Source organism: Arthrobacter pasteuri, from assembly GCF_054510955.1.
Map to the genome: position 1 here is coordinate 623,718 of NZ_JBTNDO010000001.1, position 56,553 is coordinate 680,270.

Sequence of the window (56,553 nt, forward strand, 5' to 3'; positions counted from 1 at the left end):
CGATACGCCCGAAGCCTGCGTGAGGGCGACGACGAGGGGCTGCTGCCAGTCGGTCATGAAGCCGGGGTGCACGTCGGTCTCGAGGACCAGCGGCTTCAGGAGGCCGCCGGGGTGGTAGAAGCGGATGCCCTCGTCGTCGACGTCGAAGGCCCCCCCGATCTTCCGGTAGGTGTTGAGGAAGGCGGTGAGGTCGAGCTGCCGCGCGCCCTCGACGTAGATGTCACCCTTGGTGACCAGCGCCGCCGAGGCCCAGGACGCCGTCTCGTTGCGGTCGGAGATCGCCTTGTGGTTGTAGCCGGTGAGGGTCTTGACGCCCTCGATGCGGATGACGCGGTCCGTCTGCACCGTGATGATGGCGCCCATCTTCTGCAGGACGGCGATGAGGTCCATGATCTCCGGCTCGACGGCGGCACCGGAGAGCTCGGTGATGCCTTCCGCGCGGATGGCGGTGAGGAGCACCTGCTCGGTGGCTCCGACGCTCGGGTACGGAAGGGTGAGCTTCGCTCCGTGCAGGCCCTTTGGAGCCGAGATGGAGATGCCGCCGGGCCGCTTGTCGACGACCGCGCCGAAGTTGCGGAGGACCTCGAGGTGGTAGTCGATCGGACGGTCACCGATCTTGCACCCGCCCAGGTCGGGGATGAAGGCCTCACCGATGCTGTGCATCAGGGGTCCGCAGAGAAGGATCGGGATGCGTGAGTCACCGGCGTGGGCGTCGATGTCCTTGAAGCGGGCCATCTTGGCGTCGCTCGGGTCCATCGTGAGGTCACCGGTGACCGGGTCCTTGGTCACCGTGACGCCGTGCAGCTGCAGCAGGCTCGTGACGACGTCGACGTCCTTGATCTCCGGGACGTTGCGCAGGACCGAGGGCGTGTTCCCCAGCAGTGCGGCGACCATTGCCTTCGGAACCAGGTTCTTCGCACCGCGGACGGATACCTTGCCCGCCAACGGAAGTCCGCCGCGAATGGTCAGAACGCTACCCATGAATACCTATTTTCCTTCTATGTTGAAACCCCACGGACGCCGAAATGCTCGTTCCAAGCATAGGAGCACAGGGGAGCAGACAGAAATACAAGGGTACTGCGCGCATCCCCTGTTTGCTGTTAGCAACCCGTCCAGGTGCGCCGCCATTCCTCGCCGGCGCCTGCGGAGTCCGTGACATGCATTACTGTTGCCGGCGTCCTCACGGCGTCCTCACGGCGTCCTCACGGCGTCACGGGCGGGCACCGCCTCAGGTGCGGACGGGCAGCGTGGTGGGCTTGTAGGACGGTCGGCTCGCCTCGAAGGCCGTGATGTGCTCTTCCTGCCGCAGCGTCAGGCCGATGTCGTCCAGTCCCTCGAGCAGGCGCCAGCGCGTGTAGTCGTCGATCTGGAAGGGGGCGCTGACCGACCCGCACTGCACCGTCCGCGACTCCAGGTCCACCGTGACCGTGGTGCCCGGCTCGTTCTCGAGGATCTTCCAGATGAGCTCGATGTCGTCCTGCGCCACCTGGGCGGCGACGAGCCCCTGCTTGCCGGAGTTGCCACGGAAGATGTCGGCGAAGCGCGAGGACAGGACGGCCTTGAAGCCGTAGTCCTTCAGGGCCCAGACGGCGTGTTCCCGGGACGATCCGGTCCCGAAGTCCGGCCCCGCGACGAGGACCGAGCCGCGGGAGTAGGGCTCGCGGTTGAGGATGAAGTCCTCCTCCTTCCGCCACCCGGCGAAGAGTGCGTCCTCGAAGCCCGTCCGCGTGATGCGCTTCAGGTAGACGGCCGGGATGATCTGGTCCGTGTCGATGTTGCTCTGGCGCAGAGGGACGCCGATGCCGGTGTGGGTGGTGATCTTCTCCATGGCGTTCTCCTAGGCTGCTGGGATCGTGGGCTCGGCGGCATGGGCGCCGGTGCCGATGGGGAGGGGCGCCAGGTCCGACGGCGAGCTGAGTGTGCCACGGACGGCTGTCGCGGCAGCGACCACCGGCGACACGAGGTGCGTGCGCCCGCCCTTGCCCTGCCGTCCCTCGAAGTTGCGGTTCGAGGTCGAGGCGCAGCGCTCCCCGGGTGCCAGCTGGTCCGGGTTCATGCCGAGGCACATGGAGCAGCCGGCGAACCGCCACTCCGCACCGAAGTCCTTGAACACGCGGTCCAGGCCCTCGGCCTCGGCCTGCAGGCGCACACGGGCCGAGCCGGGGACGACCATCATCCGGATCGCGGGGTCCTTCTCCCTGCCCCGGATGATGTCCGCGGCGATGCGCAGGTCCTCGATGCGGCTGTTGGTGCACGAACCGAGGAAGACGGTGTCCACCCGGATGTCCTTCATGGGCGTACCCGGCTCGAGTGCCATGTAGTCCAGCGCCCGGTTGCACGCTGCCTTGTCGTTCTCGTCCGCGAAGTCGTCGGGCGAGGGAACGGCCTGCGAGAGGGAGACACCCTGCCCGGGGTTTGTACCCCAGGTCACGAAGGGCTCGAGCTCGTCCGCGTCGAGGAAGACCTCGGCATCGAAGACGGCGTCATCGTCGGTGCGCAGCTCGCGCCAGTCCGCGACGGCGGCGTCCCAGTCCGCGCCCTGGGGCGCGTGGGGCCGGCCCTTCAGGTACTCGAAGGTGGTGTCGTCGGGCGCGACCATGCCGGCGCGCGCGCCCGCCTCGATGGACATGTTGCAGATGGTCATGCGGGCTTCCATCGACAGCGAGCGGATGGCCGACCCGCGGTACTCGAGGACGTATCCCTGTCCCCCGCCGGTCCCGATCTTGGCAATGACGGCGAGGATGATGTCCTTCGACGTGACGCCGGGCTTCAGCGTCCCCTCGACCGTGATGCCCATGGTCCGGAACGGCTTCAGGGAGAGGGTCTGCGTCGCCATGACGTGCTCGACCTCGGACGTGCCGATGCCCATGGCGAGCGCCCCGAACGCACCGTGCGTGGAGGTGTGGGAGTCGCCGCACACGACGGTCAGTCCCGGCTGCGTCAGGCCGAGCTGAGGGCCGACGACATGGACGATGCCCTGTTCGGCGTCGCCGAGCGAGTGCAGGCGGACGCCGAACTCCCTGCAGTTGGCCCGCAGGGTCTCGATCTGCGTGCGGCTGGTCAGGTCGGCGATCGGCTTGTCGATGTCGACCGTCGGCGTGTTGTGGTCCTCGGTCGCGATGGTGAGGTCAGGACGCCGGAGGGGCCGGTTGGCCAGGCGAAGACCCTCGAAGGCCTGCGGCGAGGTGACCTCGTGGATCAGGTGCAGGTCGATGTAGAGGAGATCGGGTTGCGCCTCCGCGCCGACGACGTCGCCCTTGCGGACCACGTGCGCGTCCCAGACCTTCTCTGCCAGTGTCTTGCCCATGACGATCGTCCTTTTCTGTCCGGCGGGCCGGGACCCGGTGGGGCGGCCGCTGCCGAGACTGATGCTCCTACAACTGAACCAGTGCCGTGCTGCGAGTGCCAGCCACGCGGCTTGCGTCTCAGATAATGAGACGTCAATATCATCTTATGGACAATTCTAGCGGCGTCGGAGTCATCGACAAGGCCGCCCTCGTACTCGACGCCCTCGAGGCCGGACCGACCACCCTGGCGCAGCTCGTCGCGTCGACGGGCCTCGCGCGGCCCACCGTCCACCGCCTGGCCCTCGCCCTCGCGCACCACCGCCTGGTCGGGCGGGACATCCAGGGGCGCTTCGTCCTGGGCAGCAGGCTCGTGGAGCTCGCCTCGGCTGCCGGCGAGGACCGTCTCATCGCGGCGGCCGGCCCCGTGCTCCTCAGTCTGCGCGACGCCACCGGCGAGAGCGCCCAGCTCTTCCGCCGCCAGGGCGACTGGCGCGTCTGCGTCGCCTCGGCCGAGCGTCCGGTCGGACTGCGTGACACCATCCCGGTCGGTACGCAGCTCTCCATGAAGGCGGGGTCCGCAGCGCAGTGCCTCCTCGCATGGGAGGACCACGACCGCCTGCTGAAGGGACTGCAGAGCGCTCGCTTCACGCCCACGGTCCTCGCCGGCGTCCGGCGGCGGGGATGGGCCCAGAGCCTCGGCGAGCGGGAGGCGGGGGTGGCCTCGGTCTCGGCTCCGGTACGCGGTCCTTCGGGGCGCGTGATCGCCGCCGTCTCGATCTCGGGACCGATGGAACGCCTCACCCGCCAACCGGGGCGGATCCACGCGGAGGTCGTCTCCGACGCCGCTCGCCAGCTGACCCTCGCCGTCGGCAAGGCGGAGTGATGCCGGCCCACCCCGGAGCCGGCTCACCAGCCGATCCCTACGGCCCCGATGCCGGCCACCGGTACGCCATCTTCCTCCGTGGAGTGAACGTCGGCGGGATCACGGTCCGGATGGCGGAGCTCCGCGAGGAGCTCGCCACCCTTCCCGTCACCGACGTGGCCACGGTGCTCGCCAGCGGCAACGTCACGTGCTCGTCCGCACTCGATGCTGCGGAGCTGACGGACTGTGTGGAGGCAGCACTCAGGCGCCGCTTCGGCTACCTCGCCTGGGTCATAGTGGTCGGCCGCGCCGAACTCGTCGCGATCGCCGCATCGGTCCCCCAGCCTCCGGCGGGGGCGGACAGTCTGCACACCTACGTCACCCTGTTCAAGGCTCCCGCGGACCTCGAGGCCTTCCTCGGCGAGGCCGACGCACTCACCGGACGACCCGAGGTGCTGGCCGGCGGAAGCGCCATCGGGTGGTTCTCGCCCAAGGGGCAATCGACCGAGGTCCCGCTCGCGAAGCTGCTCGCGAAAGCACGCTACGCGGCGACGTCCACCACGCGGAACATCAACACGGTCGACAAGGTGGTACGCCTCCTCTCCTGAGCCAGGAGCCGCGACAGTACTGCAGCACTGTCGGCACCACTGGCGGCAGCACTGCCGGCAGCACTGTCGCGTTGGTAGTGTTCGACCAGCCTCTTCCCGGATCAGCACAAGGACAGCCATGCGCCTCATCGCCGATGATTGCTACGAACTCGAGCAGCAGAAGGGCTCGCACGGCTTCGTCGTCTCGGGCGCCGGGCGCACGGCGGTGATCGACCCGGGCATGTCCTCCGGCTTCGACGGCGTCATCGCCGAGCTCCGCGCCAACGAGGCGACAACGGGCCCGGTCACCGACATCGTCCTCACGCACTACGACGCCGACCACGCACAGGCGGCGCAGCGGCTCTCCGAGGTCCTCGGTGCAACGGTGTGGATCGGAGCCGAGGACGCCGCTGTCCTCCGCGGCCGCACGAAGCCGAAGACGCTCTTCCGGAAGGTGCTGCAGAGGGTGGCGCGCGTCCCCTACCCGGAGGGCGCCCGGGAGCTGAGCGGCTCCGGCGAGATCTTCCCGGGGCTCGAGTATCTCCCCACCCCGGGCCACACTCCCGGCCACTACGCGTACCAGTGGCGTGGCGTGCTGTTCACGGGTGATGCCGTCCGGGTCTCCGCGGACGGACGCGTCAGGAACTTCTACGCCGTGCTGAACAACGACACGCAGGTCGCGTCGCGTTCCGTCGGGGTGCTCGCGGAGCGCATCGGCTCGGGAACCGTGGACTGGATCTGCTCAGGCCACAACGCGGTCGCCCGCACGACGGTCCGGACCTCCTGACGACGGGACAGCACCTCGCCGGTGGTTTCCGGCAGTGGTTCAGGGGCGCTGAAGCGCCGCCAGGACCGCGGTGCGGAAGCGGTTGCAGCGTTCCACTTCGTCCTCCACGGGCCGCAGAACGACCTCGTGGGCGACGCGCGCACAGGAGGCCAGGAGCCGCCGTCGCACCCGCGACGCCCGGCGCGCCGCGCCCCATCGCGCCAGCAGCGCCGCAAGGACGCCCAGCAGGATGCCGGTCACCACGCCACCGAGGATCAGGAGCGTGGGAAGCGGGAACCCCTCCACCCGCGGGACGTCGATCGCTGGGAGCTGCAGGAAGCCGAGAACGGCCAGGACGCCGAGCCAGGCAAGTCCTCCCGCGAGCGCGGCGAACGCGACCCACTGCAGGAGACCGAAGATCCCCCACCATGCGCGCCGGCCGGTTTCGAGGTCGGTGCCGGTGACGGCCGAGTCGAGGGCATCGGTGAGGTCGGCGGCCGTATCACGCGCGGCGTCCCGGATGGAGGTGTGCCAGGGCTCGACCGCTCCCGCGGCCGACGCATCACCGAAGACGCGGAGGGCGTGGTCCACCTTCGCCTGCTGGGCCGGCTGGCCCTGCGGCAGCGACGACCTGCGTATGTCGGGGGCGATGTCCTGCCGCCGGAGGTTCAGCCGGCGGAGCGGATCCGGGCGGAGCCCGGCCAGCCAGCGCGTGACCGGCCAGCCGGCCACGGCGTGCGCATCGCGGCGGTAGGCGCTGCGCACGGCGTCGACCACCACCGGCACTCCCGCCGCGGATCCGAGTTCGTCGGACAGGGCGGTCATCGTTTCCCCGGACGGCCTGGCCACCGGCTGCTCCCCGGCGTACGGGAGGAGGCCTGTCGCGGCGAGCGCGGCGTCCGCCGCCATCCTCCGCGTGGCTGCTGCGCGGCTCTCGGCGAGGGCCCGGATGGCGGCGGCGAGTCCGGCGACGCCGTCGCCGGTGCGCGCGGACACCGGAAGGACGACGACGTCGGACAGTCCCTCGCCGGCCAGGATGCCCTTCAGCGACGACGTGACGGCGTCGAGGTCCTGGGGCCCGAGGCGGTCCGCCTGGTTGAGTGCCACGACTGTCACGGCCTCGTGGGTCGCCAGCCCGCGCAGGAATCCGTGGTGGAGGGCCGCATCGGCGTACTTCTGCGGATCGACCACCCACAGGAGGACGTCGACCTGCCCGGCGAGCCGCTGGACGATCTCGCGATGGGCGAGCGTGGTCGAATCGAAGTCGGGGAGGTCGAGGAGGATCAGGCCGGGGGCGTCATCCACCGGGACCGTCCGCACAGCTGCCACGACCTGGGGCATGGCGGTCGCCGTGGGACGGCGCCGCCACCGGAAGAACCTGCGGAGGCCCCCCGCCGCGTCAGGAGCCGGGCCGGCGGACGGGTCGCCGGAGCCCTGTACGTCGCGCCCGCCCTGCCCCGCGGTCCTGTCGAGCCGGTCCTGCCGGTCATGCCCCTCGCGCTCCTCGTGCCCCTCGTGCCCGTCGAGGACGAGGACGGCGGCAACCGTGGACCGGAGCGCAGCGGTACTTCCCTGCGATGCCAGAGCGGCCGACCCCGCCACGAGGGGGGCACCCTCCGGCAGTTGGACGCGCTGGTTGACTCCGAGCCAGTCGAGCAGCTCATCGCTCCCCCGGCGTCCCCAGACCAGGGCGAGGGGTTCCGACGTCGTCGGACGCCGCGCGGCCACCCGCGCGGCTTCCGTGCCGCTCAGCGCGTTCACGAGGGAGGACTTCCCGCTGCCAGTGGGTCCGAACACGCCGACGACGGTGTGGTCGGCGGACAGGGACCGCCGTGCGCCGGCACGCTCCAGCGTGCCGTGGAGGCGCTCTAGTTCGTCGCGCGGCAGTCTGTCCGTCCCGAGGTCGTACGCCTCCTGGAGGCGGTCCAAGGCGTCCAGGAGGGAGGTCGCGAGCAGCGCGTCCGCCGCCGCTCCGGTGTCTCGGCTCATGCCTCGTCCTCCGCGCCCAGCTGCAGTCCGGTCGGAACCGCCGTACGCAGATGCTGGGCCAGGACGCGCAGCGACTCCGCCGGCGTCTGGTGGGCCAGCGGCTCGAGGCACCGGTCGAAGTCCTCGCGTTCGTGCCGGAACAGGCCCTCCACCCGCTGCGACAGGTTCTTCCGCGCTATCGCCGTCAGGCGCCGCACGGCATCGTCGCCGAACACCGCTTCCAGAAGTTTCTGGCCCGCGATCGCCGACGCTCCGGCGATGCCGATCTCACCACCGGTCAGCCCACCCGTGGAGGCGAAGACCACCACCATCAGAGCCACGGCGACGCCGTTGACGCCGAAGGAGAGCATCCGCGCCGTGAATCGCTTGTCTGCTCCCTCGGCCTGGACCAGCTGCAGGAGGTCCTGCTGCCAGGCCCGGATCTCGCGGGCCACGCTGGAGGAGAAGTCGTCGGCACGCCAGGGGGGCACGCTCTCGAGCAGCACCCTGCCGGCCTGCTCCGCCCTCCAGCGCCGCCGGGTCGCTTCGTCCGCGCGTGCCGCCTGCTCGACGATGACGGTCTGCAGGCCGCTCCCGATGGCGTCCGCCACCGTCGCGGCAGGAGCCGGCCTGCCGGTGAAGAAAGCGCTGACCCGGTCGCGTGCCCAGCCGATCCTCGACTCGAGCCCCCGCATGAATTCACCGGTGCCGACGAAGTCCTGCCAGCGGGCCAGCACTTCGCCGCGCAGCAGCCTGCCGTCCTCGGTGGCGGCGAGGACGTCGGTCAGCGCGTCGCGGTAGGCCCCGTCGACCGAGGCACGCAATGCATCTCCGACCGCCTGCTCCTGCGTGGCCGCCTCGGCGATCGAATCGATGCGCCCGGCGAGCGCGCGCATGGCGCCCTGCACGGTCCGCCGTGCGATGTCCCGGCGGCCCTCGGCGTCGGCGGCAAGGGCCTGCAGCCACCGGCTGATCGGTACCACGGCGTCCGGGGGCAGCATGCGCGACGGGCCGAGGGGAAGTTCCGGGACGACGAAGATGGGAGCGTGTCCGAGGTTCTCGGCGGAGAGGAGGTTCAGGAGGTCCCCCCTGATCTCCTCCTCCACGCCGGGCGGGACGCGATCGAGGACGACCGCCACCAGGACGTCGCGCCGCCCCGCCTCGGCCAGCAGCTTCCACGGGACGGCGTCGGCGTAGCGGTTGGCCGTCGTCACGAAGATCCAGAGGTCGGCTGCCGCCAGCAACTGCCCGGCGAGCTTGCGGTTCTCGTCCGCGATGGAATCGACGTCGGGGGCGTCGAGCAGGGCGAGGCCGGCCGGGAGTGTCCGGGTGGGCCGGAGGAGCAGGGTGTCCGCCCCGGCGGTGTGCCCCGGCTGCCCGGACGGGTCCAGCGTCATTGCGGGGCCCGGGAGGTGTGCGGGAGTTCCGTCCTCCGCGCCGTCATCGCCCGCAAGCCGGACCCGGCTGAGCGTCGGCAGGACGCGGGCGTCGTCGAACCAGCCTGCGTCGTCGGGGTGATGGAGCAGGAGCGGCTGGCGCGTGGTGGGCCTGACGGCGCCCGTTCCGGACACGGGACGCCCCACGAGGCCATTCACGAGGGTGGACTTTCCGGCACCCGTCGAACCGCCGACGACGGCGATCAGTGGCGCGTCGAGGCTGGCCAGCCTGGGAAGGATGTAGTCGTTCAGTTGCGCACGGGCGGCTGCCGCCGATTCCCTCGCATCGACCGAGCTCGCCAGGGCCAGGGGGAACGCGAGGTTCTCGAGCGCACCCCGCACGTCCCGCAACAGCGGGGGTAGCCCCCGGGCTTCGCTGGCGGTCGACGGTGCACTCATGGCTCCATCATGCCAGCCCCTCCCCCTGCGGTCAGGGCTCCACGCCAGCACGTCCCGGACTTACCTCACGACATCTTCCGGAAAACAGAAAATCCCGGACATCGAACGATGTCCGGGATTTCCCGTGATGTCCTTGCGGACGAGCGCCCTTTCGAGCTGCTGTGACCCCAGCGGGATTCGAACCCGCGTTACCGCCGTGAGAGGGCAGCGTACTAGGCCGCTATACGATGGGGCCAGTACATTTCCATACTACTACTGCTTTTTACTGCTTTGTGCCATCCTGCCCGTGAGGACCGGAGTGCGCTGGGGTACCAGGACTCGAACCTAGAATGTTGGTACCAGAAACCAGTGTGTTGCCAATTACACCATACCCCAATGGCACTTTTCGAAGACCCGATCCTGCTGGGTTCTCGACCGCGTAACCGCTCCGCGCCGAGATATAACTTTACCGGACAGAGGGCAGGAACTGCAAAACGGCCGCCAGATCGGTGATGCGCGGCACCTCGGGGGTGTCCTTGCCGGAGCTGGATCCCACCGGATCTCCCGCCCCTTCCGACAGTTCCCCCGGGTCCCCCCAGGGATCCGGAGCCGATGCCGGACGGGGTTCCCCACGCATCCCCGTGCGATCGAGCCAGACGCCGACGAGTCCTGCCGAGCGGGCCCCGACGGCATCGATCAGGCGGTTGTCCCCCACGTACAGGGTGCGTCCGGGAGCTGTGCCGATGAGCCGTGCGCCCTCCAGGTAGATGGCGGGATCGGGCTTCGCGACGCCGACCGCGTCGATACCGACGAGGACGGCGATGCGATCGAGGCCCGCGCGGTCCAGCTTGGCCCGCTGGTAGTCGTGCACGTTGTTGCTCACGGCTCCGTAGGGGATGCCCCGCGCGTCGAGTTCGTCGAGCAGCGGTACGACGTCGTCGTACGCCCGGAAATGCAGGGGAAGCGTCTGCTCGTACGCCCGGACCCACGCATCCACCGTGTGGCCGAGGAAGGGCTCACGCGTGAAGCCCGCCCGTGCATGGCGGACCCGGTGCACACGCTGCTCCTCGAACGTGAGCTCGCCGGCGAGGAAGCGGTCGTAGTGCCTCTGCGGGTCACCCGTGTACAGGGACTTGTACCGCACCCAGTCGTCGTCGCTCAGGTGGTCGAGCGCAGGATCCGGGATGGACTGGAGCGTCCGCCCCATGGCCTGCTCGAGGTCGACGAGCGTTTCGTCGATGTCGAACAACACACCGTCGACGCCCGGGCTCCCCGCGGCCGCCTGCTCCGCCCCTGCCGGGGGCATCGGTACCGGCACGCCTCAGCCCACCGTAACGCGGAGCGCACGGACCCGGGCGAGCGAGGAATCCCGTCCGAGGATCACCATCGACTCGAAGAGCGGCGGTGAGATCCTGCGGCCCGAGACAGCGGTACGCACCGGCCCGAACGCCAGCCGGGGCTTCAGCCCCAGCGTGTCCACCAGCGCGGAGCGGAGAGCCGCCTGCAGGGACTCCGCGTCCCAGGAACCGACCCCCTCGAGGGCCTCCAGCGTGGCGTCGAGGACCTCGCCCAGGTTGTCGGGGAGGCCCTTGCGTGCGTCGTCGGCGATGTCGATGGCCTCGTCGGCCTTGAACAGGAAGCCCAGCATCTCCGGCGCCTCACCGAGGAGGGTGATGCGCTCCTGGATGAGCGGGGCCGCTTCCGCGACGATCCGCAACTCCTCCTCCGTGGGGTCGGCGCCGATGAGGCCGGCGGCGGCGAGGTAGGGCAGGAGCCGTGAGCGGAACTCGGCCGGGTCGAGCAGCCGTACGTGGGTGCCGTTGATCGCTTCGGCCTTCTTGAGGTCGAAGCGCGCCGGGTTGGCGAGGACGTCGCGCACGTCGAACTTCTCGACGAGCTGCTCGACCGAGAAGATGTCCTCGTCGGCCGACAGGCTCCAGCCGAGCAACGACAGGTAGTTCAGGAGTCCCTCGCGGATGAAGCCACGCTCCCGGTGCAGGAACAGGTTGGACTCGGGATCCCGCTTGGACAGCTTCTTGTTGCCCTGGCCCATGACGTACGGCAGGTGGCCGAACAGCGGCATGTAGCGTGCGACTCCGATGTCGATCAGCGCCCGGTACAGCGCGACCTGGCGGGGTGTGGAGGACAGCAGGTCCTCTCCGCGGAGGACGTGCGTGATCCCCATGAGGGCATCGTCGACCGGGTTGACGAGCGTGTAGAGCGGCGCCCCGTTGGCCCGGACGACGGCGAAGTCGGGCACACTGCCCGCCCGGAAGGTGATATCGCCGCGGACGAGGTCCGTGAACGTGATGTCCTCGTCCGGCATCCGCAGGCGCAGGACTGCCGGCCGCCCGGAGGACCGGAAGGCTTCCTTCTGCTCCTCGGTCAGGGTGCGGTCGTAGTTGTCGTAGCCGAGCTTGACGTCCCGTCCTGCTGCCCGGTGGCGCTCCTCCACCTCCTCGGGTGTGGAAAAGGACTCGTAGAGGTGGCCGGCCTGGACGAGGCGTTCGATCACATCCTGGTACAACTCGCCGCGCTGCGACTGGCGGTAGGGCGCGTGTGGCCCTCCGACCTCGACGCCCTCGTCCCAGTCGATACCCAGCCAGGTCATGGCCTCCAGGAGCTGGTGGTAGCTCTCCTCGCTGTCACGGGCGGCGTCGGTGTCCTCGATGCGGAAGACGAGCTTCCCCCCGGTGTGGCGTGCGTAGGCCCAGTTGAACAGGGCCGTGCGGATCAGCCCGACATGCGGGGTGCCCGTCGGCGAGGGGCAGAATCGGACCCGGACGGGTGTGGCATCGGTGACGGTGGGGATATTTGCGGCAGTAGTCATGATGGTCCCAGTCTAAGTGCGACCACCGGGCCCGCCCTCGTGCAGCAGCCACGCCGAGGAATGCAGCTCGTGCGCCGCCGATGCGCCGTAAAGCGCCGTCGGGCGCCGTCGAGCGCCGTCGGTTCGAGGCCCGACGGCGCCCGCTCGGTCAGCGGCGCGCCAGGTTGGACAGGCGTCCGATGCCTTCGATGTCGACGTCGAACCGCTGGCCGTCGGTGATCATGCCGACCCCGGCGGGTGTTCCGGTGAGGATGATGTCACCGGGCAGCAGCGTGAAGGCCTGCGACACGTAGGCCACGAGCTCCCGTGCTCCCCAGATCATGTCGCTCGTGGAGCCGTCCTGGCGGAGTTCACCGTCGAGCGTCCCGCGGATGCTGAGGTTCTCGGGATCGAGGTCGGTCTCGATCCAGGGCCCGATCGGGCACGAGGTGTCGAAGCCCTTCGCGCGGGCCCACTGGTCGTCGGTCTTCTGGACGTCCCGTGCGGTCAGGTCGTTGGCGCAGGTATAGCCGAAGACGACGTCGTCCACGCGCTCCAGCGGGACGTCCTTGCAGATGCGCCCGATGACGACGGCCAGTTCGGCCTCGTAGGAGATCTGGTCGGAGAAGGAGGGCAGCATGATCGGGTCGCCGGGACCGACGACGGAGGTGTTCGGCTTGAGGAACATCAGCGGTGCGGCCGGAGTCTCGCTGCCCATCTCCTGGATGTGGTCGGCGTAGTTCCGGCCGACACCCACGACCTTGCTGCGGGGAATGACGGGGGCCAGGAGCCGGACGTCCTCCAGGGCATGGCGTGCGCCGGTAAGCTGGACGCCGGCGTAGAAGGGGTCGCCCTGGATCACGGCGACTTCCTCGCTCCCGGCGGCTCCCTCCACGACTCCGAACGTTGGGTCATCGTTTACGACAAAGCGTGCAATTCGCATAGCGCCCAGCCTAACGTGAGGCGTTGCCCACGGAGCGTGCCCGGATGTGCTTTGCTCCTACCAGGGGTTGACTCGAATCTGGACTCAAAGGTCGCACCCGGACTTAAAGAGATACCGCGGGCACTCCCTCCCCAGAGACGAGGGTGCCCGCGGTATCGGCACTGCGGATCAAACCATAAGCTCGAAGACCCTGCGAGACGTCAGGATCAAGCGATCGGCTCAGTAGGGCCAGGCGCCGACGCGGTCCGTCGAGGAGACAGTGGAACCGGAGGTGGCCTTGGCGGGAGCAGCGTTGGCTGCTGCAGCACTGCCGCCGACGAGGAGGGTTGCGAGCAGGAGGGCAGAGGTGAGGCGCTTCATGGCGTACGTCCTTATGGCTTGATCGACAGTGGTTGAAGGTCCGCTTAACTACCACGGCGTCCTTCGTATTTATCGTAAGCCACACCAGTCACTTCCGTAACACATTTCCCGAAGTAATTCTGAACTGTTTCCGCAGGATTGTCCCCGGAGCCTTTCAACCCGAGAATGGTACGAGTCAGACCGACAACCGGAAGTCGTAGGTAGGCATGTCCCATCAGCACGATCCTGGCGAACGCATGCTGCTCGAGTTCCAGGCCCGCGACGCGTGGAACCAGCGGAACTATGCGGCCGCGCAGAAGCTTGCGGAGCAGTGGGCCGCGATGTCGTCGGCGCATCACGAAGAAGAGAGCTGGTGGAACGCCTCCTACCTGGTGTCGGAGTGCCTCCGCAAACAGGACCTGATGAATGAGTCGTTGGATGTGGCGGATGAACTGGCGAACCACCCCCTGACTCAGCAGTCGGTCGCACTGCAAGCGCGAATCTTCACCCTGCGGGCTTTCGCTTTGCAGGGCAGTGGTGACCTGGCCGCGGCCGTTTCAGCAGCCCGGAGCGCGGTTGCAGCAGCCCTGACAGAACCCGTTCACAGCGCGATCGCCATCGAGGCGCAGAACGCGCTCATCGCCTCCCTCGCCGAGAGCGTCCTCCTGGAAGATGCCTGGAGAGAGTGCCTCGTGCTTGCCGAGTTGCTCTCTGCAGAACCGAACAGTCAGACCAACGGGCTCGGATACTGGGCTATCGGCAATGTTGCCTTCCTCCTCAAACACATCACCGAGGGCGTCTCTTACCACCAGCAGGCTGCCAAGAACCTCTCGCCGACGAATGACCTCGATCTGTGGGCTCGGTTCAATCACGGCTCAGCACAAGTCCGCCTGGCCGCAGGGGTCGTCGAGCCCGAGACGCTGGAGTGCATCGAGCGGGCAGAGCTGGCCAACTCCATCGTCGGTGGGACCGAACGCGACCGCCTCGAGTTGAAGCTGACCCGGGCTCATTGGCTCGTCCTGACCGGGCAGTACGAGGCCGCCATCGAGAAATTGGGCGAAATCATCGAGCAGAAGCACCTCCTGGCATCACATGTTGCAGCCCAGGCCCACCTCCTTCTGGGACGCGCGCTGACGGCTCTCGGGAATGGTGGAAAAGCTGTCGCGGATCTCGAGCTGAGCGAAGATCTGTTCCTGCAGTCCGGAGCAGAGGACCGGGCCGCCAGTGCGCGGGCACTGATCGACAGCATCCAGGGCCAGTGAAGATTCCGGGGCAGGCGCGGAAAAGCCGGATCGGTCCCACGCCCTGACCACCCGGGGGAAGTCAAGCAGAAAAACCTCGGAACTCATGGTGCCGTAGGGTCCGCCGGCGGCGGGATCTGGCATAGAGTCATCAGCAGGTCCCGGTCGGGCCGGGCGTTTTCCCCCATTACTCCCACCCTGGCCGGGGCTTCTTTCTGCGCGGAACGACCCCGGGGGCAGCGTGGTACGGACGGATGAGGCGCGTCCGAATGATCCGGGTCGAGGAATGCTAACCTTGCCCCCGTCAGGTAGTGCGGAAGCATCATCGCCCGCCTGCTGCAGGACATGCGCTGCGGCAGAAGCCGATGCGCTCCATTCCTTGTTCGGCGGCGACAACTCGGGGGTAGCGCCATGACGACGGTCATCGTCCACAGCACGCAGCCCTGGTCCAGCAATCGCAGCCCGAACTGTTCCCACCGGTCGTGCAGGGCGACCCCCTCCGGAACGTGCGTTGGGACCTATGAGCGCTGACAACAAGGACCCCCGGCTGGCGATGCTGGTCGAGAGCATCGTCCGGCTCTCCCGGGGAGAACTCAGCAGCCGCATCGAACCCTCGACCGCGCGGGACGAGGTGGACGCCGTCATCACCGGCGTGAACCTGCTCGCGGAGGAGCTCGAGCAGGTCTACGAGCAGTTCGAGAAGCGCGTCGAGAGCCGCACCGCGATGCTCCGCCAGGCACACCTGGACATGATGAAGATGGCGATGTCCGACGCCCTGACCGGCCTCGCCAACCGCGTCGCGCTGATGGAGGGGATCGAAGAGGCGCTCGGCCAGGCCGCGAACGGAGCACCGCCTCCGGCTCTCCTGCTCCTCGATCTGGACGGCTTCAAGAACGTGAACGACCGCTTCGGACACGATGCGGGCGACCGCGTCCTGCAGGAAGTCGCCGCTCGGCTCAACAGCGTCGTACGCGAGAGCGACCTCGTGGCGCGCCTCGGCGGCGACGAGTTCGCCATCCTGCTTCCTGCCGCATCCAGGGAAGTCGCCACGCAGGTAGCGCGCCGCGCCCTCGAAGTCCTGGGCGAACAGATCCAGCTCGATTCGCTCCACGTCACCGCGAAGGCGAGCATCGGTGTGCGCCTGGGCGCTCCCGGCCAGACGGCCGACGATCTCCTGCTGGATGCGGACACGGCCATGTACGCGGCGAAGCGCGAGGGGCGCAGCATCATCAAGGTCTTCGAACCGGTGATGCTGTACTCGCGGCAGCTGCGGAGCCAGATGGCCACCGAGCTGCGCGGTGCCATCAGTTCCGATGAGCTGATCCTCCATTACCAGCCGGTGGTGGAGCTGGCCACGAACCGGATCCTGGGCGTCGAGGTCCTCGTACGGTGGCAGCACCCCCTGCGCGGACTGATCCCCCCGGACACCTTCATCCCGTTGGCCGAGGAGATCGGAGTCATCCACGACCTCGACCGCTGGGTCATGTCCACCTCGCTGAGGCAGCTTGCCGAGTGGCGGAGGGACCTCGCGCTCGACGACGACTTCCAGCTGAGGGTCAATCTGTCCGCCGTCGAACTCAAGCAGCTCGACCTCGTCGACCACGTGCGGTCCCTGCTCCGGGCGCTGGATCTGCCGGCGCACAGCCTCGTGATCGAGATCACCGAGACGGCGATCGTGACGCGGGGTGAGGTGGAGATGTACTCGCTGCTGAGCCTGCAGCAGCTCGGGGTCGGCATCGAGATCGACGACTTCGGAACGGGCTATTCCTCCATCAGCTACCTCCGCGAACTGCCCGTCAGCATGGTCAAGGTGGATCGCTCCCTCCTGGCGGAGCTGAACACGAGGGCCGGCCAGCTCGAGTTCGTCGCGGCGATCCTGCAGCTCATCCGGGCGGCCGGACTCGAGGCGGTCTTCGAGGGTATCGAGACGCGGGAGCAGGCGGACCAGCTGCGGGAACTCGGCTGCGCCAGCGGCCAGGGGTACTACTTCAGCAGGCCCCTGCCCGCCGACGACGCATCAGCGCTGCTCGCCACCACGCGTCATCTCCGCGCCGGCGAGGGTATCGACGGTTCGGAGATCGCGCCCTCCCGCTGACGGTGCATGAACGGTGCATGAACGGTGCATGAACGGTGCATGCCGCCATGCAGCGTGAAAAATGGCGCCTGGCGGGCCCTTTCGAGTGCCGCCAGGCGCCATTAACAGCAATTCGTCTCAGACCAGGCGCGTCAGCCAGCCGTGCGTGTCCTCCACGACGCCGGTCTGGATACCCAACAGCTGGCTCCGGATCGACATGGTCACCTCGCCGGCCGGTGCACCCGCCGAGCCGATGTACTCGTCGCCGTCGCGCAGCTGGCCGATGGGCGTGATGACGGCAGCCGTACCGCAGGCGAAGACCTCGGTGATGTCGCCGCTGGCGACGCCGTCGCGCCATTCGTCCAGCGTGATCTTGCGTTCGCTCACCTGAAGTCCCCGGTCCCTGCCCAGCTGGATGATCGAGGACCGGGTGACGCCCTCGAGAATGGTGCCGGAGAGTGCGGGAGTGACGAGGGAACCGTCACGGAACACGAAGAAGACGTTCATGCCGCCGAGTTCCTCGACTGCGTTGTCGTTGAACTGGTCGAGGAACAGCACCTGCTTGCAGCCGTGCGCTTCGGCCTCGAGCTGCGCCGCGAGCGATGAGGCGTAGTTGCCGCCGGCCTTCGCAGCCCCGGTACCGCCGCGTCCCGCACGGGCGTAGTTGCGGGAGACCCAGATGTCCACGGGCTTCACCTCGCCGCCGAAGTAGTTGCCCGCCGGTGACGCGATCACCCGGTAGGAGACCTCACGGGCCGGCCGGACGCCGAGGAATGCCTCGGTGGCGATCATGAAGGGCCGGAGGTAGAGGCTCTCCCCGTCGCCGGAGGGGATCCAGTCGGAGTCGGCCGAGACGAGCTGGCGCAGGGACTCGAGGAACAGTTCCTCGGGCAGCTGGGGCAGGGCGAGGCGGACTGCGGATCGGTTCAGGCGGGCCGCGTTCGCGTCGGCCCGGAACGTCCACACGGAGCCGTCGGCGTGCCGGTAGGCCTTCATGCCCTCGAAGATCTCCTGGCCGTAGTGCAGGACGGCGGCCGCCGGATCCAGCGCGATCGGCCCGTAGGGTTCGAGCCGTGCATCGTGCCAGCCGCCGACTCCGGACGCGTCGACACTGAAGTCGACGATGGCTGTGTGGTCGGTGAAGAAGTTGCCGAAACCCGGATTCGCCAGCACCGCCTCCCGCTCCTCGGCCGACTTCCGCTGCGTCGACAGGTGCTGGGCGAACTGGGTATCGGTGGCTGTCATGGTTCCTCCGCGCTGGAACGGACTGCACGCACGGCATGGCCGCCGTCGCCCGTCGGTGGTCAGTGCTCCGGCACTGGGTTAATGATGTGTAACCACCTTAGGACACGGCAGCGGCAATAGCATCGCCGATGGCCGAGGTGCTGCGGGCGACGGAACGCGACGCGATGTCCTGCTCGACGGCCTGCTCGATCCGCTGGGCGTGGGCATCGAGGCCCAGATGGCGGAGCAGAAGCGCTGCGGACAGGATCGCGGCCGTCGGGTCCGCGACCTGCTGGCCGGCGATGTCCGGGGCTGACCCGTGCACCGGCTCGAACATCGAGGGGGCGGTGCGGTCCATGTTGAGGTTCGCGGAGGCCGCGAGGCCGATCCCGCCTGTGACCGCTGCCGCCAGGTCCGTGACGATGTCACCGAACAGGTTGTCCGTGACGATGACGTCGAAGCGCGAGGGGTCGGTGACGAGGAAGATCATCGCGGCGTCCACGTGGAGGTAATCGTGGCGCACGTCGGGGAACTCGGCAGCGACGGCCTCGACGGTACGCTTCCACAGGTGGCCCGCGTACACGAGGACGTTGTGCTTGTGTACGAGTGTCAGCTTCTTCCGGCGCCCCGACGCACGCGCAAAGGCGTCGCGCACGACCCGCTCCACTCCATGAGCGGTGTTGAGGGAGACCTCCGTAGCCACCTCGTGCGGCGTCCCACCGCGCAGCGTCCCCCCGTTGCCGGTGTACGGCCCCTCCGTTCCCTCCCGCACGACGACGAAGTCGATGACGCCCGGATCTGCCAGCGGACTGGCCACGCCGGGGTACAGCTGCGAGGGCCGCAGGTTCACGAAGTGGTCCAGCGAGAAGCGGAGCTTCAGCAGGAACTCACGCTCGATCAGCCCCGAGGGGATGCGGGTGTCACCGGGGGCGGCCCCGACGGCGCCGAAGAGGATGGCGTCGTGGCGCCGCAGCTGCTCCAGAGTCGCGTCGGGCAGGGTCTCCCCCGTGGCCAGCCAGTGCTCCGCCCCCAGTTCGTAGTCGGTCAGCGAGAGCTCGACGTCGTCGCCGACCACCGCACGCAGCACCTTGACCGCCTCCGCGGTCACTTCCGGGCCGATTCCGTCTCCGGGGATGACGGCGAGATCGATACGGTGCGGGGCGTCAGTCATGGTTCCAGCGTAGGAAAGCAGCAGCACGCGCAACAATCCGTCCGCAGGATGAGACGACGCCTCCACCCTGGGTCGGATGTGCGACCGGAACCGACCCACCTAGAGTTGGGCCCCATGGACATCCACCTGCGGCTGGCGCGCTGGGTGCGCACGCACCCGGGACGGATCGACGTCTGTCTCGCCGCGGTGATCTTCGTCCTCCTGGTCCTGCCCTTCGCCGTCAGCGGTGTCCCGGGGTACGGGCTGATCGTCGTCGTGTCCACAGCCCTGGTCCTGCCCCTGGCCTGGCGCCGTTCGCGGGTCATGCTCTCGGCCGGCACCGTCGCGGGGATCTCCGTCCTGCAACTCGTCACCGGCATCGACCCCGTTCCCGTGCAGTTCGTCATCCTCATCACGCTCTACACCCTCGCCGCCCATGGTCCGAGGGGGGCCGGGCTGGCGGCCCTCGGACTCGCCCTCGCCGGAGCCATCATCGGCCTGGTGCAGTACGGTGACATGATCGGACTGGGCGGCACCGCCCCGGTGCTCACCACGGTGCCGTTGTTCCTGATCCTGCTCTTCCTCGTGGAATCACTCGTCCTCCTCGCCTGGACGGCGGGCGACCTCGCCCGGTCACGGAGGCTGACGTACCAGGCGCTGGAGGACCGGACCCGCCGCCTGGAGGTCGAGCGGCAGCAGGAGCGGGACATCGCGGCGGCGGACGAGCGCAGCCACATCGCCAGGGAGATGCACGACATCGTGGCGCACTCGCTCTCCGTGATCATCACGCAGGCCGATGGTGCACGGTACGCGAGTGCGCAGGCACCGGAGCTCGCCGTGCAGACGCTCGGCACGATCGCCGACACGGGCAGGGGTTCACTGCGCGAGATGCGGCGGCTGCTGGGTGTGTTGCGGGGCGACGAGATCGCCTCCACCCGGCCCCTCCCCACCCTCGACGACATCGATTCCCTGATCCAGTCGGTGCGCAGGTCCGGGGTGCGGGTCGCATGGCGTCGCGGCGGCACTCCGCGCCGTCAACTCCCCCTCGGCGCGGAACTGACCGGGTACCGCGTGGTGCAGGAGTCCCTCACGAACGTCCTCAAGCACGCGGGTGCGGACACGACCACCGAGGTCGTGCTCGACTACGGACCGCGGGGCCTGACCATCACGGTGGACGACGACGGACGCGGAGCAGCCGCGGACCCCGCCACTGCGGGTGCGGGGCAGGGCATCAAGGGGATGACGGAGCGCGTGCGCCTCTACGACGGGAGCGTCTCCGCCGGGCCGCGTACCGGCGGCGGGTACCGTGTCGAAGCGTTCATCCCGTACACGCAGGCGTAAGCCGGCCTGACAGCACACATCCGCCAGCATCGGAGAACGGAACCACCGTGGACAGCACCACCAGCAGCACTGTCAGCACCCCTATCAGCACCGCCATCAGCACCGCCATCAGCACCGCCGGCACGATCGGGAGCGAAGCCACTCCGATCCGCGTGGCCATCGTCGACGACCAGCACCTGGTCCGCAGCGGATTCGCGATGCTCATCGGGTCGCAGCCGGACCTGGAGGTCGTCTGCGAGGCGGCCAACGGCGGAGAAGCGGTTCGGCTCCTTCCAACCATCCCTGCCGACGTCGTCCTGATGGATGTGCGCATGCCGGGCATGGACGGCATCGAAGCGACGCGTCGCATCCTCGCTGCGTACGAGGCCGACCCTGGAGCCACCGGGGCAGGACCGCGCATCGTCGTCCTGACGACCTTCGACCTCGACGAGTACGCGCTGTCCGCGATCCACGCCGGGGCAAGCGGCTTCCTGCTCAAGGACACTCCGCCCGAGGAACTGCTCGAGGCGATCCGCACCGTGCACCGCGGCGACGCCGTGATCGCCCCGTCGACCACGCGGCGCCTGCTCGACCACGTGGCCCCGCTGCTGCGCCAACCCTCTGCGGCCCAGAAAGTCCACGCCGCGGCGGTGGCACGACTGACGGCACGCGAACGCGAGGTCTTCGAACTCATCGCCCAGGGGCTGTCCAATCCGGAGATCGCCGGAAGGCTCGTCCTGTCCGAGGCGACCGTGAAGACGCACGTCGGGCACATCCTCGCGAAGCTCGAGGCCCGCGACCGCGTGCAAGCCGTCGTCCTGGCGTACGAGACGGGCATCGTCCGCCCGTGACCACGGGGCGTGGGTCCGACCGAGACCACGGTCCCGGCCGGTGACACTGCCCCTCATCCCGCGGTATGAGGTTCCCGGCCGGAACCCCGGCCCTGGCGCCGATCCGCTGCAGCGCCGGGAAACCTAGCGTGGGAGCATGACGATCTCGACGAACTCCACCGACCTGCCCGGCCGCCTCCCGGTCCCGGCCTCACCCCCTGCAGCGGCCGCCGTCGCCGCCCGGGGTGTCTCCAAGAGCTACGGGCGCGGGGAGACTGCCGTCCACGCGCTGCGGAACGTCTCGCTCGACTTCGAAGAGGCACGCTTCACCGCCATCATGGGGCCGTCCGGTTCCGGCAAGTCGACGCTCATGCACTGCCTTGCGGGTCTGGACAGCATCGACGCCGGGAAGCTCTGGATCGGCGGGACGGATATCACCGGACTCGCCGATGCCGCCCTCACGCGGCTCCGGCGCGAGCGCGTGGGATTCGTCTTCCAGGCCTTCAATCTCGTGCCCACCCTGACCGCGGAGCAGAACATCACCCTGCCGGTGGCGCTGGCCGGCGGCACCGTGGACACCGCCTGGCTGCAGCAGATCTCCTCCTCCCTGGGTCTGGCGGACCGTCTGTCCCACCGCCCCCACGAGCTCTCCGGCGGTCAGCAGCAGCGGGTCGCCGTCGCCCGTGCCCTGCTGACGAGGCCGGACGTCATCTTCGGAGACGAGCCCACCGGCAACCTCGATTCCGCGGCGGGTGCCGAGGTGCTGTCCCTGCTGCGCCGCAGCTGCCGCGAGATGGGTCGGAGCATCATCATGGTCACGCACGATCCCGTGGCGGCATCCTACGCGGACCGTATCGTGCTGATGAGTGACGGTGCCCTCGTGGGCGAACTCGACCAGTCGACACCGGACGCCATCCTCGGCGCCCTGGCGAAGCTGGGGGCCTGACGTGCTGCAGGTAGCCCTCGCCCAGGTCCGGGTCCACGCCCGGCGCTTTCTCGCCGTCGGCCTCGCTGTGATGCTCGGCGTGGCCTTCCTCTCCGCGACCCTCATGGTCGATGCGACCACCAGGGCCAGCCTCGGCCAGAGCATCGGTGCCTCCTACGCGAAGGCCGATCTCGTGGTGTCCGGAGAGGACGGCGGCACCGTCCCCGCCGTCCTCGCGGACGAACTCGCCGACGTGCCCGGGGTCGAGGCCGTCCATGGCCTGGAGCGCGCCTACGGTCAGCTGGCCACGGGGGCGGAGACGTCCCTCGCCGTCCTGACCTCGACGGCTCCGGACCGGCTGGAGACCGCGCGGGTCGTGGAGGGCTCCTACCCGTCCGAGCCCGGCGAGGTGGCACTGGACGACGCCTCGGCCGCCCGTCTCGGCGTCGCGCCCGGGGACACCGTCGCCCTCGACGCCGGTGCTCCCTCCACCTCCCTGGGCTCCGCCCTGACCGTCACGGGTCTGACGGCACCGAGCGCGGACCCGACGCAGTCCGGCGCGGTGCAGGTCCTCGCGTCCGCGTCCGTCGTGCGCGAACTCAGCGGCGGGGAGACCGCATTCCGCAACGTCCAGCTCGCCCTGCAGCCGGGAGCAGATCCGGCCGTGGTCGCCGCAGCCGCCGTTCCGGTCCTCGACGGCTCACCGACCGGTGCCGGGACGCTCTCGGTCCGTACGGCGAACGAGCAGACTGTTGCGGATGTCGCGCAGCTGTCGAGCGGCAATGACGTCCTCACGGGGATCCTCCTGGCCTTCGCAGCCGTCGCCGTCCTCGTCGCCGGACTCGTCATCTCGAACACCTTCTCCGTCCTCGTGGCGCAGCGGACGCGGGAACTCGCCCTGCTGCGCTGCATCGGCGCCCAGCGGCGGCAGGTGCGCACGTCGGTGCTCGTCGAGGCGACCGTCGTCGGTCTGGCGTCATCGGTGCTCGGGATGGTGCTCGCCGTCGGGGTGATGTCCGTGCTCGTGGCCCTCGCACGGCAGACCGAGTTCGGCTCCTTCGCCGTCCTGGCCGTTCCGCCGTCGGCCGTCATCATCGGCGGGGTCACCGGTGTGCTGATGACGCTCCTCGCGGCACTCGTACCTGCGCGGGCCGCGACCCGGGTCGCCCCGCTGGCCGCACTCCGTCCCGCCGAGCCGCCGGCAGCCGGCACCAGGAGCGGTCGTGCACGGCTCACCGTCGGGTTCGCAGCCCTCGTCGGCGGCGGCGCGCTCCTCCTGCTCGGCGCCGTGTCCGTCGCGATCGTCCAGGCGGTCGTCGGCGGAGCCGTGTCCTTCCTCGGCATCGTCCTCCTCGCGCCGTTCTTCGTACCCGCCAGCGTTGCCACTGCCGGCAGGATCGCCCGCCCGCTGGGAGTACCCGGCACCCTCGCAGCGGTCAACGCCGTTCGGAATCCGGCGCGCACCACCGCCTCGTCGGCAGCGCTGATCGTCGGCGTGACGCTTGTGACCATGATGATGGTCGGTGCGCAGACCGCGCGGACGTCGTTCGACCACGAGCTCGACGAGAACTACGCGGTCGACCTCGAGGTCTCGGGACTCGGTGCCGCGTCCACCGCACCGGATGGAGCGGAATCGACACCGTCGGGGGCCGCTGTCCCGACGCTCCTGCAGGTCGACGGCGTGCAGTCCGTCGTCGAACTCACCCCGGTCCTGTTCACGAGCGCGGACGACGGCGGCGCCCTCGTCTACGCCGTCGACCCCGCGGACGTAGCAGGAGTGCTCCGCTCGCAGGGCATCGCCCTGACCGACGGCATGGTCCTCGCCCCGCAGACCTGGACGCAGTCGGAGGTCACCCTGGAGACCGGCAACGGCTCGGCCACCCTGCCCGTCACGGCCACCGATGCCACGTTCTTCCAGCCGCTCATCACCACGGCTACGGCGCAGCAACTCGGCGGCACCCCGGTCGGTGCCCTCTCGGATCTCCTCGCCGGGACAGGCACTGCGGACGCGCAGGGGCAGGCGGAGGCGGGGAGCAGCCTCGCCACCTACTTCGGTGCGACCTACTGGTTGAAGCTCGATGACGGGCTCGACGCGCAGGCTGTTGCGGACGTCCGGTCGCGCATCACCGACGCAACCGGCATCGTCGAGTACCAGGTCACCGGAGCGGCCATCGAGAGGGCGTCCTACAACCAGATCATCGACGTCATGCTGCTGATCGTCACCGCACTGCTGGCCGTCGCCGTCCTGATCGCCCTGATCGGCGTCGCCAACACGCTGTCCCTCTCCGTGCTGGAGAGGCGCAGGGAGAACTCCCTGCTGCGTGCCCTCGGCCTCACCCGGGCGCAACTGCGCGGGATGCTCGCCCTCGAGTCGGTGCTCATCGCGGGGGTCGCGGCCCTGCTCGGGTCCGGGCTCGGCATCCTCTACGGGTGGCTCGGGGCGCAATCGGCGCTGGGTGGGATCGCCCCCGTCGACCCGTCGGTGCCGGTCGCCCAGATCGGGGCAGTCATCGGGGTCGCCGTGGCCGCCGGGCTCCTGGCCTCCGTCCTCCCGGCCCATCGCGCGGCACGGCTCTCACCGGTGGCAGGGCTCGCCACCGACTGATCCGGTCCCGGCGTCCCACCGCCCCGGTGCCGGCGGCATATATTAGGGACATCGCAGCAGAGGGTCGGAGAGGACGCCGTGGCGCAGGAGGCAAGAGCAGGGGTTCGCGGTGTGGTATCCGCCGTCATCGCTTCCCCGTCCGCGGAGGACTGCGCGGGGCTGCAGCGCATCCTCGCCGCCGGCGGCTATCCCTCCAGGGCTGCCACCACGCCGGAGGCGCTGCTCGACGAGGTGCTCGCGGCGCGACCGGATGTCCTGCTCGTGGACCTGGAGACGGCGCTCGCCTACGCAGGGTCGCTGGGCGACCTCGTCGCGGAGCACCCCCAGCTCGCCCGCCTGCCCGTGATCCTCCTCCTGCCCGAGGGAGGCACCCGCGCCCTGCCGGACGCGGTGACACCATACGTGTCGGACGTCGTCTTCCGCCCGGTCACCCCCGCCGAACTGCTGCACCGTACGCACGCCGCGATCGCCCGGCAGCAGCGCCACCAGCAGCAGAGGACGTCCTCGGCGCGCCTGCGCGAGGAGATGAGGCGGATCTCCGCCCGTATCAGGGCGACGAACGATCCGGCGGCGATGGTGGACCAGTTCCTCCCGGCTGTCGGGCGGGCGCTCGGCGCACACCACCTCGTGCTGCAGATCTTCGATGACGAGCGCGTCGCCGCCCGGAGCAGCACCTGGACCAGCGACACGGACGACAGGCGCCAGCCCCCCGCCGCCCCGCTGCGCGTCCACCAGGAGGCCTCCCTCGCCCTCGCGCTGAGGCTCTGGGAGGAGTCCTCGAGTGCGAGGTTCAGCACCGGCGCGGCTGCCCCCGCTGTGCGCGATGTCGAGGCTCCCGAGTGGCTGTGCGACCGCGCGGGCAACGGCAGCACGGTGAGCGGGGTCGTCGCAGCGCTCGGTGAGGGGGACACCCCGTTCGGGCTGCTCTGGATCATCAGCGAGGAGACGCCCCTCGCCTGGTCCGGCGTCGAGAGCGCGCTGACGCAGCATGTCCTCGGCAACCTCGCCCACGGACTGATCCAGGCGCAGCTCATCTCCCGGCAGCAGCAGGCCGTCCGCAAGCTGAGCGCCCTCAACCAGGCGAAAAGCGACTTCGTGGGGACCGTGAACCACGAACTGAGGACTCCGCTCGCATCGATCGCCGGGTACCTCGAGATGATCCTCGACGGCGTCGGCGGCGAGCTGCCGCCGGAAGCCAGCACGATGCTCCAGGCCGTCGAGCGCAACACCGCGAAGCTGAGCGAGCTCATCGAGCACATCTCGGCGGTCTCCTCGCGGGACACCGACGCGTCAGAGCACGGCCCCGTCGATCTCGTCCACCTCGTCTCGCAGCTGACGGGCCGGGCCGTGCTGCAGGCCTCGGCCGGCGGCATCACGCTGGACTCCGCGCTGCCGGACAACGCCGTGACGGTCTCCGGCGACCGCGAGCAGCTCTCCGCAGCCCTGGCCATCGTGCTGTCCAACGCCATCAAGTTCACGCCGGAGGACGGCAGGGTCTTCGTCGGACTCACGCGCGAACCCGACGAGGGACACGTGGTCGTCGTCGTGCGCGATACCGGCATCGGCATCCCCCCGGACGACCTGCCCCGACTGTTCGAGTCCTTCCACCGGGCGGCCAACGCGAACCAGCTCCTGCCGGGAGTCGGGCTCGGCCTGTCCATCGCGAAGAAGACCTTCGAGGCGCACCACGGGACGATCACGATCGAATCGAGCCTCGGCGTCGGCACCGCCGTCGTCATCACGCTACCGCTGTTGAACCACGCTCCCGTAGGGTGATGAGCTGAACGAACCACGGAAGGACTTCCCCATGACGCGCGCCGCGAACGGCATCCCGGTACGCCAGCTGGACCTCGGGACGCTGCTGCCCTACCTCGACCTGCACCTCGTCGGCGCGACCAACGGAGTGCGCCTCTTCGGCGCGGCGCGGGTCTCCTGGTCCGGGACTCCCCACGAGGAGGATTTCGTCCGCCTCCGCCGCGAGATCGGCCAGGAGCGCGCCTTCCTCAAGCGGCTGATCAAGGCTCTGGGCCACCGGCCGAGCTTCCTGAAGATGGCGTTGGCACGGGCCCTGTCCATCGTCGCGGAACTCGATCCGCTCAACCCGATGCGGCGCAGGGCGACCGCCGGCGCGCAACTGGAACTCGAGGCCCTCCAGTCCCTGCTGAAGGGCAAGGAAGCACTCTGGTCCACGCTCCTCGCCCTGTCCGATGATGCCTCCGCGTCCACGGGCGACGCGGTGCTCAACCGTCCCGTCCTGGAGCAGCTGCTCGATGCGTCGAAGCGCCAGCAGGAGACCGTCGCCCGCGTCATGACGCAGACGGCGGCGGACCGCTTCCTGCGGCGCTGAGGCCGCAGGAAGCGGCGCGGGGCCGGAACGTCAGGACGCCGCGGGATCCTCGTACTTGGGGAACACCGGCGATGGTGCGGGCAGGGCGGTCCCCGGCTCGATGTGCCGGCCGAGCGCACTGAAGAGGCGCCGGGCGTCGTCGGCCTCGGTGCCCTGGCCTAGCGCCGTGAGGATCTGCCCGGCGCTGCCCGGCATGACGGGCTGGGCGAGGACGGCGACCACCCGGAGGACCTCCAGGGTCACGTACAGGACCGTGTTCATGCGTTCGGGATCGGTCTTCCGCAGGACCCAGGGCTGCTGGTCGGCGAAGTAGGCGTTCGTGTCGCCGAGGACTGTCCACACGGTTTCGAGGGCGCGGGAGAACTCCTGCCGGTCGTACGCAGCACGGCTGGCCTCCAGCAGGGCATGGGCCTGGTCGAGGATCTCCGTGTCGGCAGGTGCGAACGCTCCGGGCTGGGGCACGGCCCCGTCGCAGTTCTTCGCCACCATGGACAGTGACCGCTGGGCCAGGTTGCCGAAGTTGTTGGCGAGGTCGGAGTTCATCCGTCCGACGACGGCCTCGTGGCTGTAGGAGCCGTCAGCCCCGAACGGGACCTCGCGGAGGAGGAAGAAGCGCACGGCGTCGAGGCCGTACTGGTCCACCCAGTCCGCGGGCGCCACGGTGTTGCCGAGGGACTTCGACATCTTCACGCCCCGGTTGTGCAGGAAGCCGTGGATCATGACGCGCTTCGGCAGCTCGAGGCCCGCCGACATGAGGAAGGCGGGCCAGTAGATGGCGTGGAAGCGTGAGATGTCCTTGCCGATCACGTGGACGTCTGCGGGCCAGAACGTGCGGAACCGTTCGGAGTCGGTGTCGGGGAAGCCGACGCCGGTGAGGTAGTTGGTCAGCGCGTCCACCCAGACGTACATCACGTGCCGGTCGTCACCCGGGACCGGGACACCCCAGTCGAACGTCGTGCGGCTGATGGACAGGTCCTCGAGCCCGCGCCGCACGAAGGAGATGACCTCGTTGAAGCGCGACTGCGGCGCGCCGAACTCCGGCTGCGACCCGTAGAGGTCGAGGAGCTTCTGCTGGTAGGCCGAGAGCCGGAAGAAGTAGCTCTCCTCCTCGGTCCAGGTGACCTCGGTGTCGGTCTCCTTCGAGTACCGCACGCCGTCCTCGCGGACCTCCGTGTCGTCCTCCGCCCAGAAGGACTCGTCCCGCACGGAATACCATCCGGCGTACTTGTCGAGGTAGATGTCGCCGTTCGCCTCCATCCGCTTCCAGATCGCGGCGGCCGCGGCGTAGTGGTCCTCGTCCGTGGTCCGGATGAAGCGGTCGTAGGAGGTCCCGACGACGTCGTTCATGTCCCGGAACGCCTGCGCGTTCCGCGTGGCGAGGTCCCGGACGGGGATGCCCTCCCGGTCCGCCGCCTGCTGCATCTTGAGGCCGTGCTCGTCGGTGCCCGTGAGGTACATGACGTCGAAGCCGTCGAGTCGCTTGAAGCGGGCCATGGCGTCCACGGCGATGGTCTCGTAGGCGTGGCCGATGTGCGGCACACCGTTGGGGTAGGAGATGGCCGTGGTGATGTAGAACGAGGGCTTTGCGTCAGCTGGGGAGGTCACCCTATGAAATTACCCCGGCACTCCCTGATTTACCCAAGCGTGGCGGCTGCCGTGCCGACGGCGTCGAGTGCGAGCACGGCGTGGACGCCCCACGTCCGGTTGGCGATCTGCGTGACCCGGAGGTCGACGACGGAGCTGGCCAGGGCGAGCGCGGTCGCCCGCTCCAGGCCGTGGAGCTGCTGGAGCCAGGTGAGCATGGCGCCGAGGGCCTCCGCCGTCGCCCGGTTGAGGTCCGCGTCGAACCCGAACGTGATGCGCGCGGTAGGCGTGACGGCGTGGATGGTCTGGAGCGGCGCGTCCCGCACGAGATCGACCGTCACGGTGGACTTCATGCCGCACTCGATGGCCGTACCGCCGACCTCCCCGTCGCCCTGCGCGGCGTGCCCGTCGCCGAGGTGCAGCAGCGCGCCGGGCACTGTCACCGGGAGGAAGAGCGTGGAACCGGCCGTGAGTTCCCGGCAGTCGATGTTGCCGCCACCCGCGGAGCGCGGCGGCGTCGTGGAGTGCTCCCCCGGCTCGGCGGGCGGCAGCCCCACCACCCCGAGGAACGGGGCAAGCCGGACGACATGACCGTACTGGTTGGTGCCGGTGCCGGCCCGGTCGAGATCCCACAGCAGCCACGCGGGCTCCGCGCCCTCGAGGCCCAGGCTGCGCGTGAAGGCGTCATCCTGCCGTCCGGTCCGGGTCCAGCCCCAGTCGGCGGGCTCGAGGGACTCGAACCGGACGGCCAGCACGTCGCCCGGGACGGCCCCGGCGACCTCGATGGGTCCGGTGAGGGCGTGCCCCCGCCGGGAGGGGAACCGGTAGGGCGTGACCGCGCCCGGCGTCGCCTGCCGCTCGAGGTGGCCCCAGGCGTCGAGTGACTCGACGACGACCCGGTCCCCCGGCTCGATCCGCAGGACCGGTGGGGTGTCCCGGGACAGGACCTGCGTCGCCGTCGCCGACTCGGCCGGCAGCCGGTGCATCGCCATCGGTCCCCCTCGTCGATCCTGGTCGGTTCCGGTCAGTCCTGCAGGTCCACTTCGCGGGCGACCGACGCGCCGATCTCGGAGCGGATGGCGTCGAGGACGTCCTGGGGCACGGAGCTGTCCACGGTGAGGAGGGAGAGGGCCTGGCCGCCTTCCGTGTTCCGTGCCACCTGCATGCCCGCGATGTTGATGTCCCGTTCGCCGAGGAGGCGGCCGAGCGCGCCGATCACGCCGGGGCGGTCGGTGTAGAGCAGCACCAGGAGGTGGTCGCTGATCGGGATCTCGAGGTCGTAGCCGTTGACACCGACGAGCTTCTCCACCTGCTTCGGCCCGGTCAGCGTCCCCGCCACGGAGATCTGCGTGCCGTCGGAGAGCGCCCCACGGAGGCGGAGCACGTTCCGGTACTCCTCGGACTCGGGCGTGGTGATCAGCCGGGTCGTGATGCCGCGCTGTTCGGCGAGGATGGGCGCGTTGACGTAGGACACCTTCTCGGAGACGACGTCGGTGAAGACGCCCTTGAGCGCGGCGAGTTCGAGGGCCTTGACGTCGAGGGCGGCGATCTCGCCGGCGACCTCGATGTCGATCTGGGTCAGGGAGGCGTGCGTCAGCGCGGTGAAGATCCGGCCGAGCTTCTCCATGAGGGGGATGCCCGGACGGACGGCCGGGTCGATGACACCGCCGGCCACGTTGACGGCGTCGGGGACGAGTTCGCCGGCCAGGGCGAGCCGGACCGACTTCGCGACGGAGATGCCGGCCTTCTCCTGGGCCTCCTCTGTGGACGCCCCGAGGTGCGGTGTCACCACGACGCTGTCATGGGCGAAGAACGGGAGGTCGGTGCTGGGCTCGCGGACGAAGACGTCGACGCCGGCGCCGGCGATCTGTCCCTGCTCGAGTGCAGTGTGCAGCGCGGCCTCGTCCACGAGGCCTCCCCTTGCCACGTTGACGACGTAGGCGGTGTCCTTCATCAGTGCGAAGGCCTCGGCGCCGAGCATCCCGACGGTCTCCGGGGTCTTCGGCATGTGGATGGTCACGAAGTCGGATTCGCGCAGCAGTTCGTCGAGGGACACGAGCTGCACGCCGAGCTGCGCCGCGCGAGCCGACGTCACGTAGGGGTCGTAGGCGAGGATCTGCGTGCCGAAGCCCTGGAGGCGCGCCGCGACGAGCGCGCCGATGCGTCCGAGCCCGATGATGCCGATGTTCTTCTCGTACAGCTCCGTTCCGGAGTACTTGGAGCGCTTCCACTCCCCCGCCTTGAGGGCCGCGCTGGCCTGGGGGATGTTGCGGGCGAGGCTCAGGATGTGACCGACCGTGAGTTCGGCGGCGGAGATGATGTTCGACGTCGGGGCGTTCACGACCATGACGCCGGCCCTCGTCGCGGCCTTGATGTCGACGTTGTCGAGGCCGACTCCCGCACGGGCGATGACCTTCAGCCGGGGCGCGGCCTGGATGGCTTCCTCGTCCATCTGCGTCGCGGAGCGGACCAGCACGGCGTCGACGTCGGCGAGTGCGGCGAGGAGCTGGGCGCGGTCGGCGCCGTCGGTGCTGCGGACCTCGAAGTCGGGTCCCAGTGCTTCGACGGTGGCGGGTGAGAGTTCTTCGGCGAGGAGGACGACGGGCTTGGTGGTCACGGGAGAATTCCTTCTGCGGTGGGCTTGCGGGATCAGGACGGGATCAGCCGGGCACGGCCAGGACGGGAGGAACCGGACCCGGGCACAGGTCCGGCAGGACACCTGCTCGTCGCTGAGCGTCGATCACGTGTCCTGCCGGCAGTGGGGGTGCTAGCGCGCTACGGAACCCTCGGTGTAGTCGTCGTTCGTCTTGATCCACGAGAAGAGCTTGCGCAGCTCGCGGCCCGTGCTCTCGATCGGGTGATCCTCGCCCTTCTTGCGCAGCTCGGTGAACTCGGGCGCTCCGGCGTCCTGGTCGTCGATGAAGCGCTTGGCGAAGGCACCGTTCTGGATGTCCGCGAGGACGGCCTTCATGTTCTCCTTCACCTCGGGGGTGATGACGCGCGGGCCGGAGACGTAGTCGCCGTACTCGGCCGTGTCGGAGACGCTCCAGCGCTGCTTGGCGATGCCACCCTCGACCATGAGGTCGACGATGAGCTTGAGCTCGTGCAGGACCTCGAAGTACGCGACCTCGGGCTTGTAGCCTGCCTCCGTCAGCGTCTCGAAACCGTACTGGATCAGCTGCGAGGCCCCGCCGCACAGGACGGCCTGCTCACCGAAGAGGTCCGTCTCGGTCTCCTCGGTGAAGGTGGTCTCGATGACGCCGGCGCGGGTGCCGCCGATCGCCTTCGCGTAGGACAGCGCGAGGTCGCGTGCCTTGCCCGATGCGTCCTGCTCGACGGCGATCAGGTCGGGGACACCGCGGCCGGCCTCGAACTCGCGGCGGACGATGTGCCCGGGGCCCTTGGGCGCCACGAGGGCGACGTCGACGTCGGAGGGCGGCTGGATGTAGCCGTAGCGGATGTTGAAGCCGTGACCGAAGAACAGGGCGTCGCCGGCCTGCAGGTTCGGTGCGATGTCCTCCTTGTACACGTGCCGCTGGACCTGGTCGGGCGTGAGCACCATGATGAGGTCTGCTTCGGCGGTCGCCTCGGCGACCGAGAGGACCCGGAGCCCCTCGGCTTCGGCCTTGGCACGCGATGCCGATCCTTCCTTCAGGCCGACGCGCACGTCGACGCCGGAATCGCGCAAGCTCAGCGCGTGGGCGTGGCCCTGGCTGCCGTAGCCGATGACGGCCACGGTGCGGCCCTGGATGATCGAAAGGTCTGCATCGTCGTCATAGAACAACTCGGTCACGGGTGTTTCTCCTCTTGTGGGTGGTGCTGGGAAGGTCTGGAAGGGGTGCCGTCAGGCGCTGCGCAGGGCGCGGTCGCTCATCGACTTGGCGCCACGGCTGATCGCGAGCGTGCCGGACTGCACGATCTCGCGGACGCCGAACGGCTCGAGGACGGACAGGAGCGCCGAGAGCTTCTCGGGTGTTCCCGTCGCCTCGATGATGAGCGAGTCGATCGCCACGTCGACCACCGACGCGCGGAACAGGTCCGCGGCCTGGGTCACCTGCAGGCGCGTCGCCGCGTCTGCCCGAACCTTGATCAGGACGTGGTCGCGCTGCACCGACTGCTCGGTCGTCAGTTCGACGATCTTGATGACGTTGATGAGCTTGTTCAGCTGCTTGGTGACCTGCTCGAGGAGATCTCCCTCGGCTTCCACCACAACGGTGATGCGGGACATGCCCGCGACCTCGGTCGGTCCGACCGCAAGTGAATTGATGTTGAACGCGCGCCGGGCGAACAGGCTCGCGACGCGGGTCAGGACGCCGGGCACGTCCTCGACGAGCACGGAAAGGGTGTGTCGTGCCATGATCAGTCCTCCTGTTCCCATGTCGGGGTCATGTTGCGGGCAATCTGGATGAGGTCGTTGCTGACGCCCGAGGGCACCATCGGCCAGACCATGGAGTCGCGGCTGACCACGAAGTCGATGACGACGGGGCGGTCGTTGATCGCCAGCGCCTGCTCGATGGTCGCGTCGATGTCCTCGTCCCGCTCGCAGCGCAGGCCCACGCAGCCGTAGGCGTCGGCGAGCTTCACGAAGTCCGGGACGCGCACGGTGTCGTGGCCCGTGTTGAGGTCCGTGTTCGAGTAGCGCCCCTCGTAGAAGAGGGTCTGCCACTGCCGCACCATGCCGAGCGAGGAGTTGTTGATGACCGCGACCTTGATCGGGATGTTGTTGATGACGCAGGTGGCCAGTTCCTGGTTGGTCATCTGGAAACAGCCGTCGCCGTCGATCGCCCAGACCACGCGGTCCGGGTCGCCGACCTTGGCGCCCATCGCGGCCGGCACGGAGTAGCCCATGGTGCCGAGGCCGCCGGAGTTGAGCCAGGCGTGCGGGCGCTCGTACTGGATGAACTGCGCCGCCCACATCTGGTGCTGTCCCACACCCGAGACGAAGACGCCCTCGGGACCGGTCAGCTCACCGATGCGCTTGATGACCTGCTGCGGGGCCGACAGGCCGTCGTCGGGCTGCGTGAAGCCGACCGGGTAGGTCTCGCGCAGGTGGTTGAGGGTCTTCCACCAAGCGGAGATGTCCGGCCGTTCCTGTGTCTCGAACGAGTCGCGGACGGCGGCGGTCAGCTCGGGGATGATCTCCTTGACGGACCCGACGATGGGCACGTCCGCGGCGCGGTTCTTGGAGATCTCGGCGGGATCGATGTCTGCGTGGATGACCTTCGCGTTCGGGGCGAAGCTGGAGAGCACTCCCGTGACGCGGTCGTCGAACCGCGCGCCGAGGGTGATCAGGAGGTCCGCCTGCTGCAGTGCCGTCACGGCGGAGACGGAGCCGTGCATGCCGGGCATCCCCACGTGCTGGTCGTGCGAGTCGGGGAAGACGCCGCGGGCCATGAGGGTGGTGACGACGGGGGCGCCGACGAGCTCGGCCAGCTCCTTCAGCTCCACGGAGGCATGGGCCTTGACGACGCCGCCGCCCACGTAGAAGACGGGGCGCTGCGCGGAGTTGATGAGGCGGGCGGCCTCGCGGACCTGCTTGGAGTGGCCGCGCACCACGGGCCGGTAGCCGGGGATGTCCACCTTGGGCGGCCAGGAGAAGGTCATGCTGGACTGCTGGGCGTCCTTGGCGATGTCCACCAGCACCGGTCCGGGGCGTCCCGTGGTCGCGATGTGGAAGGCCTCGGCGAGGACGCGGGGGATGTCCTGCGCTTTCGTCACCAGGTAGGAGTGCTTGGTGATGGGCATCGTGATGCCGACGATGTCGGCTTCCTGGAAGGCGTCCGAGCCGATGAAGGCACTGGAGACCTGGCCCGTGATGGCCACCATGGGCACCGAGTCCATGTGGGCGTCGGCGATGGCCGTCACGAGGTTGGTGGCGCCAGGACCCGAGGTCGCGATGCAGACGCCGGGCCGCCCGGTCACCATGGCGTAGCCCTGCGCCGCGTGGCCGGCGCCCTGCTCGTGCCGCACGAGGATGTGGCGGAGCTTCGTGGAGGCCAGCAGGGGGTCGTACGTCGGGAGGATCGCTCCCCCGGGAAGACCGAAGACGTCGTCGACGCCGAGTTCCTCGAGGGACCGGACGATCGCTGCGGAACCGAGCATCTCGGTGGGGCCCACGACATTGTTGGGGCCACGGACGGCGCTCGCCGGGACGACGGGTGCTGTCTCACGCGCGGGTGCTGCGGGAGGTGCTGGTCTTGCTGCCAGCAGCGCTGGGCTGATGGGCGATCCCTTGGACATCTTCGGCTTCCTTTGGAACGTTCGCTGCACTGCTGCAGCTATGACTGCGGATTGACTTCCGCGCGCTTCTTCTGTGCCGACAAGGTGTGTCAACAAAAAAACCCCTCAGCCTTGTCGGGCTCTGCGAGGGGTTGCGCGTGACTGTAGTCGTCTACCGGACGGGCTTCAGGCCACGCGCTGGGTAAGGACGACGACTACTGGTTCGGGCTGCATACCTGTAGTTTCCACGCCCCCGCGAAAGGGTGTCAACCGCACCCCTGCTTGTCTCACATCGTGGACACGGGCGTCCAGTCGGTGGACCACCACCCCTGGTGTCGGCACTGCCCGGAACGGGAGGACGTCCCGTCCCGGGCAGTGCCGGCGACGTCCCTAGCCCGTGACCGCGCCCTTGGACGCGGAGTGTACGAGCTTTGCGTATTTCGCCAGGACGCCCTTCGTGTACCGGGCCGGGAGCGGCTCCCATCCCACCCTGCGCTGCTCGAGCTCCGCCTCGTCGACGAGGAGGTCGAAGCTCTTCGCCGCGATGTCCACGCGGATGCGGTCGCCGTTGCGCACGAAGGCGATGGGGCCGCCGTCGACGGCTTCCGGGGCAACATGGCCGATACACAGGCCCGTGGTGCCTCCGGAGAAGCGGCCGTCCGTGAGCAGGAGGACGTCCCTGCCGAGGCCGGCACCCTTGATGGCACCGGTGATGGCGAGCATCTCGCGCATGCCGGGGCCGCCCTTGGGTCCCTCGTAGCGGATGACGATGACGTCGCCGGCCTGGATCTCGCCGGCATCGAGCGCGTCGAGGGCGCCCTGTTCACGCTCGAAGACGCGGGCGGTGCCCTCGAAGACGTCGGCGTCGAAGCCGGCGCTCTTCACGACGGCACCCTCGGGGGCCAGCGAGCCGTGCAGGATCGTGATGCCACCGGTCTTGTGCAGGGGGTTGTCGAGCGCGCGGAGGATCTTGCCGTCGAGGTCCGGCGGGTCGATCTCCGCGAGGTTCTCCGCGAGGGTCTTGCCGGTCACCGTCAGGCAGTCGCCGTGCAGCAGGCCGGCGTCGAGCAGCGCCTTCATGATGACCGGCACGCCGCCCACCTTGTCGACGTCGTACATGACGTAGCGGCCGAAGGGCTTGAGGTCGCCGAGGTGCGGGATCCGGTCGCCGATGCGCGTGAAGTCGTCGAGCGTCAGTTCGACCTCGGCCTCACGGGCGATCGCCAGCAGATGGAGGACGGCATTGGTCGAGCCACCAAAGGCCATGGTCACCGCGATGGCGTTCTCGAACGCCTTCTTCGTCATGATGTCGCGGGCCGTGATGCCGAGGCGCAGCAGGTTCACGACCGCCTCACCGGACTTCCGCGCGAACATGTCACGGCGGCGGTCGACCGAGGGAGGCGCTGCCGAACCGGGCAGGGACATCCCGAGGGCCTCGCCGATGCAGGCCATCGTGTTCGCCGTGTACATGCCGCCGCAGGCCCCCTCACCGGGGCAGACGGCGCGTTCGATGCTGTCGAGGTCCTTGCGGCTCATCTTGCCGGCGGCGCAGGCGCCGACCGCCTCGAAGGCGTCGATGAGCGTGACTTCCTTCTCTGAGCCGTCCTCGAGCTTCGCGAACCCCGGCATGATCGTTCCCGCGTACAGGAACACAGAGGCGAGGTCGAGGCGGGCCGCCGCCATGAGCATGCCCGGAAGGGATTTGTCACAGCCGGCGAGGAGCACGGAACCGTCGATGCGTTCGGCCTGCATCACCGTCTCCACCGAATCCGCGATGACCTCACGGGAGACGAGCGAGAAGTGCATGCCCTCGTGGCCCATCGAGATGCCGTCGGAGACGGAGATGGTGCCGAACTGCATGGGGAACCCTCCCCCGTCACGCACGCCCTCCTTGGCTCCCTCGGCAAGGCGGTTGAGGGACAGGTTGCAGGGAGTGATCTCGTTCCAGGAGCTCGCGACGCCGACCTGCGGCTTTGCGAAGTCTTCGTCACCCATACCCACGGCTCGCAACATCCCGCGGGACGGTGCCGCATGGATGCCGTCGGTGACGACGCGGCTTCTTGGCTTGATGTCTGGCGTTGTTTCCACGGTCATGTTAGAAGTCTAGGCCCGTGTAACAGGAGGGTTTCGCCATGTGACCCGCCTGTTACAGCTGCCGATGCGCCGACTGAAAGTACCGCGCCTCCCCGACCGGATCCTCGTGCGGCGGCTCCCCGCTCCGGTACAGTGTGGATTTCGCGGGCGATACTTCCGGCCCGCCGGCCGGGCGCACCGCGAGCAGCCCCTCCGGGGACCAGTCCGACAGCCTCCTACCGCAACGGCATGATATGACTCCCGATGATCCCTCCGGAACCGGCCGACCGCTCGCTGGCGGGCAGGGACTGAAGAACGCCCTCCGCCGCGTGTTCGACGGGCAGATCCCTAACTACGGTGACTACAACCTCGTCTTCGCGGCGCCGCACGCACGGGGCCCTGAAGGCCCGGCCTACCCGATCGGCTACGTAGTGGGCTACCGCTGGAAGCCCGCCGAGCTGATGATCGCGCCGGTGGACCTCGCCGCCATCAGGGGCGCGGGCGTTCCCGTCGAGATCAACATGACCAATCTCGCGCACGCCCTGCAGTGGGTCGAGGACGGCAGCTACGAGGTGGGCACGAGCACCGGCCGGGTCTTCCGCTTCGGTGTCAGCGCGGACCCGGTCCTCGACATCGGGCCCGGCACCCCGATGAGGCTGACGCAGGACGACGACCTCGTCGACTTCGACTCCTTCATGGATGCCTTCATCGCCATGGCCTGAGTCCGAGCCTGAGTCCGAGCCTGAGTTCGAGCCTGAGTTCGGGCCTGAGTTCGAGCCTGAGTTCGGGCCTGAGTTCGGGCCTGAGTTCGGGCCTGAGTCCGAGTCCGAGTCCGCGTCCGCGTCCGACCCGCGCCTACCCCCAGGCTCCGCGCCGCACGAGGTTGGCCGGCTCCTGCCCGCAGCCGAGCAGTTCGACCTGGCGCCTCAGCAGCGCGAGGATCCGGGGCGGGAACGCACCCGTGTTGCCCCCGACGTGCGGCGTGATGATGACGCCGGGGGCATCCCACAGCGGGTGGCCCTCGGGCAGCGGTTCGGGGTCGACGACGTCGAGCGCCGCCTTCAGACGGCCTGCCACGACCTCGCGGGTGAGGGCTTCGGTGTCCACCACCGCGCCCCTGGCGACGTTGACGACGAGCGCGCCGTCGGGCAGGGCCGCGAGCACGTCCTTCCCGATGAGCCCGCGCGTGGCGTCGGTGAGCGGCGTGATCACCACGACGACGTCGTGGTGCGGGGCGAGGTCCACCAGTTCGTCGCTGCCGTGGACGTGACCGAGGGCGTCGTCGCGTGCGGCGCTGCCGACGCGGGTGACCTGCGCCTCGAAGGTGTCCAGGCGCCTGCGGATCTCCTCGCCGATGCCGCCGACGCCCACGAGGAGGACCCGCCGGTCCGCGAGCCCGGGATAGCGGGCGCTGTGCCACCGGCCTTCGGCCTGCTGGCGCACGGCGTCGTCGATCCCGCGCAGCGAGGCCAGGGCGAGCCCGACGGCGAGTTCGGCGGTCGCCGCTGCATGCACTCCCGCAGCAGTCGCGATGGCCACGTCGGGTCCCACGAGGTCCGGGACGCCGTCGTACCCGGTGGACTGCGTCTGCACGAGCCGAAGGTTCGGCGCGGAGTCGAGCGCCCCGTCGAGGTGGGCGCGGCCCGTGTATGGCAGCACCGCTGCATCGAGATCGGCGGGGTCAACGCCCTCCGGCGCGCCCTGGAAGTCCCAGAGAACGACGTCGACCGCCGCGGAAGCGCCGGCCAGCGCGTCCCGCAGCTCGGCGGTGGGGACGCTCAGGGTACGGACTGTCGGGACATCGGAGCTCGTTGTGGGAATCGTCATGGCGCCAGCCTAGTGCGGGGCGACGGCGGCATCGGCCCCACCGGAGGGCGCGGACACGGTCCGGGCACGGTGCGGAGAAGGTGCCCGGAGCGGAGGTCGGGGAGCCGGTTTCATGTTTCGGGCGAAGTGCTGGTAGAGTTTCATGCTGTTGCGGATGAGCCAACCGAGTGAAATCGGGAGGCAAAACGGCACGCACCTCTAGCTCAATTGGCAGAGCAATTGACTCTTAATCAATGGGTTCCGGGTTCAAGTCCCGGGGGGTGCACAACAGAACCCCGTGTTCCAGGTCTCGCCGCCTGGGATGCGGGGTTTTGTCTTGCCCTGGCCAACCTCCACCCCCTTCTTTCTCCACCTCCTTCTTTCTCCACCTCCTTCGGGTTCGGCCTGCCACTGGACTGATCGGCCGTTGGCGACGGCGATGATGCCCTTCCCGGGAACGTCGCCATGCCGCGACCGGACAGTCAAGGCCCCGTCACCGCTCCGGAGTGCATTGCACCGCCTTTCCGGATTCCTGCACGATGGCTGGTATCCCACTCCCGGAGGACCACCATGTTCAGGAACGCGGCGGATGAACCGCCCAGCATCGACTTCCACCCGTGGCCGCGCCCGGTCCCGGCCCACTACCTCTCGGTCCTCCAGGCCGGCGTCCTGCTCGGCCTCGTGACGATCCTGCTGCTGACGGTGCTCCCCTCCCTCTCGTTCCTCCACCTCCTCGTCAGCGCGGTGGTCCTCGTGTCGCTCCTGCGGCGCACCCGGAAGCGGCACCCCGGGCGCGAGGGCGCGAAGGACTGATCGGTCCCCCGGCGTCTGCCCGGGCCTACGATGGACGGGTGAACGAAATCCTGTCCTTCGCGGGGAACTACTGGTGGCTGGTCTTCCCGCTGTCGGGTGTGTTCGCGGTGTGGGGACGGCAGTGGTCGGAGGCGGGCGAACGGCGTCACCAGCGCAGGATGGAGATCTACCGCCTCAAGCACCCCGGCGTCCTCCACGGCGCGCACACCTCCGAACAGCTCCCGCAGCAGGCACCCCGGCTGGAACGGGATGTCCGGCACGTCGAGCGCATGCACGACGAGATCGACAGGAAGTGGCTGTCCTACGAGCTCGACGCTGCGAAGCTGATCGACTACCCCACGATGACCGATGTGCGGGAGCCGCTCACAGTCGCTTTCCTCAGGGCCAAGCGCGAGGCGGACTCGCTGCGGCCGGTGGAACCCTCGGGAGTGTCCGCGGAAGACCTCGCCGCCTACCGGTCCGCCGTCACCTCGTACGACGTCGCCTTCCAGGTGGCGGAGACCGAGGCGCGGCGCGTCCGGGCGAGCGGGTTCAGCGCGGAGGAACGGCAGCGGCTCTCGACCGCCCGCAAGCTCGTCACGGTGGTCGTGGACGACGCGGCCACGGCAGCCGAACGGCAGACGGCGTACCGCCGGGCCCGCCGCGAGCTGGACGGCCTGATCGTCCTGCCGGATGCCACGATCACCTCGCTGGAGGAGAAGGCCGCCGGGGCAATCGGCCCGCGTTCCGAGCCCTCCCCGTCCTGATCCGGCGGTTCCCTTCCCTGCGCGTCGCAGCTGAACAATAATCGCTTACACACGGACGGCGTGGCGCGAGCCACCGGCAGAAGGCGGACACCATGGCGGCGACGATCAATTCCTACCTCAGCTTCCGGGACACGGCAGCGCAGGCGATGGACTTCTACCAGTCCGTCTTCGGCGGCGAACTCCAGCGCAGTACCTTCGCGGAGTTCCAGGTCAGCGAGGACCCTGCGGAGCAGGACAAGATCATGCATTCCATGCTGACCACACCCTCGGGGCAGGTCCTCATGGCAGCCGATACGCCCAACAGCATGGAGTACGCCGCCCCTGCCGGGCATTCGCTCTCGGTCAGCGGCGACGACGAGACGGAGCTCCGCGGGTACTGGGAGGCACTCGCCGGCAGCGGCAGCGAGATCGTGCCCCTCGCGCAGTCACCCTGGGGCGACAGTTTCGGCATGTGCATCGACCGCTTCGGCGTCACCTGGATGGTGAACATCGCCGGGGCCCCCGCGGCCGGGCAGGAGACCCCTGGAGCCGCCGCTGCGGCGGCACCGGCAGACACTCCGGGCGACGCCGTCGGCGTCTGACGTCCCGCGTCGTCCGTACGGGCGGCGGCGGGTGCCACCGCCTGCCGCCGCCCGTCACCTGCTACTTCGACGCTTCCTTGTTCACATCCGTCGGCGAGTCGAACTCGCGGTCGGGAAGGTTGTTGAGCGTCTCGAGGACGGTGTCGTCGGCGCCCTTGTCCTGGGCGTGCTTGACGAGGTCCTCCTTGGAGGCCGGGTAGTTCATGCCGCCCAGTGCTTTCTGGATGTCGATCGGACTCGGATCTGCCATGATGCTCCTTCGTGTCGGTTCTCTTGCACGGTTCTCTTGCACGGTGCTCCGGATAGGGGCACCGTCACTGGCCCAGGATCACGTGGGCAGCGTCTATTGCGCGGTCGACCACCGTGGTGGGCGCCTCGAGGTGTACCGCTCCCGAGGGGATGATGCCCGCCCCGCCGTGGCGTTCCATGACGCGCCACTGGGCAGCGACGTCCTCGCCGGCGTGCTCGGGCGGGAGCTTGTCCCAGAAGTCGAACCCGCCGCACTCCACGAGGGCTTCGCGGTCGAACAGCACGCATCCGCCCACCCACGCGACCCGGTACAGCCGCCAGCCCCCGGGCGGGATCGCCAGTTCGGCGGCGGCATGGGCGAGGTTCGCCGCGTTGTGGAGTGGCCAGCGGGCGAAGCCCTCCGACCCGGGGCGGATCCGCTCCGGGGTCACCTCGTCGTCCGGCCACAGCGCCAGCTCCGCCCGCTCGTGCGGCCTGCGCTCCTCGAGGTAGGACAGTCCCTGGACGGCGGAGCCGACGAATCCGCACCGGGCTGCCCGGATCGCCCTCGTCATGCGCTCCAGCGACCCGGGTTCCAGCCAGACGTCGTTGTCGAGGAAGAGGACGAGCGGGGCGCTCGCCAGGTCCAGCAGGTACCTGCGGTGTTCCGCCAGCCCCCGGCGCGGCAGGTGGCGTTCGAGCCGCACCGGGCGGCCCTGGGCTTCGAGGACCCGGACCATCGCACGGACGGCGGGCTGCTCGTAGGACGGGTCCTCGCCCTCGGTCTGGTCGCTCACGATCACCCGGAACGGCACACCGTCCTGGGCCGCGAGCCCGGAGAGCGTCACGGCGAGTTCCGCGGGGCGGCCGAAGGAGGGGATCAGCACATCGACGGCGGGCTCGTCCCCCGGCGTGTCCAGGGCCCACTCCCCCGACCAGCGGCGGGTCACGGCAGGTCTCCTGCCAGCGGGCTCGAGCGGATCCGGCGTACCACCGCCGCAGTCGAGTGCTCCGGGACGTAGTCGAGAATGCTGACCCGGCCGCCGCAGGCCTCGACGGCCGGAGCCTCCTCGAGCATCTGCGCCGTGTAGTCACCGCCCTTCGCATACACGTCGGGCTTCAGCAGCTCGATCAGCGGGACGAGCGTGTCGGAACCGAAGACGGTGACGTAGTCGACGCAGCTGAGCGAGGCGATGACGCCCGCGCGGTCCGCGATCGGATTGATGGGACGGTCCGGGCCCTTCAGCCTGCGCACACCGTCGTCGTCGTTCAGGGCCACCACGAGGACGTCCCCGAGCTGCTTCGCCTGGTTGAGGTAGCGGGTGTGGCCGCGATGCAGCACGTCGAAGCAGCCGTTGGTCAGGACGATGCGGCGTCCCGCCGCACGGTCGGCCTCCACCTTCCGGAGCAGGTCCGCCGTCGACAGCGCGGTGTCCGCGAACTGCTGCAGATGGCCCGTCAGGTCCGCCGTCGTGCACACGGAGGTGCCGGGCCGATGGACGACGACGTCGGCGGCCGCCTGGGCGAGGTCGAGGCTCGTCGTGAGCGGCAGGCCCGCTGCGCGCGCGGCCGTGAGGCTCGCGACGAAGGTGTCGCCGGCGCCGGACGCCTGCTTCTCCGTGGCGGGCTTGGCCCACGTCCGGTGCTCCTCGCCGTCCTGGCCGAGCAGCACGGTACCGTCGCGGTCGAGGGTCACGACGACGGCGGCGGCGTTCGTGGCGGCGAGGAGTTCGCTCCGCCGTTCGGTCACCGTCGCGGCACGGTCCGACCGCGGGTCCAGGCGCAACGCGAGGACCTGTGCGGCCTCCTGCGCATTGGGGGTGACGATGTCGGGTCCCAGCGCGGACCAGGCCGCGGTGTCGTGGGCGTCGACGACGACGAGCGTCTCCGGGCGGATCGCCGTTGCGCGCCCGAGGGCGGCCCGGACCTCGTCCCCGAGGGCACCCGAGCCGTAGTCGCAGACGACGACGGCGTCGGCACCCGCGACGGCACGGGGGATCCTGGCGGCGAGCGCGGTGACGGCTTCCGGGGGGAGCTGGTCGTGCGTGTCGTCGAGCCGGAGCATGACCTGGTCGCCGCCGAGGATCCGGTACTTCGTGGTGGTGCCCACGCGGTCGTCCTGCACGAGGTCCGCCGTGTCCACCCCCGCGTCCTGGAGGATCGCGTGCAGGCGGCGACCGGCGTCGTCCGTCCCGATGAGTCCGCACATCCGCACCCGCGCACCGAGTGCGGCGAGGTTCATGGCCGTGTTCGCCGCACCGCCGGCGGCATAGTCGCGCCGGGTGATGTCGACGACGGGTGCCGGAGCCTCACGGCAGAACCGCTCGATGGTACCGCTCCACCATCCGTCGAGCATGGCATCGCCCACCACGGTGATGCGGGGTGCGCGGTCGGCGATGGCCGCCGGGACCCAGGCTGCGAGCCCGCGGACCTCGGAGAGGTCCCCCGCGTCGTCCGGCGTCGCGTTCCCGGCGCAGTCCTGCAGTGCGTCGTCCATCAGTCGCCCTCCGGCGGTGCGCTGATGTGGACGACCTTCACCAGGGCGAACTCGTCGAGCAGTTCGGGTCCGTAGCCGAAGCCGGCACCGCTGATGCCGCGGGGCTGGGCAGAACCGCCCGGCGCGCCGCCGAAGACGGCGTTCACCTTGACGGTGCCGACGGCCAGTCCGGCGATGGCACGCTGGGCGTGCGCGATGCTGCCGGTGAGGACGGACGCGGCCAGGCCATAGGGGCCGGCGGCAGCGAGGCGGAGGCCGTCGTCGAAGCTGTCGACCACGGTCACGGGGGCCACTGGCCCGAAGGTCTCCTCCGTCATGACCGTCATGGCCTCCGTACAGCCCGCGAGGACCGTGGCCGGGTAGTGGGCTCCGGGTCCCTCGGGCACGGTGCCGCCCTCGAGGGGGTCGGCACCGAGCTGCACGGCTTCACGGACCTGGGCATCGATGGCGTCCCGCATGCGGCGATCCACCAGCGGGGGGAACGTCCCGCTCGCGTTCCGGCTGCGCGCCTCCTCGGTGAGAGCGGTTAGGAACGGTTTCGCGATGGCCCGGTGGACATAGATACGCTCCACCGACGTGCAGATCTGGCCCGCGTTGGCGAAGGCGCCGAGGGCAGCCTGGCCTGCTGCCCACACGGGGTCGACGTCGGCATCGACGATCAGGGGGTCGTTCCCGCCGTTCTCGCGGAGGACGTGCGCGCCGGTGAGGGACGCGGCGCGTGCGATCCGGGCCCCGGTGGCGCTCGAACCGACGTGGGCGAAGACATCGACGCCGGTCTCCATCGTGAGCATCTGGCCCACGCCGGCACCGCCGGTGAGCGTGGTGAGGACACCGTCCGGGAAGGCCGGCTGCAGCAGTCGACCGAGCAGTTCGCCCACGTGCGGGCACCGTTCGCTCGGCTTGTGGATGACGGTGTTGCCCGTGACGAGGGCTGCACCGATGAGTCCGGCGGCGACGGCCACCGGGTCGTTCCAGGGGGTCAGGAGCACGGCGACTCCCCGCGGCTCGGCCACCGTGTAGTCGGTGGCGGTGACGGCTCCCCGCAGGCTGAGCCCACGGTGGACGGGACCGAGTTCCGCGTACTGCTCCAGCGTGGAGATCCCGGCTTCAATGCCGCCGAGCGCATCCTCGAGGGGCTTGCCGGTCTCCCGCGTGTTGAGTTCGGCGAGTTCACGGGCGCCGGCGCGGAGCGCTCCTGCGGCCCTCCGGAGCGCGGCGCCCCGCTCTGCGGGGCTCGTGGCCGCCCACTCGGGCTGCACGGTCCGTGCCAGTGAGACCGCGAGTGCCACCTGGTCGCGGGCCGCGCCGGGAAGGGTCCCGACCTCGCTGCCGTCCCGAGGATCGGAGATGGTGATCGACTCGTCCTCCTGCACATCAAGCGGGGAGTGTGCCTGGGAGTTGATGGACATTGCTCTCCTTGATGTCGTGTACCGCCGCGGCATGGTTCCACCGCACGGCTAGTGGTCCCGTACCCACCTGCCGTGCGTTCACACACCCCACGCGCCGATTTCTGCACCCGCGTCCATCAGCACGCTTAGCATAATGTTGCAGCAGGAGGGGCGGCCGCTTCACCGCTCCGGGACAAGCCATGGACAGCAGCAGGCCTGTCGGTGGAGAGGCACACCGGCACATCAGGCGATCAGGCACAGGAACGGGGACATACGTGACGCAGCAGGACACGACGGCGGACTTCGGCGGGCGGCAGGACACGGCGCGGTCCGTCGGACCAGTGCTCGCCCCGTTCGCGGACATCCGGCGGATCGCCGTCCTGCGCGGAGGCGGGCTCGGCGACCTCATGTTCGCGATGCCGGCCATCGCGGCCCTCAAGAATCGGTACCCGGATGCCGAGATCACACTGCTCGGCATGCCCGGCCACGCCGCCCTGCTCGAGGGCAGGCCCGGGCCCGTGTCCGCCGTCCTGGAGCTCCCGTTCTCTCCTGGCGTACGGCTGGGCGATGAGGAGCCCGGTGCCGTCGACCGGTTCTTCGACGGGATCCGCGGGTCCTTCGATCTCGCCGTCCAGCTCCACGGTGGCGGGCGCAACTCGAATCCGTTCCTGCTGCGCCTGGAAGCCCGGCACACGATCGGGACACGTACGCCCGATGCCGCGGGCCTCGAACGGACCATCCCCTACGTGTACTACCAGCACGAGGTGTTCCGCGCCCTCGAGGTGGTGGGCCTGGCCGGGGCGACACCCGTCGACCTGGAGCCGCGGGTCGAGGTCCTGCCGGTGGAGGCCGAGCGCGCGGCCGGACTGACGGGTGGGGGCGCGGTGATAGCACTGCACCCCGGAGCCACGGACCCGCGCCGGAGGTGGCCGTCGTCGTCCTTCGCGGAGGTCGCCGTGAGGGCAGCAGCGGATGGCTGCGAGGTGCTGGTGGTCGGGGATGCCACGGATGTCCCGACGGCCGAGGAGATCGTGCGCCTGGCGCTCGATCGCGACCCGACGGCGAACGTCCGTTCTCTGGCCGGGCAGCTGACGCTGGGCGAGCTGACGGGGGTGCTCGACCGCAGCGCGGTCATGGTCGGCAATGACAGCGGGCCGCGGCACCTGGCCCAGGCGGTCGGCGTGCCGACCGTGGGCGTCTACTGGATCGGCAACGTGATCAACGCCGGAGCGATGGGACGATCGCTCCACCGCGTGCATTTCTCCTGGGTGGCCTCGTGCCCCGTGTGCGGGGTGGACGTCCGGCAGGTGGGCTGGACCGCCGAACGCTGCGAGCACGATGACTCGCTCGTTGCGGCCGTCCAGCCCGACGCCGTCTACGCGGACGTGGCGGAACTCAGGGCCACGAGCCTTCTTCTGCGTGGGCGATGACCATCTCGCGGATCTCGCAGCTCTTGGGCTGCGAGAGCGCGAACAGGATGGCCTCGGCGACGCGCTCCGGGTCGTTCAGCCGTGAATCGTCCTGCGGCTTGTACTGCTCGTCGCGGTCGTCGAAGAAGCGGGTCTTCATGCCGCCGGGGATGATCGTCGTCACGCCGATCTGGCCGGCGGTCTCCGCGGCCAGTGCCTGGGAGAACCCCATGACGCCGAACTTGGAGGCGCAGTAGGCCGTCGCGTCGCCGACGGCCTTGATGCCCAGCGTCGACGCGATCGTGACCACACGGCCGTGGGTCTTCTTGAGGTACGGCAGGGCGGCGCGGGCGGTCGACGCGGTACCCATGAGGTTCACGCCGATCACTTTCTCCCACTGGTCGGCAGGCACCGTGTCGAGGGCACCGCACCGGTCGATGCCGGCCGCGGTGACGACGGCATCCAGGCCGTCCATCATCTCCGCGGCCTCGCGGACGGCCGCCTCAACGGCTTCGCGGTCAGCGACGTCGACCTCGAAGGCCTTGACGCCCGTCACGCGGCTGATGTCGCGGTCGAGCACCACGGGGGTGCCTCCCGCGGCGATGACGCCCTGCACGATGGCCGCGCCGAGGCCCGAACCTCCGCCGGTCACCAGGACGCGTCCGGGGTTGAAGCTCCCGGTTCCTGCGGGAGTTCCTGCGGTGGTTGATGTGTTGTCGGTCATGCTGTTCCTTTCGTTGCGTGCGCCGGCCGAGGAGATGGACCGGGCGCGGGTCTGCAGCCCGTCAGCCGACGCGGGCGAGCGCGGCTGCAAGTTTCGTGGTGGAGCGGGCCGGGATGTAGGGGACGGTGACCGTCCTGCCGCCCCAGCTGCTGACGAGGGCAGCCTCGGGGAGGTCCTCCGCGGCGTAGTCGCCGCCCTTGACCCAGATGTCGGGTTGCAGGCGCGAGATGGCGTTCTCGGGGGTCGACTCGCTGAAGACGAGTACCGCGTCGACGCATTCGAGGGCGGACAACAGCTCCGCGCGGTCCTCCTGCCGGATGATCGGGCGGTCCTCGCCCTTCAGCCCGCGCACCGACTCGTCGGAGTTGAGGCAGACGATGAGGCAGTCGCCGAGGCGCCGGGCAGCAGCGAGCGTGCGGGCGTGGCCTGCGTGCAGGAGGTCGAAGCACCCGCCGGTCGCCACCACCGTCCCGCCCGATTCCCGTGTCCGGCGGACGACGTTGAGAGCGTCGAGGCCGTCGACGGGCAACTGCTCGAGGGTTTCCTCGCGGCTCCTGCCCATGGCTCCCACGCCTCCGGACGCCAGGAAGTGCGCGGCGGCTTCCGTCGCCTGCTGCGCGGCGGCGTCGATCGGAGCTCCGTGAGCGAGCCCGACGGCGAGCGCGGAGGCGAAGCGGTCACCGGCCCCACAGGGGTCGGAGGCGCTCACGCGTGGTGCCGGCACCACCTGGGGCAGGAGGCCTGCCGCGGCGACGAGCGCTCCGTGCTCCCCCATCGTGACGAGGACGGCCCTGCTCTCCCACGTGGCGAGCAGCACCTCCGCAGCGGCGGCCGCCGCCTGCGCCCCGGACCCCTGGACGTCGGCGAAGCGGAGGGCCTCGCCGATGTTCGGGGTCACGGCAGCGACGCCCGGTACGGGCTGCGCTCCGGCGGGATGGGGGTCCCAGACCACGGGGATCGAGGCGGAGAGCGCCTCGAGGCGGGCACGCAGGTCGTCGTTCGCGAGCAGCCCCCGGCCGTAGTCGGCGGCGATGATCGCGTCGGCTCCCTCGAGTGCCCCGAGCATGGTCCTGGTGCAGCCCGGGACGGGCGGCGTCGCGCACCCCTCGTCGAAGCGCACCACGGGCTGCCCGGAGGCGCGCACGCGCGTCTTGACGGGCGTGGGTGCTCCCGAGGGTCCGGCGACGACGGTGATCCCGTCGAGCTCGGTGCGCAGCAGCCCGGCGGCGTCGTCCTCACCGAGGACGGTGACCAGGACGGCATCGTGCCCGTCGGCCTGCAGCATGCGGGCCACGAGGCCCGCTCCCCCCGCGCGGCGCTGGATCGCGTCGACGTCGACGACGGGCACGGGGGCGTCGGGCGAGAGCCGCCCGGCATCACCGGACAGGTCCGTGTCGAGCAGGACGTCTCCGACCACCACGATCCTCATCGCTGCTCCTCCCGCCGGCGGCGCACCTCTGCGTCGAAGGCACGGCAGATGGCGTGGAGGGCTATCAGGTGGCCCTCCTGGGCATTGGCGGACTTCGCGTCGACCGCCACGTAGTCGTCCACGCACTCGGTCAGCGGATTGGGGCCCACACCGGTGAGCGCCCAGGTGGTGATACCGACCGCACGCGCGGCCTCCACCGCATTGAGCAGGTTGGGGCTCTTGCCGCTCGTGCTCAGGAGCATGAGGATGTCCCCCGGACGGCCGTGGGCGCTCACCTGGCGGGCGAACATCCGGTCGAAGCCGTAGTCGTTGGCGATCGCCGTCACCGCGGAGCTCTCCGCATGGAGCGAAATCGCGGAGAACGGCTCGCGTTCGCCGTCGAACCGGCCCACGAGCTCGGCGGTCAGGTGCTGTGCCTCGGCGGCCGAGCCACCGTTGCCCGCTGCGAGGAGGCGCTGGCCGGCCAGGAGGCGGTCTGCCATCTCCACGCCCCAGGCCGCCAGGGTGGCGGTGCTGCCGAGGAGGGACTCGACCGCCGGTGCGACAGCGTGCAGGTGCTCCAGGACGATCCGGTGCGAGTCGGCCCGCACCTCGTCGGCCCTGCCGTCCGGGCTGCCCGGATCGAGGGCCGTAGCTGTCGGTGCGGCGGTCGGTGCCGCGGTGCGCGTATCCGGGAATACGTCGGAGAAATGCGTGGTCACAGTGCCCTGCCTCCCGTGCTTTCGAGTCGACGCGCGGCACTGCGCCGCGCTGTTGCCGGTTGTGCGGGCACTGCCGCGCCCAGTGCAGTCTGGTAGGCCTTCTCCGTGTCGGCCGCGATGCGGCTCCAGGAGTAGCGGGCCCTGACGCGGCGGTACCCGTTGTCGCCGAGTTCGCGCCCCCACTCGGGATCGGCGACGATGGCGGCAATGGCCGCCGCGATGGCTGCCGGGTCCTGCGAGGGGACGTGGAGTCCGGTCTTACCGTCCACCACGGTGTCCACGAGCCCACCGACGGCTGCGGCGATCACGGGGACCCCGCAGGCCATTGCCTCGAGGGGGACGATGCCGAACGGCTCGTACCAGGGCGCGCAGACGACGGCGTCGGCGCTCCGCAGGACCGCGGGCATCTCTGCTCGCGACACCTGGCCGCGGAGGATAACCCGGTCACCGACGCCGAGATCGACCGCCAGCGCGCGGAGCCGCTGCGCCTCGGGATCCTCCTCGAGTCCGGTGGAGTTGCCCGCGCCGCCCACGATGACGAGTTCGACGTCGTCGCGCCCGATGTCCGCGAGCTCGCGCAGGGCGCGGATCGCCAGGTCCATGCCCTTGCGGGGCACGAGGCGGCCCACGCTCACGATCCTGGAGGCGCGTCCGCGCTCCTCCACCGGGCCGTGGGGTGTGAACAGTTCGAGGTCCACGCCGCAGGGGGCGATCGATACCCGGCTGCCCGGCACGCCCATGGCCTTGAGTTCGAAGACCTCGTCGGAGCAGGTCGCGACGATGCGGTCGGCGCTCCGGCCCACCATGGTCTCGAGCATGAGGCGCTCGGACGGGCTGGTGTCCTCGCCGCCCTGGTGACGGCGCTTGACCGTTCCGAGTGCGTGGAAGGTCTGGATGACCTGTACCGGCCGTCCGGCGGCCCGTGACTGTCCGGCGGCATCGAGCGCTGCGAGTCCCGACATCCAAAAGTGCCCATGCACGATGTCCGGCGGTTCGGTGCCCCAGTCCGCCACGATGCCCGCGGCGAGCTCGCCCATGTAGGGCAGCAGCATGTCCTTCGGGACGCTGCGCACGGGCCCCGCGGTGATATGCACGACCTCCAGCCTCGGGTCCGTCCGAACGCGGTCAGGCAGGGCCGGGTCGTCGCGGCGCGTGTACACCGTGACCTCGTGTCCCCGGCGGGCCAGCGCGAGGGACAGTTCGGCCACATGGACGTTCTGCCCACCGGCATCGACGCCCCCCAACGCCGCAAGTGGGCTTGCATGCTCAGACACCATCGATATCCTCACTGCGCTTTCCTTTCTGTTACCGCCAGGACCGGGTGCCGCGTCGGTTCCTGCTCCAGGACGTCGTCCCAGTCGGCGAGGAACCGGGCGAGCCCGTACCGTGCGAGTGCAGCCTCCCGGGCGGCCAGTCCCCGTGTCCGGGCTTCGTCCGGGTCCTCGATCAGGCGTGCCGCCATCCGCACGAGGTCGTCGACGCTGGTCGAGACGGCGCCGGCCTCGGGGGGCACCGCGCGTGCCGCCTCCGTGGTCGCCAGCGCCAGCACGGGAAGCCCGACATGCATGGCTTCCAGGAGGGAGAGTCCGAGGGAGGTCCAGCGCAGTGGGTGGACGTAGGCCCGCGAGCGCCCGAGCCGGGCGTGGAGCGCGGCCATGGAGAGGTCTCCGCCGATGCGCAGCTCCCCGGGGCCGAGGTCGAGCGTGTCCGCGAGCTGGTCCGTACCCATGCCGAAGACCTCCAGCGGGGCGACGCCCGCGAAACGCGGAAGGAGGTCCGTCCCGGTGATGCGTCCGCGCCGGACCGGCTCGTTGATGACGACGGCGAGCTGCTCGAGCTCACCGGTGTAGAGGTACCCAGGGTCCACGATGCCGTGCTCGATGACCCGGGTCCTCGCGGTGCCGTTGTCCCAGAAGAGTTCGTTGAAATGGGTGACGTGGATGACGGGGATGTCGGTTTGCCCGGCGAGCGGGTGCACGGTGCCGACGATGTCGCGACGGGGGGTGTTGTGCTCGAGGAAGACGGCCGGGAGATCGCGCCCCGGCGTGCGCCCGAGGAGCCGCTCGCACTCGGCGATCTCCTCGACCCGCTGCAGGACGACGACGTCGATGTCGGCGTCCCGGAGGTCGGAGGGGGCCACCTCGATGACGGTCTCCGGCCAGTTCCGGCCGGCACGGCCGAGGCCCCATGGGCCGCCGTCGGGGGTGGTCGGCAGCACATAGGTGTGTGCACCCCTCACGAAGGCGTCGGTCCACCCTCCGTGGACGTGCCATAACAGGATCCTCATCGGTTTCCCCTCGTTGTTCTGCGGCCTTCTGTACGGCCGATACTGCGGCGTGAGCCGAGTGACGAAATTCCGGAGCTGAGCCGGAGGACGGCGTCGACGACCTCCTCCGGGGAGACATTGGACAGGCACGGGTGGCCCTGGACGGGGCAGATACGGGCCCGGCTGAGCGCACACGCGGCCTGCTGGTCTCCCAGCAGCTCGACGGGCACGCGGTAGGGTGCCCAGCGGATCGCCGGTACGACGGGCGAGAAGAGGCAGACGACGGGTGTTCCGACGGCGGCCGCCAGATGGGCGGGACCGGTGTTCCCGGTGACGACGACGGACGCTCCGGCGATGACGGAGCCCAGTGCGGCGAGGTCGGTCCGTCCGCCGAGGTCCAGGGCCTCGGGTCCGGCGACGGTGGAGGTCAGGTCGGTCTCGTTCGGTCCGCCGGTGACGACGACGCGGAACCCGGCCGCGGTCAGGAGCTCGACGGCGGCCGCGTGGTGCAGCGGCGGCCAGGCGCGTGCCGGCACGGACGCCCCGGGATGCACGACGACATAGGGCCCACGTCCCACGAGGTCCGACGCGTCGGTGAGGTTGGTGACCTGGAGTCGGCCGTCGTCGCCGGGCGGCAGGGCATAGCCCGCGGCTTCCGCGATGCCCAGCGCACGCTCGGCCTCCGGCTGGTCCTCCGGGAAATCCTCCCCGGGCTTGAGCCGCACGTCCAGGAGCGAGCCCGCATAGTCGACGGACGCGCCGGCGATCCGCCGCACTCCAGCCAGCCGGAGCAGCAGTGCGAGCGGCAGGGGCGACTGGTGGAACGAGGTCAGGAGAACGGCCTCGTCCACGTCCAGTGCCAGCACCGCCTCGTGCAGTTCCCCGACGAGTTCGGGAGTGGGCTCGGGCGCAGGGTCCACGATCCAGGGCGCGGACCAGGTGAGAACGTCGACGACGCCGGGCAGGAGCCTGGCGGCCGCGGCCCCCTGCGGCCCGCATAGCATGACAACGTCGTTCGGGGAGTCTCCGTGGTCCCCTGCCGCGATCGCGCGGACGGCCGGCCCCGCGAGGAGCACGTCGCCGGCGCTGTCGAGCCGGGCCACGAGTACGCGCCGCCTCACGGAGTCACCCACAGGGACTCGACCGCATGGGCGAGGTCGCGGGCGACGACTGGAGCCGAGAGGATCTCCTCCTCGAGCGTGATGTCGGTCGGGACCAGCACCCCGCGGGCCCCGGCAGCCGCAGCGGCGCCCATGTCCGCTCCGATGTCCCCCACGACGGCGACGTCGGACGGGTCGAGGCCGAGGCGCGCACTGGCGGAGAGGACCATGCCGGGACCGGGCTTGCGGCACGCACACCCGTCGGCCGCCCCGTGCGGGCAGATCTCCCAGACGTCGAAGGGGCCCAGCAGTTCCTCCACCCGGGCATTGACGGCATCGACCTGCTCCCGCGTGACGAAACCCCGCGCGATGCCCGACTGGTTGGTGACGACCCCCACGGGGATGCCATGCGACCGCAGGCCGTCGAGGACCTCGCGCGCACCCGGCATGGGCCGTACGAGCGCTGGATCCCCGTTGTAGGGGACGTCGACGACGATGGTCCCGTCGCGGTCGAACAGGACCGCCCGAGGAGCTGTCTGGGATCGTCCGGCCGAAGTGTTCATACTGGCTTAGTTCCCGAGAAGAAGCAGTACTAAACACTTTCTACCGAACTTCTTCTCCTGCTCCTTCTTCCGCTGCTCCTCCCGCTGCTCCTTCCGCTGCTCCTACCGGACCGAGCTTCCGGCCTGCTCCCGGTTCCCTGCCGGCTCTGTGCCGACCCCTGACGACCCGTGACAACCCCGCGGCGGCGCAGGACGACGGACGCCCTCCGATCCTCTGGCAGGATAATTCGCATGACTTCCGAGGGCATCAGCGCCGCGAGCGCCCACCAGGCATCCGAGGGACCGCACCGGCCCCTACCCGTCGATCAGACTCCCCGCGCCATCCCCAGCACGACTCCCCCATCCGACGGGCGTCCCGAGATCCTGGCCCTCCGTGCACTGAAACTCGGCGACCTCCTCGTCGCCGTGCCGGCCCTCCGGGGACTGCGCCGCGCATTCCCCGACCACCGGATCTTCTACGCCGCCCAGGAATGGCTCCGGCCCATCGTCGCCCTCACCGACGCCGTCGACGACCTGCTGCCCACCCACGGGCTCGACGACCCCCTGCCCATCGAGCACGGGCGGATCGACCTGGCCGTCAACCTGCACGGCAACGGAGCGGAGAGCCGGGGACGCCTCGCGGAGATCGGCGCGAAACGCCTCATGGGCCATCGAGCACCGGGGTGGGAGGGGCCCGCGTGGGACAACGACGCGCTCGAGCGGAAACGCTGGGCCTCGCTCGTCAGCTGGCACGGCGTTCCGGCGGATCCGCTGGACTGCCGCCTCCGCGTGCCCGACGGCGAGAGCCCCGCCCCCGACGCCGTCGTCGTGCATGTCGGGGCGGCGTACGGCAGCCGGCTCTGGCCGGTCGAGCGGTTCGCCGAGGTGGCCCGCTCCCTGGCCGCCTCGGGCCATCAGGTGGTCTTCACGGGCAGCGAGAAGGAGCGGCCGCGCGCCCTCGCCGTCGCGGACGCAGCCGGCCTGCCCGAGGACACGGTCGCCGCGGGCAAGCTCCCGCTGGACCGCTTCGCGCGACTGATCGCGGGGGCGTCCCTCGTGGTCTCCGCGGACACGGGCGCCGCCCACCTCGCATCGGCCTACGCGAGGCCGTCGATCATCCTGTTCGGGCCGGCACCGGTGTCGTCATGGGGGCCGCCGCCCGGACCCCACACGGTCCTGACGGACGAGTCCCTCCGCCTCGGCGAGACCTTCTCCCCCGCACCGGACCCTGCCCTGCTGGCCGTGACGGTCGAGCAGGTGCTGGCCGCCGCGGCGGACCACGGCATCTCCTAGGGCCGGTCCTCCGGAGAGGCTGATCCTGGGACATTCCGGTCCTGGAGATTCCGTCGGTCAGGCCTGTTCAGGCGATCCTGGGTCCTGCCGCCCTCTGGTCCTGGGCGGCAGGAGCACCGAGGAGCCTCTTCTGCAGCTTCACGAGGATCCGCGCCAGGGTCCTCGAGACCTGCATCTGGGACATGCCGAGCTCGTCGCCGATGCGCTGCTGGGTCTGCTCCATGAAGTAGCGGCGGTAGAGGAGTTCCTTCTCGCTGCTGTCGAGTTCGTTGACGGCACTGCGCAGTGAGATCAGGTCGTCGCTGCGCTCCATGCCGTTGTAGTCGGTGGCCAGCGTGTCCGCCCAGCTGCGTCCCTCGAAGGGCGCGTCGAGGGAATCGGGCCGCAGGCTCGACTGGGACGCCTGCGCCTCGCGGATCTTGTCCTCCGGCCAGCCGAGCTCCAGCCCGAGTTCGCGGGCCGTCGCTTCACGGCCGAGCCTCTGGGCCATGGCGGGTGCTGCCCGGGCGATCTCCGTGCGCAGGTCCTGGACGTCCCGCGGCGGCCGGACGACCCAGCACGAATCCCGCAGGTACCGCTTGATCTCGCCATTGATCGTCGGCACGGCGAAGGAGGCGAAGGGAACCCCCCGTGCCGGATTGAAACGCTGCACAGCCTTGATGAGTCCGAGGTATGCAACCTGTCGGATGTCGGAGGCCTCCGGCCCCGATGCAGCGAAGGACCGCGCCACCGATTCGGCGATATCCATGTGCCGCAGGGCGATGTCGTCCTGCAGTGCCGCCTTGAGCGGACGCTCGGGGTAGGTACAGCCGATTCCCTCGTCGTCGGTGCCGTCGACGCCGTTCGCTTCGTCGTCGTCGCGGTCGTTCCCGTCGTCCTGTCCCGCGTCGTACGGTTCGACGTCGTTCCGGTCGGCGGCGCGCCCCGGAAGGGCTTCGCCGGGCGCCACGGGGGCGGCCGTACTCTGCATGCTGTTCTCCATCAAGCGTCGGGCACTCACGTCTCCCAACAAAACATCAGCCTGCTTAGTACGCAACCCCTTTCCTGTTCCGGATTTTTTTGCGCCGGGGTCTTCCCCTTTTCCCGCAGCTTCTGTAGAAAGCGGCTTCTCGGTGGGAGGTCGGGACATGCAAAAGCCCCTTGCCGGAGGCAAGGGGCTACGACCGGACGCTCACCAGCGGCGCACCGGGAAGCTAGCCGACGACGGTCGCAGCGGGTCCTGTCTCTCCCGGCTCTCCGAGGGCCAGATCGGCGTCGACCGTTCCGGTCCCCTGCCCCGGGTTCCAGCGTGGAGCCCCGAGTTCGCGGATGACCGCCTGGAGATGGCTCCGCAGTTCCTCGGAGACGAGCCCGCCGCCCGCCACCAGGGTGCGCTCGATGTCGTCCGCGGAATCAAGGACCTCCCGCCCGGCCGGGGAGATGGACACCATGTGCGAGCGTCGGTCGAGGTCGTTGCGCACCCGCGTCACATGCCCCCTGGACTCGAGGCGCGCGAGGGTCTTGCCCATCGTCTGCGCCTGGACCCGCACGATCTGGGCAAGGCCGGCCTGCGTCATGGCACCCTGGTCGGCGAGGACTCCGAGCGCGATCACGCCCGCATGGGTCACACCGATGTCGACCAGCCGCTCGTTCCAGGCGTGCTCCACCAGGCGCGCGGCCGTCGTCAGCAGTCGGCCGGTGGGCCATTGCTCCAGATTGGGCATAGAACAGTGCACTTCCTCTCGCTTGCGAGACCGGCGGCCGCCGTCGGCGTCGGATCTTCCACCTATGATATCTAGGCCGGCTAGTCAATTCCTCCTAGTCAGCGCGAGGAGGACCCTGCCGGGAGGCGGGCTCCTCCCGCCCGTCCGAATCCTCAGGAGTATGCATGTCGCAACGACTAGCCACGGGTGACAGTGCCCCCGACTTTACGCTTAATGACGCCCAGGGCAACGAGGTGACGCTGTCCTCCTTCCGGGGCAGCAAGGTCGTCGTGTACTTCTACCCTGCGGCGGCAACGCCCGGATGCACCACACAGGCCTGCGACTTCCGCGACAACCTGGCCTCGCTCGGTGCCGCCGGCT

At 69.7% G+C, this 56,553-nt stretch carries 50 protein-coding genes and 3 tRNA genes (2 of these 53 running past the window's edge); 19 read left to right on the forward strand and 34 right to left on the reverse strand.

What is annotated here, in order from left to right:
* From murA to leuC, 3 genes are all read right to left on the reverse strand, one after another.
* A protein-coding gene (gene murA, locus ACX80H_RS02985; RefSeq protein WP_459310912.1) for a UDP-N-acetylglucosamine 1-carboxyvinyltransferase crosses the window boundary here: on the reverse strand, positions 1-981 show its 5' portion. It extends 369 nt beyond the left edge of the window; only the first 981 of its 1,350 coding nucleotides appear in the window; its start codon is at positions 979-981; the stop codon falls past the left edge of the window.
* A gap of 247 nt (positions 982-1,228) precedes the next feature.
* Positions 1,229-1,828 carry a 3-isopropylmalate dehydratase small subunit gene (leuD, locus tag ACX80H_RS02990; protein ID WP_459310913.1) on the reverse strand — a complete coding sequence of 200 codons (600 nt, stop codon included), beginning with the start codon at positions 1,826-1,828 and terminating at the stop codon, positions 1,229-1,231.
* A 9-nt stretch (positions 1,829-1,837) separates the two neighbouring features.
* Complete coding sequence (gene leuC, locus ACX80H_RS02995) at positions 1,838-3,307, reverse strand: 3-isopropylmalate dehydratase large subunit (RefSeq protein ID WP_459310914.1); 1,470 nt, start codon at positions 3,305-3,307, stop codon at positions 1,838-1,840.
* Between the two features lie 146 nt (positions 3,308-3,453).
* Between leuC and ACX80H_RS03000 the strand changes: the two genes are divergently transcribed.
* From ACX80H_RS03000 to ACX80H_RS03010, 3 genes are all read left to right on the forward strand, one after another.
* Positions 3,454-4,170: an IclR family transcriptional regulator gene (locus ACX80H_RS03000; protein ID WP_459310915.1), complete on the forward strand. Its 717-nt coding sequence runs from the start codon at positions 3,454-3,456 to the stop codon at positions 4,168-4,170.
* The gene (locus ACX80H_RS03005; protein ID WP_459310916.1) at positions 4,170-4,757 is read left to right on the forward strand and encodes a DUF1697 domain-containing protein; all 588 of its coding nucleotides are present in this window, start codon (positions 4,170-4,172) and stop codon (positions 4,755-4,757) included. The genes ACX80H_RS03000 and ACX80H_RS03005 overlap by 1 nt, the downstream gene beginning before the upstream one ends.
* Positions 4,758-4,875: 118 nt before the next feature.
* Positions 4,876-5,523 (forward strand): MBL fold metallo-hydrolase, encoded by a 648-nt coding sequence (locus ACX80H_RS03010; protein WP_459310917.1) that lies wholly within the window; start codon positions 4,876-4,878, stop codon positions 5,521-5,523.
* A 39-nt stretch (positions 5,524-5,562) separates the two neighbouring features.
* On the opposite strand, the gene ACX80H_RS03015 is transcribed toward ACX80H_RS03010, so the two are convergent.
* From ACX80H_RS03015 to ACX80H_RS03050, 8 genes are all read right to left on the reverse strand, one after another.
* A complete protein-coding gene (locus tag ACX80H_RS03015) occupies positions 5,563-7,491 on the reverse strand; it encodes a GTPase (protein WP_459310918.1) in 1,929 nt (642 codons plus the stop codon).
* Complete coding sequence (locus ACX80H_RS03020) at positions 7,488-9,305, reverse strand: dynamin family protein (RefSeq protein ID WP_459310919.1); 1,818 nt, start codon at positions 9,303-9,305, stop codon at positions 7,488-7,490. Before ACX80H_RS03020 ends, ACX80H_RS03015 begins: the two co-directional genes overlap by 4 nt.
* Positions 9,306-9,467: 162 nt before the next feature.
* Positions 9,468-9,540: transfer RNA gene (locus ACX80H_RS03025), tRNA-Glu, on the reverse strand.
* 68 nt (positions 9,541-9,608) lie between these two features.
* A tRNA-Gln gene (locus ACX80H_RS03030) sits at positions 9,609-9,680 on the reverse strand.
* Positions 9,681-9,750: 70 nt separating this feature from the next.
* Positions 9,751-10,602, reverse strand: a complete 852-nt coding sequence (locus ACX80H_RS03035; protein WP_459310920.1) for an HAD family hydrolase — start codon at positions 10,600-10,602, stop codon at positions 9,751-9,753.
* A 3-nt stretch (positions 10,603-10,605) separates the two neighbouring features.
* Positions 10,606-12,114 carry a glutamate--tRNA ligase gene (gltX, locus tag ACX80H_RS03040; RefSeq protein WP_459310922.1) on the reverse strand — a complete coding sequence of 503 codons (1,509 nt, stop codon included), beginning with the start codon at positions 12,112-12,114 and terminating at the stop codon, positions 10,606-10,608.
* Positions 12,115-12,262: 148 nt separating this feature from the next.
* Positions 12,263-13,036, reverse strand: coding sequence for a fumarylacetoacetate hydrolase family protein (locus tag ACX80H_RS03045; RefSeq protein ID WP_459310924.1), 774 nt, complete (start codon positions 13,034-13,036; stop codon positions 12,263-12,265).
* Between the two features lie 219 nt (positions 13,037-13,255).
* Positions 13,256-13,396, reverse strand: coding sequence for a hypothetical protein (locus ACX80H_RS03050; RefSeq protein WP_459310925.1), 141 nt, complete (start codon positions 13,394-13,396; stop codon positions 13,256-13,258).
* A 206-nt stretch (positions 13,397-13,602) separates the two neighbouring features.
* Between ACX80H_RS03050 and ACX80H_RS03055 the strand changes: the two genes are divergently transcribed.
* Positions 13,603-14,637, forward strand: a complete 1,035-nt coding sequence (locus ACX80H_RS03055) for a hypothetical protein (protein WP_459310927.1) — start codon at positions 13,603-13,605, stop codon at positions 14,635-14,637.
* A 499-nt stretch (positions 14,638-15,136) separates the two neighbouring features.
* Positions 15,137-16,711 (forward strand): putative bifunctional diguanylate cyclase/phosphodiesterase, encoded by a 1,575-nt coding sequence (locus ACX80H_RS03060; RefSeq protein WP_459310928.1) that lies wholly within the window; start codon positions 15,137-15,139, stop codon positions 16,709-16,711.
* Between the two features lie 117 nt (positions 16,712-16,828).
* On the opposite strand, the gene ACX80H_RS03065 is transcribed toward ACX80H_RS03060, so the two are convergent.
* Together ACX80H_RS03065 and ACX80H_RS03070 are read right to left on the reverse strand one after the other, a co-directional pair.
* Positions 16,829-17,935: a branched-chain amino acid aminotransferase gene (locus ACX80H_RS03065; RefSeq protein WP_459310929.1), complete on the reverse strand. Its 1,107-nt coding sequence runs from the start codon at positions 17,933-17,935 to the stop codon at positions 16,829-16,831.
* A 97-nt stretch (positions 17,936-18,032) separates the two neighbouring features.
* Positions 18,033-19,085, reverse strand: coding sequence for a 3-isopropylmalate dehydrogenase (locus ACX80H_RS03070; protein ID WP_459310931.1), 1,053 nt, complete (start codon positions 19,083-19,085; stop codon positions 18,033-18,035).
* A 114-nt stretch (positions 19,086-19,199) separates the two neighbouring features.
* On the opposite strand from ACX80H_RS03070, the gene ACX80H_RS03075 reads away from it, so the two are divergent.
* The 6 genes from ACX80H_RS03075 to ACX80H_RS03100 all read left to right on the forward strand — a co-directional run bounded on the left by ACX80H_RS03075 (position 19,200) and on the right by ACX80H_RS03100 (position 27,091).
* On the forward strand, positions 19,200-20,405 hold the full coding sequence (locus ACX80H_RS03075) for a sensor histidine kinase (RefSeq protein ID WP_459310933.1): 1,206 nt from the start codon (positions 19,200-19,202) through the stop codon (positions 20,403-20,405).
* 152 nt (positions 20,406-20,557) lie between these two features.
* Positions 20,558-21,235, forward strand: a complete 678-nt coding sequence (locus ACX80H_RS03080) for a response regulator (RefSeq protein WP_459313353.1) — start codon at positions 20,558-20,560, stop codon at positions 21,233-21,235.
* 136 nt (positions 21,236-21,371) lie between these two features.
* On the forward strand, positions 21,372-22,160 hold the full coding sequence (locus ACX80H_RS03085; protein ID WP_459310934.1) for an ABC transporter ATP-binding protein: 789 nt from the start codon (positions 21,372-21,374) through the stop codon (positions 22,158-22,160).
* Between the two features lies 1 nt (position 22,161).
* Positions 22,162-24,744: an ABC transporter permease gene (locus ACX80H_RS03090; protein WP_459310936.1), complete on the forward strand. Its 2,583-nt coding sequence runs from the start codon at positions 22,162-22,164 to the stop codon at positions 24,742-24,744.
* A 78-nt stretch (positions 24,745-24,822) separates the two neighbouring features.
* Entirely contained in the window at positions 24,823-26,520 is a 1,698-nt protein-coding gene (locus ACX80H_RS03095) for a sensor histidine kinase (RefSeq protein WP_459310937.1), read from the forward strand.
* 31 nt (positions 26,521-26,551) lie between these two features.
* Entirely contained in the window at positions 26,552-27,091 is a 540-nt protein-coding gene (locus tag ACX80H_RS03100) for a hypothetical protein (protein WP_459310938.1), read from the forward strand.
* A gap of 30 nt (positions 27,092-27,121) precedes the next feature.
* Here ACX80H_RS03100 and metG read toward each other — a convergent pair whose 3' ends face one another.
* From metG to ilvD, 7 genes are all read right to left on the reverse strand, one after another.
* Positions 27,122-28,696 carry a methionine--tRNA ligase gene (metG, locus tag ACX80H_RS03105; RefSeq protein ID WP_459310939.1) on the reverse strand — a complete coding sequence of 525 codons (1,575 nt, stop codon included), beginning with the start codon at positions 28,694-28,696 and terminating at the stop codon, positions 27,122-27,124.
* A gap of 29 nt (positions 28,697-28,725) precedes the next feature.
* On the reverse strand, positions 28,726-29,667 hold the full coding sequence (locus tag ACX80H_RS03110; RefSeq protein WP_459310940.1) for an acetamidase/formamidase family protein: 942 nt from the start codon (positions 29,665-29,667) through the stop codon (positions 28,726-28,728).
* Between the two features lie 32 nt (positions 29,668-29,699).
* The gene (gene serA, locus ACX80H_RS03115; RefSeq protein ID WP_459310941.1) at positions 29,700-31,292 is read right to left on the reverse strand and encodes a phosphoglycerate dehydrogenase; all 1,593 of its coding nucleotides are present in this window, start codon (positions 31,290-31,292) and stop codon (positions 29,700-29,702) included.
* A 150-nt stretch (positions 31,293-31,442) separates the two neighbouring features.
* Complete coding sequence (gene ilvC / locus ACX80H_RS03120) at positions 31,443-32,468, reverse strand: ketol-acid reductoisomerase (RefSeq protein ID WP_301227042.1); 1,026 nt, start codon at positions 32,466-32,468, stop codon at positions 31,443-31,445.
* Positions 32,469-32,519: 51 nt separating this feature from the next.
* Positions 32,520-33,032: an acetolactate synthase small subunit gene (ilvN, locus tag ACX80H_RS03125; protein ID WP_087076134.1), complete on the reverse strand. Its 513-nt coding sequence runs from the start codon at positions 33,030-33,032 to the stop codon at positions 32,520-32,522.
* A gap of 2 nt (positions 33,033-33,034) precedes the next feature.
* Positions 33,035-34,915: an acetolactate synthase large subunit gene (locus tag ACX80H_RS03130; protein WP_459310943.1), complete on the reverse strand. Its 1,881-nt coding sequence runs from the start codon at positions 34,913-34,915 to the stop codon at positions 33,035-33,037.
* A gap of 369 nt (positions 34,916-35,284) precedes the next feature.
* Positions 35,285-36,988, reverse strand: a complete 1,704-nt coding sequence (gene ilvD / locus ACX80H_RS03135; RefSeq protein ID WP_459310945.1) for a dihydroxy-acid dehydratase — start codon at positions 36,986-36,988, stop codon at positions 35,285-35,287.
* 233 nt (positions 36,989-37,221) lie between these two features.
* Between ilvD and ACX80H_RS03140 the strand changes: the two genes are divergently transcribed.
* A complete protein-coding gene (locus tag ACX80H_RS03140; RefSeq protein ID WP_459310947.1) occupies positions 37,222-37,689 on the forward strand; it encodes a hypothetical protein in 468 nt (155 codons plus the stop codon).
* Between the two features lie 133 nt (positions 37,690-37,822).
* Here the strand turns inward: ACX80H_RS03140 and ACX80H_RS03145 are convergent, their stop codons facing one another.
* Positions 37,823-38,794, reverse strand: coding sequence for a 2-hydroxyacid dehydrogenase (locus ACX80H_RS03145; protein WP_459310948.1), 972 nt, complete (start codon positions 38,792-38,794; stop codon positions 37,823-37,825).
* A 192-nt stretch (positions 38,795-38,986) separates the two neighbouring features.
* On the opposite strand from ACX80H_RS03145, the gene ACX80H_RS03150 reads away from it, so the two are divergent.
* From ACX80H_RS03150 to ACX80H_RS03165, 4 genes are all read left to right on the forward strand, one after another.
* Positions 38,987-39,059: transfer RNA gene (locus ACX80H_RS03150), tRNA-Lys, on the forward strand.
* A 284-nt stretch (positions 39,060-39,343) separates the two neighbouring features.
* A complete protein-coding gene (locus ACX80H_RS03155) occupies positions 39,344-39,586 on the forward strand; it encodes a hypothetical protein (protein ID WP_459310950.1) in 243 nt (80 codons plus the stop codon).
* Between the two features lie 38 nt (positions 39,587-39,624).
* A complete protein-coding gene (locus tag ACX80H_RS03160; RefSeq protein WP_459310951.1) occupies positions 39,625-40,332 on the forward strand; it encodes a hypothetical protein in 708 nt (235 codons plus the stop codon).
* Positions 40,333-40,424: 92 nt separating this feature from the next.
* Complete coding sequence (locus ACX80H_RS03165; protein ID WP_459310953.1) at positions 40,425-40,913, forward strand: VOC family protein; 489 nt, start codon at positions 40,425-40,427, stop codon at positions 40,911-40,913.
* Positions 40,914-40,974: 61 nt separating this feature from the next.
* On the opposite strand, the gene ACX80H_RS03170 is transcribed toward ACX80H_RS03165, so the two are convergent.
* The 4 genes from ACX80H_RS03170 to ACX80H_RS03185 all read right to left on the reverse strand — a co-directional run bounded on the left by ACX80H_RS03170 (position 40,975) and on the right by ACX80H_RS03185 (position 45,047).
* Positions 40,975-41,163, reverse strand: a complete 189-nt coding sequence (locus tag ACX80H_RS03170; protein WP_087076149.1) for a DUF2795 domain-containing protein — start codon at positions 41,161-41,163, stop codon at positions 40,975-40,977.
* A 64-nt stretch (positions 41,164-41,227) separates the two neighbouring features.
* Positions 41,228-42,091 (reverse strand): glycosyltransferase, encoded by an 864-nt coding sequence (locus ACX80H_RS03175; protein ID WP_459310955.1) that lies wholly within the window; start codon positions 42,089-42,091, stop codon positions 41,228-41,230.
* Positions 42,088-43,638, reverse strand: a complete 1,551-nt coding sequence (locus ACX80H_RS03180; protein WP_459310957.1) for a PfkB family carbohydrate kinase — start codon at positions 43,636-43,638, stop codon at positions 42,088-42,090. The genes ACX80H_RS03175 and ACX80H_RS03180 overlap by 4 nt, the downstream gene beginning before the upstream one ends.
* On the reverse strand, positions 43,638-45,047 hold the full coding sequence (locus ACX80H_RS03185) for an aldehyde dehydrogenase family protein (RefSeq protein ID WP_459310958.1): 1,410 nt from the start codon (positions 45,045-45,047) through the stop codon (positions 43,638-43,640). Before ACX80H_RS03185 ends, ACX80H_RS03180 begins: the two co-directional genes overlap by 1 nt.
* Before the next feature lie 254 nt (positions 45,048-45,301).
* Between ACX80H_RS03185 and ACX80H_RS03190 the strand changes: the two genes are divergently transcribed.
* On the forward strand, positions 45,302-46,456 hold the full coding sequence (locus ACX80H_RS03190; protein WP_459310959.1) for a glycosyltransferase family 9 protein: 1,155 nt from the start codon (positions 45,302-45,304) through the stop codon (positions 46,454-46,456).
* Here ACX80H_RS03190 and ACX80H_RS03195 read toward each other — a convergent pair.
* The 7 genes from ACX80H_RS03195 to ACX80H_RS03225 all read right to left on the reverse strand — a co-directional run bounded on the left by ACX80H_RS03195 (position 46,422) and on the right by ACX80H_RS03225 (position 53,218).
* Positions 46,422-47,159, reverse strand: a complete 738-nt coding sequence (locus tag ACX80H_RS03195; protein ID WP_459310961.1) for an SDR family oxidoreductase — start codon at positions 47,157-47,159, stop codon at positions 46,422-46,424. The two genes, ACX80H_RS03190 and ACX80H_RS03195, sit on opposite strands and share 35 nt — an antisense overlap.
* A gap of 61 nt (positions 47,160-47,220) precedes the next feature.
* Positions 47,221-48,588: a D-glycero-beta-D-manno-heptose 1-phosphate adenylyltransferase gene (gene rfaE2, locus ACX80H_RS03200; protein WP_459310963.1), complete on the reverse strand. Its 1,368-nt coding sequence runs from the start codon at positions 48,586-48,588 to the stop codon at positions 47,221-47,223.
* Positions 48,585-49,289 (reverse strand): D-sedoheptulose-7-phosphate isomerase, encoded by a 705-nt coding sequence (locus ACX80H_RS03205; RefSeq protein WP_459310965.1) that lies wholly within the window; start codon positions 49,287-49,289, stop codon positions 48,585-48,587. The genes rfaE2 and ACX80H_RS03205 overlap by 4 nt, the downstream gene beginning before the upstream one ends.
* Positions 49,286-50,578, reverse strand: a complete 1,293-nt coding sequence (locus ACX80H_RS03210) for a glycosyltransferase (RefSeq protein ID WP_459310967.1) — start codon at positions 50,576-50,578, stop codon at positions 49,286-49,288. The genes ACX80H_RS03205 and ACX80H_RS03210 overlap by 4 nt, the downstream gene beginning before the upstream one ends.
* Positions 50,575-51,576 (reverse strand): glycosyltransferase, encoded by a 1,002-nt coding sequence (locus tag ACX80H_RS03215; protein ID WP_459310968.1) that lies wholly within the window; start codon positions 51,574-51,576, stop codon positions 50,575-50,577. Before ACX80H_RS03215 ends, ACX80H_RS03210 begins: the two co-directional genes overlap by 4 nt.
* Positions 51,573-52,676, reverse strand: a complete 1,104-nt coding sequence (locus ACX80H_RS03220) for a glycosyltransferase family 9 protein (protein WP_459310969.1) — start codon at positions 52,674-52,676, stop codon at positions 51,573-51,575. The genes ACX80H_RS03215 and ACX80H_RS03220 overlap by 4 nt, the downstream gene beginning before the upstream one ends.
* Positions 52,673-53,218 (reverse strand): D-glycero-alpha-D-manno-heptose-1,7-bisphosphate 7-phosphatase, encoded by a 546-nt coding sequence (locus tag ACX80H_RS03225; RefSeq protein WP_459310970.1) that lies wholly within the window; start codon positions 53,216-53,218, stop codon positions 52,673-52,675. Before ACX80H_RS03225 ends, ACX80H_RS03220 begins: the two co-directional genes overlap by 4 nt.
* A gap of 231 nt (positions 53,219-53,449) precedes the next feature.
* Here ACX80H_RS03225 and ACX80H_RS03230 point away from each other — a divergent pair, with 231 nt between their 5' ends.
* The gene (locus tag ACX80H_RS03230; RefSeq protein WP_459310971.1) at positions 53,450-54,490 is read left to right on the forward strand and encodes a glycosyltransferase family 9 protein; all 1,041 of its coding nucleotides are present in this window, start codon (positions 53,450-53,452) and stop codon (positions 54,488-54,490) included.
* A gap of 67 nt (positions 54,491-54,557) precedes the next feature.
* Here the strand turns inward: ACX80H_RS03230 and ACX80H_RS03235 are convergent, their stop codons facing one another.
* Positions 54,558-55,460 (reverse strand): sigma-70 family RNA polymerase sigma factor, encoded by a 903-nt coding sequence (locus ACX80H_RS03235; protein WP_459310972.1) that lies wholly within the window; start codon positions 55,458-55,460, stop codon positions 54,558-54,560.
* Between the two features lie 223 nt (positions 55,461-55,683).
* Positions 55,684-56,193, reverse strand: coding sequence for a MarR family winged helix-turn-helix transcriptional regulator (locus ACX80H_RS03240; protein WP_459310973.1), 510 nt, complete (start codon positions 56,191-56,193; stop codon positions 55,684-55,686).
* Positions 56,194-56,357: 164 nt separating this feature from the next.
* On the opposite strand from ACX80H_RS03240, the gene bcp reads away from it, so the two are divergent.
* On the forward strand, positions 56,358-56,553 hold the 5' portion of the coding sequence (gene bcp, locus ACX80H_RS03245) for a thioredoxin-dependent thiol peroxidase (protein WP_459310974.1). The gene runs 278 nt beyond the window's last position; 196 of the gene's 474 nt are visible here — the first part of the coding sequence; its start codon is at positions 56,358-56,360; the stop codon falls past the right edge of the window.

Coding starts and splice junctions, on each gene's coding strand:
- ACX80H_RS03180 (WP_459310957.1), bottom strand. CDS start 43,638: ATGGACGACGCACTGCAGGACTGCGCCGGGAACGCGACGCCGGACGAC.
- leuD (WP_459310913.1), bottom strand. CDS start 1,828: ATGGAGAAGATCACCACCCACACCGGCATCGGCGTCCCTCTGCGCCAG.
- ACX80H_RS03055 (WP_459310927.1), top strand. CDS start 13,603: ATGTCCCATCAGCACGATCCTGGCGAACGCATGCTGCTCGAGTTCCAG.
- ACX80H_RS03005 (WP_459310916.1), top strand. CDS start 4,170: ATGCCGGCCCACCCCGGAGCCGGCTCACCAGCCGATCCCTACGGCCCC.
- ACX80H_RS03050 (WP_459310925.1), bottom strand. CDS start 13,396: ATGAAGCGCCTCACCTCTGCCCTCCTGCTCGCAACCCTCCTCGTCGGC.
- ACX80H_RS03085 (WP_459310934.1), top strand. CDS start 21,372: ATGACGATCTCGACGAACTCCACCGACCTGCCCGGCCGCCTCCCGGTC.
- ACX80H_RS03065 (WP_459310929.1), bottom strand. CDS start 17,935: ATGACAGCCACCGATACCCAGTTCGCCCAGCACCTGTCGACGCAGCGG.
- ACX80H_RS03170 (WP_087076149.1), bottom strand. CDS start 41,163: ATGGCAGATCCGAGTCCGATCGACATCCAGAAAGCACTGGGCGGCATG.
- ACX80H_RS03240 (WP_459310973.1), bottom strand. CDS start 56,193: ATGCCCAATCTGGAGCAATGGCCCACCGGCCGACTGCTGACGACGGCC.
- ACX80H_RS03215 (WP_459310968.1), bottom strand. CDS start 51,576: ATGAGGATCCTGTTATGGCACGTCCACGGAGGGTGGACCGACGCCTTC.
- ACX80H_RS03225 (WP_459310970.1), bottom strand. CDS start 53,218: ATGAACACTTCGGCCGGACGATCCCAGACAGCTCCTCGGGCGGTCCTG.
- ACX80H_RS03045 (WP_459310924.1), bottom strand. CDS start 13,036: ATGCGAATTGCACGCTTTGTCGTAAACGATGACCCAACGTTCGGAGTC.
- leuC (WP_459310914.1), bottom strand. CDS start 3,307: ATGGGCAAGACACTGGCAGAGAAGGTCTGGGACGCGCACGTGGTCCGC.
- ACX80H_RS03110 (WP_459310940.1), bottom strand. CDS start 29,667: ATGGCGATGCACCGGCTGCCGGCCGAGTCGGCGACGGCGACGCAGGTC.
- ACX80H_RS03165 (WP_459310953.1), top strand. CDS start 40,425: ATGGCGGCGACGATCAATTCCTACCTCAGCTTCCGGGACACGGCAGCG.
- ACX80H_RS03155 (WP_459310950.1), top strand. CDS start 39,344: ATGTTCAGGAACGCGGCGGATGAACCGCCCAGCATCGACTTCCACCCG.
- ilvD (WP_459310945.1), bottom strand. CDS start 36,988: ATGACCGTGGAAACAACGCCAGACATCAAGCCAAGAAGCCGCGTCGTC.
- gltX (WP_459310922.1), bottom strand. CDS start 12,114: ATGACTACTGCCGCAAATATCCCCACCGTCACCGATGCCACACCCGTC.
- ACX80H_RS03060 (WP_459310928.1), top strand. CDS start 15,137: ATGAGCGCTGACAACAAGGACCCCCGGCTGGCGATGCTGGTCGAGAGC.
- rfaE2 (WP_459310963.1), bottom strand. CDS start 48,588: ATGAGGATCGTGGTGGTCGGAGACGTCCTGCTCGACACGGACCTGTCC.
- ACX80H_RS03195 (WP_459310961.1), bottom strand. CDS start 47,159: ATGACCGACAACACATCAACCACCGCAGGAACTCCCGCAGGAACCGGG.
- ACX80H_RS03185 (WP_459310958.1), bottom strand. CDS start 45,047: ATGTCCATCAACTCCCAGGCACACTCCCCGCTTGATGTGCAGGAGGAC.
- ACX80H_RS03000 (WP_459310915.1), top strand. CDS start 3,454: ATGGACAATTCTAGCGGCGTCGGAGTCATCGACAAGGCCGCCCTCGTA.
- ACX80H_RS03140 (WP_459310947.1), top strand. CDS start 37,222: ATGACTCCCGATGATCCCTCCGGAACCGGCCGACCGCTCGCTGGCGGG.
- ACX80H_RS03230 (WP_459310971.1), top strand. CDS start 53,450: ATGACTTCCGAGGGCATCAGCGCCGCGAGCGCCCACCAGGCATCCGAG.
- ACX80H_RS03100 (WP_459310938.1), top strand. CDS start 26,552: ATGACGCGCGCCGCGAACGGCATCCCGGTACGCCAGCTGGACCTCGGG.
- ACX80H_RS03020 (WP_459310919.1), bottom strand. CDS start 9,305: ATGAGTGCACCGTCGACCGCCAGCGAAGCCCGGGGGCTACCCCCGCTG.
- ACX80H_RS03070 (WP_459310931.1), bottom strand. CDS start 19,085: ATGACTGACGCCCCGCACCGTATCGATCTCGCCGTCATCCCCGGAGAC.
- ilvN (WP_087076134.1), bottom strand. CDS start 33,032: ATGGCACGACACACCCTTTCCGTGCTCGTCGAGGACGTGCCCGGCGTC.
- ACX80H_RS03010 (WP_459310917.1), top strand. CDS start 4,876: ATGCGCCTCATCGCCGATGATTGCTACGAACTCGAGCAGCAGAAGGGC.
- ACX80H_RS03075 (WP_459310933.1), top strand. CDS start 19,200: ATGGACATCCACCTGCGGCTGGCGCGCTGGGTGCGCACGCACCCGGGA.
- ACX80H_RS03145 (WP_459310948.1), bottom strand. CDS start 38,794: ATGACGATTCCCACAACGAGCTCCGATGTCCCGACAGTCCGTACCCTG.
- ACX80H_RS03235 (WP_459310972.1), bottom strand. CDS start 55,460: ATGCAGAGTACGGCCGCCCCCGTGGCGCCCGGCGAAGCCCTTCCGGGG.
- ACX80H_RS03130 (WP_459310943.1), bottom strand. CDS start 34,915: ATGTCCAAGGGATCGCCCATCAGCCCAGCGCTGCTGGCAGCAAGACCA.
- ACX80H_RS03015 (WP_459310918.1), bottom strand. CDS start 7,491: ATGAGCCGAGACACCGGAGCGGCGGCGGACGCGCTGCTCGCGACCTCC.